The sequence below is a fragment of the Planococcus sp. 1R117A genome (assembly GCF_051417975.1).
GTDB lineage: Bacteria > Bacillota > Bacilli > Bacillales_A > Planococcaceae > Planococcus > Planococcus shenhongbingii.
Window position 1 is genome coordinate 288358 of record NZ_JBPRLO010000005.1, and the last position, 57223, is coordinate 345580.

Annotated in this window: 52 protein-coding genes and 2 riboswitches (1 of these 54 cut by a window edge); of the genes, 38 read left to right on the plus strand and 14 right to left on the minus strand. The window is 42.6% G+C overall.

Annotated elements, in window-relative coordinates; translation table 11 throughout:
• The 3 genes from pgmB to ACSFXN_RS16065 form a co-directional block, all read left to right on the plus strand.
• On the plus strand, positions 1-286 hold the final stretch of the coding sequence (pgmB, locus tag ACSFXN_RS16055; RefSeq protein ID WP_437151165.1) for a beta-phosphoglucomutase. 398 nt of this gene lie to the left of the window's left edge; only the last 286 of its 684 coding nucleotides appear in the window; its start codon lies beyond the left edge, outside the window; it ends in the stop codon at positions 284-286.
• A gap of 60 nt (positions 287-346) precedes the next feature.
• Complete coding sequence (locus tag ACSFXN_RS16060) at positions 347-2638, plus strand: glycoside hydrolase family 65 protein (RefSeq protein ID WP_437151100.1); 2292 nt, start codon at positions 347-349, stop codon at positions 2636-2638.
• A gap of 310 nt (positions 2639-2948) precedes the next feature.
• Positions 2949-3137, plus strand: coding sequence for a hypothetical protein (locus ACSFXN_RS16065; protein WP_437151101.1), 189 nt, complete (start codon positions 2949-2951; stop codon positions 3135-3137).
• Positions 3138-3275: 138 nt separating this feature from the next.
• Here ACSFXN_RS16065 and ACSFXN_RS16070 read toward each other — a convergent pair whose 3' ends face one another.
• Positions 3276-4415 (minus strand): CapA family protein, encoded by a 1140-nt coding sequence (locus tag ACSFXN_RS16070; RefSeq protein WP_437151102.1) that lies wholly within the window; start codon positions 4413-4415, stop codon positions 3276-3278.
• A 446-nt stretch (positions 4416-4861) separates the two neighbouring features.
• Between ACSFXN_RS16070 and ACSFXN_RS16075 the strand changes: the two genes are divergently transcribed.
• From ACSFXN_RS16075 to ACSFXN_RS16110, 8 genes are all read left to right on the plus strand, one after another.
• The gene (locus ACSFXN_RS16075) at positions 4862-5821 is read left to right on the plus strand and encodes a thiamine pyrophosphate-dependent dehydrogenase E1 component subunit alpha (protein ID WP_437151166.1); all 960 of its coding nucleotides are present in this window, start codon (positions 4862-4864) and stop codon (positions 5819-5821) included.
• A 21-nt stretch (positions 5822-5842) separates the two neighbouring features.
• On the plus strand, positions 5843-6865 hold the full coding sequence (locus ACSFXN_RS16080; protein WP_437151103.1) for an alpha-ketoacid dehydrogenase subunit beta: 1023 nt from the start codon (positions 5843-5845) through the stop codon (positions 6863-6865).
• 22 nt (positions 6866-6887) lie between these two features.
• Positions 6888-8441, plus strand: a complete 1554-nt coding sequence (locus tag ACSFXN_RS16085) for a 2-oxo acid dehydrogenase subunit E2 (protein WP_437151104.1) — start codon at positions 6888-6890, stop codon at positions 8439-8441.
• A 165-nt stretch (positions 8442-8606) separates the two neighbouring features.
• The gene (locus ACSFXN_RS16090; protein ID WP_437151105.1) at positions 8607-9083 is read left to right on the plus strand and encodes a DinB family protein; all 477 of its coding nucleotides are present in this window, start codon (positions 8607-8609) and stop codon (positions 9081-9083) included.
• A gap of 301 nt (positions 9084-9384) precedes the next feature.
• Entirely contained in the window at positions 9385-9819 is a 435-nt protein-coding gene (locus ACSFXN_RS16095; protein WP_437151107.1) for an Hsp20/alpha crystallin family protein, read from the plus strand.
• Positions 9820-10243: 424 nt separating this feature from the next.
• Positions 10244-10921 (plus strand): helix-turn-helix domain-containing protein, encoded by a 678-nt coding sequence (locus ACSFXN_RS16100; protein WP_437151108.1) that lies wholly within the window; start codon positions 10244-10246, stop codon positions 10919-10921.
• Between the two features lie 447 nt (positions 10922-11368).
• Positions 11369-11707: a hypothetical protein gene (locus ACSFXN_RS16105; protein WP_437151109.1), complete on the plus strand. Its 339-nt coding sequence runs from the start codon at positions 11369-11371 to the stop codon at positions 11705-11707.
• Positions 11708-11812: 105 nt separating this feature from the next.
• Positions 11813-12178, plus strand: coding sequence for a hypothetical protein (locus ACSFXN_RS16110; protein WP_437151110.1), 366 nt, complete (start codon positions 11813-11815; stop codon positions 12176-12178).
• A gap of 223 nt (positions 12179-12401) precedes the next feature.
• Here the strand turns inward: ACSFXN_RS16110 and ACSFXN_RS16115 are convergent, their stop codons facing one another.
• Entirely contained in the window at positions 12402-12659 is a 258-nt protein-coding gene (locus ACSFXN_RS16115; protein ID WP_437151112.1) for a hypothetical protein, read from the minus strand.
• Between the two features lie 239 nt (positions 12660-12898).
• On the opposite strand from ACSFXN_RS16115, the gene ACSFXN_RS16120 reads away from it, so the two are divergent.
• The 4 genes from ACSFXN_RS16120 (at position 12899) to ACSFXN_RS16135 (ending at position 16420) form a co-directional block, all read left to right on the plus strand.
• Complete coding sequence (locus ACSFXN_RS16120; protein ID WP_437151114.1) at positions 12899-13909, plus strand: SMI1/KNR4 family protein; 1011 nt, start codon at positions 12899-12901, stop codon at positions 13907-13909.
• A 184-nt stretch (positions 13910-14093) separates the two neighbouring features.
• Positions 14094-15038 carry a phosphoglycerate dehydrogenase gene (locus ACSFXN_RS16125; RefSeq protein ID WP_437151115.1) on the plus strand — a complete coding sequence of 315 codons (945 nt, stop codon included), beginning with the start codon at positions 14094-14096 and terminating at the stop codon, positions 15036-15038.
• 402 nt (positions 15039-15440) lie between these two features.
• The gene (locus ACSFXN_RS16130) at positions 15441-15821 is read left to right on the plus strand and encodes a hypothetical protein (RefSeq protein ID WP_437151116.1); all 381 of its coding nucleotides are present in this window, start codon (positions 15441-15443) and stop codon (positions 15819-15821) included.
• Positions 15822-15946: 125 nt separating this feature from the next.
• Positions 15947-16420 (plus strand): OsmC family protein, encoded by a 474-nt coding sequence (locus ACSFXN_RS16135; RefSeq protein ID WP_437151118.1) that lies wholly within the window; start codon positions 15947-15949, stop codon positions 16418-16420.
• A 202-nt stretch (positions 16421-16622) separates the two neighbouring features.
• On the opposite strand, the gene ACSFXN_RS16140 is transcribed toward ACSFXN_RS16135, so the two are convergent.
• Positions 16623-17162 carry a hypothetical protein gene (locus ACSFXN_RS16140; protein WP_437151119.1) on the minus strand — a complete coding sequence of 180 codons (540 nt, stop codon included), beginning with the start codon at positions 17160-17162 and terminating at the stop codon, positions 16623-16625.
• 130 nt (positions 17163-17292) lie between these two features.
• Entirely contained in the window at positions 17293-18780 is a 1488-nt protein-coding gene (locus tag ACSFXN_RS16145; protein ID WP_437151120.1) for a phytoene desaturase family protein, read from the minus strand.
• Between the two features lie 244 nt (positions 18781-19024).
• Between ACSFXN_RS16145 and ACSFXN_RS16150 the strand changes: the two genes are divergently transcribed.
• From ACSFXN_RS16150 to ACSFXN_RS16180, 7 genes are all read left to right on the plus strand, one after another.
• Entirely contained in the window at positions 19025-21061 is a 2037-nt protein-coding gene (locus tag ACSFXN_RS16150) for a penicillin-binding transpeptidase domain-containing protein (protein ID WP_437151121.1), read from the plus strand.
• A 241-nt stretch (positions 21062-21302) separates the two neighbouring features.
• Entirely contained in the window at positions 21303-22229 is a 927-nt protein-coding gene (locus tag ACSFXN_RS16155) for a DUF5996 family protein (protein ID WP_437151122.1), read from the plus strand.
• On the plus strand, positions 22226-22507 hold the full coding sequence (locus tag ACSFXN_RS16160; protein ID WP_300991784.1) for a GNAT family N-acetyltransferase: 282 nt from the start codon (positions 22226-22228) through the stop codon (positions 22505-22507). Before ACSFXN_RS16155 ends, ACSFXN_RS16160 begins: the two co-directional genes overlap by 4 nt.
• 298 nt (positions 22508-22805) lie before the next feature.
• Positions 22806-23471: a ribonuclease H family protein gene (locus tag ACSFXN_RS16165; RefSeq protein ID WP_437151123.1), complete on the plus strand. Its 666-nt coding sequence runs from the start codon at positions 22806-22808 to the stop codon at positions 23469-23471.
• Between the two features lie 104 nt (positions 23472-23575).
• On the plus strand, positions 23576-24511 hold the full coding sequence (locus ACSFXN_RS16170; RefSeq protein WP_437151124.1) for an aldo/keto reductase: 936 nt from the start codon (positions 23576-23578) through the stop codon (positions 24509-24511).
• A 229-nt stretch (positions 24512-24740) separates the two neighbouring features.
• Positions 24741-25538 carry a DUF4397 domain-containing protein gene (locus tag ACSFXN_RS16175; RefSeq protein ID WP_437151125.1) on the plus strand — a complete coding sequence of 266 codons (798 nt, stop codon included), beginning with the start codon at positions 24741-24743 and terminating at the stop codon, positions 25536-25538.
• Between the two features lie 10 nt (positions 25539-25548).
• Positions 25549-26145, plus strand: coding sequence for a class F sortase (locus ACSFXN_RS16180; protein ID WP_437151167.1), 597 nt, complete (start codon positions 25549-25551; stop codon positions 26143-26145).
• A 100-nt stretch (positions 26146-26245) separates the two neighbouring features.
• Here the strand turns inward: ACSFXN_RS16180 and ACSFXN_RS16185 are convergent, their stop codons facing one another.
• The 3 genes from ACSFXN_RS16185 to ACSFXN_RS16195 all read right to left on the minus strand — a co-directional run bounded on the left by ACSFXN_RS16185 (position 26246) and on the right by ACSFXN_RS16195 (position 30410).
• Positions 26246-26524 (minus strand): hypothetical protein, encoded by a 279-nt coding sequence (locus ACSFXN_RS16185; RefSeq protein ID WP_437151126.1) that lies wholly within the window; start codon positions 26522-26524, stop codon positions 26246-26248.
• 108 nt (positions 26525-26632) lie between these two features.
• A complete protein-coding gene (locus tag ACSFXN_RS16190; RefSeq protein WP_437151127.1) occupies positions 26633-29383 on the minus strand; it encodes a YfhO family protein in 2751 nt (916 codons plus the stop codon).
• A 145-nt stretch (positions 29384-29528) separates the two neighbouring features.
• Positions 29529-30410, minus strand: coding sequence for a LysR family transcriptional regulator (locus ACSFXN_RS16195; protein ID WP_301857021.1), 882 nt, complete (start codon positions 30408-30410; stop codon positions 29529-29531).
• Positions 30411-30721: 311 nt separating this feature from the next.
• On the opposite strand from ACSFXN_RS16195, the gene ACSFXN_RS16200 reads away from it, so the two are divergent.
• Positions 30722-32041: a GntP family permease gene (locus ACSFXN_RS16200; protein WP_437151129.1), complete on the plus strand. Its 1320-nt coding sequence runs from the start codon at positions 30722-30724 to the stop codon at positions 32039-32041.
• Between the two features lie 20 nt (positions 32042-32061).
• Positions 32062-32838, plus strand: coding sequence for a 3-hydroxybutyrate dehydrogenase (locus ACSFXN_RS16205; RefSeq protein ID WP_301857023.1), 777 nt, complete (start codon positions 32062-32064; stop codon positions 32836-32838).
• Between the two features lie 43 nt (positions 32839-32881).
• Here ACSFXN_RS16205 and ACSFXN_RS16210 read toward each other — a convergent pair whose 3' ends face one another.
• Together ACSFXN_RS16210 and ACSFXN_RS16215 are read right to left on the minus strand one after the other, a co-directional pair.
• On the minus strand, positions 32882-33148 hold the full coding sequence (locus tag ACSFXN_RS16210; RefSeq protein ID WP_437151168.1) for a spore coat protein: 267 nt from the start codon (positions 33146-33148) through the stop codon (positions 32882-32884).
• A 106-nt stretch (positions 33149-33254) separates the two neighbouring features.
• On the minus strand, positions 33255-33455 hold the full coding sequence (locus tag ACSFXN_RS16215) for a spore coat protein (RefSeq protein WP_437151131.1): 201 nt from the start codon (positions 33453-33455) through the stop codon (positions 33255-33257).
• Positions 33456-33656: 201 nt separating this feature from the next.
• On the opposite strand from ACSFXN_RS16215, the gene ACSFXN_RS16220 reads away from it, so the two are divergent.
• Entirely contained in the window at positions 33657-34889 is a 1233-nt protein-coding gene (locus tag ACSFXN_RS16220; RefSeq protein WP_437151132.1) for a cysteine desulfurase-like protein, read from the plus strand.
• Positions 34890-34965: 76 nt separating this feature from the next.
• Here ACSFXN_RS16220 and ACSFXN_RS16225 read toward each other — a convergent pair whose 3' ends face one another.
• Both ACSFXN_RS16225 and ACSFXN_RS16230 read right to left on the minus strand, forming a co-directional pair.
• The gene (locus ACSFXN_RS16225; protein WP_437151169.1) at positions 34966-35637 is read right to left on the minus strand and encodes a class D sortase; all 672 of its coding nucleotides are present in this window, start codon (positions 35635-35637) and stop codon (positions 34966-34968) included.
• A gap of 53 nt (positions 35638-35690) precedes the next feature.
• Positions 35691-36101, minus strand: a complete 411-nt coding sequence (locus ACSFXN_RS16230) for an excalibur calcium-binding domain-containing protein (protein ID WP_437151133.1) — start codon at positions 36099-36101, stop codon at positions 35691-35693.
• A 235-nt stretch (positions 36102-36336) separates the two neighbouring features.
• On the opposite strand from ACSFXN_RS16230, the gene ACSFXN_RS16235 reads away from it, so the two are divergent.
• Entirely contained in the window at positions 36337-36798 is a 462-nt protein-coding gene (locus ACSFXN_RS16235) for a HEAT repeat domain-containing protein (RefSeq protein ID WP_300991798.1), read from the plus strand.
• A 76-nt stretch (positions 36799-36874) separates the two neighbouring features.
• Here ACSFXN_RS16235 and ACSFXN_RS16240 read toward each other — a convergent pair whose 3' ends face one another.
• Both ACSFXN_RS16240 and ACSFXN_RS16245 read right to left on the minus strand, forming a co-directional pair.
• Positions 36875-37798 (minus strand): PhzF family phenazine biosynthesis protein, encoded by a 924-nt coding sequence (locus ACSFXN_RS16240; protein ID WP_437151135.1) that lies wholly within the window; start codon positions 37796-37798, stop codon positions 36875-36877.
• 36 nt (positions 37799-37834) lie between these two features.
• Positions 37835-38551, minus strand: coding sequence for an NAD-dependent deacylase (locus tag ACSFXN_RS16245; RefSeq protein ID WP_437151136.1), 717 nt, complete (start codon positions 38549-38551; stop codon positions 37835-37837).
• A 174-nt stretch (positions 38552-38725) separates the two neighbouring features.
• Between ACSFXN_RS16245 and ACSFXN_RS16250 the strand changes: the two genes are divergently transcribed.
• The 4 genes from ACSFXN_RS16250 (at position 38726) to ACSFXN_RS16265 (ending at position 43156) form a co-directional block, all read left to right on the plus strand.
• Positions 38726-39685, plus strand: a complete 960-nt coding sequence (locus tag ACSFXN_RS16250) for an aldo/keto reductase (protein WP_437151138.1) — start codon at positions 38726-38728, stop codon at positions 39683-39685.
• Positions 39686-39723: 38 nt separating this feature from the next.
• On the plus strand, positions 39724-40605 hold the full coding sequence (locus ACSFXN_RS16255; protein ID WP_437151139.1) for an ROK family protein: 882 nt from the start codon (positions 39724-39726) through the stop codon (positions 40603-40605).
• Between the two features lie 87 nt (positions 40606-40692).
• Entirely contained in the window at positions 40693-42312 is a 1620-nt protein-coding gene (locus tag ACSFXN_RS16260; RefSeq protein WP_437151141.1) for an alpha-glucosidase, read from the plus strand.
• Positions 42313-42490: 178 nt separating this feature from the next.
• Complete coding sequence (locus ACSFXN_RS16265) at positions 42491-43156, plus strand: GNAT family N-acetyltransferase (RefSeq protein WP_437151143.1); 666 nt, start codon at positions 42491-42493, stop codon at positions 43154-43156.
• Positions 43157-43213: 57 nt separating this feature from the next.
• Here the strand turns inward: ACSFXN_RS16265 and ACSFXN_RS16270 are convergent, their stop codons facing one another.
• Entirely contained in the window at positions 43214-43720 is a 507-nt protein-coding gene (locus tag ACSFXN_RS16270; RefSeq protein ID WP_437151144.1) for a GNAT family N-acetyltransferase, read from the minus strand.
• Positions 43721-43992: 272 nt separating this feature from the next.
• On the opposite strand from ACSFXN_RS16270, the gene ilvD reads away from it, so the two are divergent.
• The 8 genes from ilvD to ACSFXN_RS16310 all read left to right on the plus strand — a co-directional run bounded on the left by ilvD (position 43993) and on the right by ACSFXN_RS16310 (position 56438).
• A complete protein-coding gene (ilvD, locus tag ACSFXN_RS16275) occupies positions 43993-45708 on the plus strand; it encodes a dihydroxy-acid dehydratase (RefSeq protein WP_437151145.1) in 1716 nt (571 codons plus the stop codon).
• Between the two features lie 432 nt (positions 45709-46140).
• Positions 46141-47610 (plus strand): nicotinate phosphoribosyltransferase, encoded by a 1470-nt coding sequence (locus tag ACSFXN_RS16280; protein ID WP_437151147.1) that lies wholly within the window; start codon positions 46141-46143, stop codon positions 47608-47610.
• A gap of 12 nt (positions 47611-47622) precedes the next feature.
• Positions 47623-48450, plus strand: coding sequence for an ammonia-dependent NAD(+) synthetase (gene nadE, locus ACSFXN_RS16285; RefSeq protein WP_437151148.1), 828 nt, complete (start codon positions 47623-47625; stop codon positions 48448-48450).
• Positions 48451-48610: 160 nt separating this feature from the next.
• Complete coding sequence (locus ACSFXN_RS16290) at positions 48611-49561, plus strand: AAA family ATPase (RefSeq protein WP_300991810.1); 951 nt, start codon at positions 48611-48613, stop codon at positions 49559-49561.
• Between the two features lie 269 nt (positions 49562-49830).
• On the plus strand, positions 49831-50772 hold the full coding sequence (locus ACSFXN_RS16295) for a DUF58 domain-containing protein (protein WP_437151151.1): 942 nt from the start codon (positions 49831-49833) through the stop codon (positions 50770-50772).
• Positions 50769-52958, plus strand: coding sequence for a DUF4129 domain-containing transglutaminase family protein (locus ACSFXN_RS16300; protein ID WP_437151152.1), 2190 nt, complete (start codon positions 50769-50771; stop codon positions 52956-52958). Before ACSFXN_RS16295 ends, ACSFXN_RS16300 begins: the two co-directional genes overlap by 4 nt.
• A gap of 31 nt (positions 52959-52989) precedes the next feature.
• Positions 52990-53091: riboswitch (purine riboswitch) on the plus strand.
• A 124-nt stretch (positions 53092-53215) separates the two neighbouring features.
• Positions 53216-54754 carry a glutamine-hydrolyzing GMP synthase gene (guaA, locus tag ACSFXN_RS16305; protein ID WP_437151170.1) on the plus strand — a complete coding sequence of 513 codons (1539 nt, stop codon included), beginning with the start codon at positions 53216-53218 and terminating at the stop codon, positions 54752-54754.
• 126 nt (positions 54755-54880) lie between these two features.
• Positions 54881-54982: riboswitch (purine riboswitch) on the plus strand.
• Positions 54983-55100: 118 nt separating this feature from the next.
• A complete protein-coding gene (locus tag ACSFXN_RS16310) occupies positions 55101-56438 on the plus strand; it encodes an NCS2 family permease (protein ID WP_437151154.1) in 1338 nt (445 codons plus the stop codon).
• Positions 56439-57223: the final 785 nt, after the last annotated feature.

Genomic DNA, 57223 nt, shown 5'->3' on the forward strand with positions numbered 1-57223 from the left:
TGCTTATTTCGATTACATTGTCGATGCCGAAAAAGTGAAGAAAGGAAAACCGGATCCTGAAACATTCCTAGTTGCCGCTGATGCATTAAGACTCAGCTGCCCCGACTGCATAGGCATCGAAGATTCAACTGCTGGAGTTGAAGCAATAAATGCGGCAAATATGTTTTCCATTGGAGTAGGAGATGCCGCTCATCTTTCCAAGGCAGATTATCGGGTTAGCGATACTTCAAAATTGGTATTTGAAGAAATTATCGAGCGCTATCAGCAGGCTAACGCCAAAAGATAAGCGGACAAATGGCTTCCAGATTCTTTTGCAATCTTCGGGAGCAGCTGAGGAGTGAAACCGATGGCGTGGAAACTGACAAAATGCGAACTGGATAATCCTAACTTATTGCTCGATGAGAGCATTTTATCCCTGGGAAATGGATATTTGGGGGTAAGAGGAAATTTTGAAGAAGGCTACCCGGAATCATTTAGCTCCATTCGAGGGACTTATATTAACGCTTTTCATGATGAAGTGGAGATTGCATATGGCGAGAAATTGTACGGCTATCCCGTGATGCAGCAAAAAATTCTTAATGTCATTGATGCCCAGAGCGTTCAGATTTATCTGGATGATGAATTGTTTTCATTGTTTGAAGGAGAAATTATTCATTTTGAACGAAATTTACATATGGAAGCTGGATTTGTAGAACGGATAATCCACTGGAAATCGCCAAAAGGAAAAGAAGTGAAAATCCATTTCAGAAGGCTTACTTCTTTTATTACGAGAGAATTATTTGCAATTGCAATTAACATAGAGCCGATTGACGGCATACGGCAAGTGAAAATTATTTCTGCAGTTGAAGGAGATGTCTCGAACTTTGTGGACCTTCGTGATCCAAGAGTGGCTTCTGGGCATGCGAAAAGGCTGTATGTGATGGAAGCCCGAAAAGAAGAAGACTACAGTATAGTCAAAGACTTGACGTACGTCACTCAACTTGAAGTGGCTTGTATAACCGCTACGGATATCTGCGCTGAGAAGTATTCGTATGAAAGCCAAGCGGCAGAAAGCCGTGTTGAAGAAATCTATGTGTGCAAAGGCAATCGGCCGATTGAATTTACTAAATTCAACGTCTATACGGATACGCTTAGACACGGAATTGAAGTAGTGGAAGAAGCACGCAAAATTCAGGAGCGGCTAGAAGGAACCAGTTTTGAAGATTTGCTGGTGGAGCAAAGAGAGTATTTGGACCGGTTCTGGCTGCATTCTGATGTGGAGATTGATGGGGATGCCGCCCTCCAAGAAGGCATTCGCTTTAATCTTTATCAACTGCTGCAATCAGTCGGCAAAGATCCTCACAGCAATATTTCGGCGAAAGGCTTGTCAGGAGAAGGTTACGAAGGACATTATTTTTGGGACACAGAAATTTTTATGTTTCCTGTTTTCCTGATGACCAATCCGGAAATAGCCAAAAATCTTCTCTTATACCGATATTCCATATTAGACAGCGCACGAGCCCGGGCGACTGTCCTTGGACATAAGAAAGGCGCATTGTTTCCTTGGCGGACCATCAATGGACCAGAAAGTTCTGCATTTTTTCCAGCAGGCACTGCCCAATACCATATCAGTGCTGATATTGCTTATAGCTATATCCAATATTATTTGGCAACAAACGATGAAGCGTTTCTAAAAGACTTTGGTGCAGAAGTGCTGTTTGAAACTGCCCGCTTATGGATAGACACGGGGCATATGGACAATGGACTATTTAAAATTGACTGTGTTACGGGTCCAGATGAATATACCTGCATCGTCAACAATAATTATTATACGAATGTGATGGCCAAACATAATCTATTATGGGCTGCACGAGTATATGAAAAGATTAAAGAAAGTGATGAAATGCATTTCGAGAGGCTTACTGAACATTTAAAGCTGACAGAAGAAGAAGTGGAAGAATGGCGGGAAGCAGGAAAGAAGATGTTTCTTCCATATAATGAAGTTTATAAAATTAATGCACAGGATGATAGTTTTTTACAAAAGGCCCGCTGGAATCTGGATGAGATTCCGCCATACAAATTTCCGATGCTCTTGAATTATCATCCGCTCACTCTTTACAGGTACCAAGTATGCAAACAAGCAGATACTGTGCTGGCGCATTTCTTGTTGGAAGACGAACAGGATTTCGAAACGATAAAAAATTCCTATGATTATTACGAACAAATCACGACTCATGATTCCTCGCTGTCTTATTGTATATTCAGCATCATGGCTTCAAAGCTGGGCTATAGAGACAAAGCCTATCATTATTTTCAAGAAACGGCCCGCTTGGATTTGGATAATAGCCATGGCAATACAAAAGATGGCCTTCATATGGCGAATATGGGAGGTTCATGGCTCACCATTGTATATGGATTTGCCGGTTTGCGGATCAAAGAAGACGGTCTCCATTTAGCTCCAGCGCTTCCGGATGAATGGAATTCTCTTGCTTTTCATTTTCAGTTTCAGGGCCGCTTAATTTATATGCGTATCGATAAGGAGTCCGTCATCTATCAATTGATTGAAGGCGAAAATGTAATCCTATTTCATCATGAAGAACCGATTGAACTGAGTTCGGAAAAACAAGTGGAAATTCGGCAGTATGAAAAACGGCATTAAGAATAAAGAGGATTGTTCTTCACTCGATTTGTGAAGAGCAATCCTTTTGCTATTTCATATTCATTTTGTTTACTTTCCATGCCTAACAGGCATATAGTCTTTAATTTTTAGAAGAAGCCAGGGCTTTCCTTTCATTTACAGGGATATGAAGTAAGGTTCTTTGCTTAAGCTTTTGCAAGCCCATACAATATAGGTAAGAGATTATAGCAGAAACTCATGCATATGCAGTTGGCACTGAAGGACGCAGTGATCAACTTTATTCCAGGTTTTCTATCCGTTACTAATTAAGAATAGAAAGGAAGAGGCATAAATGGCTACTGGTCCTAATTATGAAAACAATCAAAAGACTCCTTTTATAGGCATTGGCATTGCGATAGGGGTTTTAATCGGTACAATTCTCGGCATGATTTTTGGCAATGTGGCAGTCGGGATCGGATTTGGCATTGCGGTTGGTTGTGCGAGCGGAGTGGCGCTGGAGCAAAATCGAATAAAAGCTTAAAAGTGAAAAAAATAAAAATGCCGCATTCAATCGATTGGATTGAATGCGGCATTTTTCTGTTTTATCCCATTGACCTAAAAGTCCGAATAGATCAACTGCCCCTCAGCGGAAAATAATCACCGCTGAGGGATTTTCTTTTTATTCATCAAATGCAAGGTCTTTTACCCATAAGGATAGATGGTCTTTAATCGCTTGATTTGCAGCTGGATCAGCATTTTTTAATAATGTGATTTTGTAATTTTTATGGTTTTGGCTTTCCACATAGGTAGGTGTAAAAGAAGGTTCTTTCAGGACGATAGTTGTCGAATTGGCATCCATTGTTTTTTCAGCATGGATATGAAGAATTCCACCAATCTGCCTTTGCAGTCCTTCTTGGCCTGACAGGAAATTACCTAAAGAATAGATGGCAAAGCTTCTCTTTCCATTCGTCGTCTCAATCCATTCCGCAGGCTGCAGAACATGGGGATGGTGTCCGAGAATAAGATTGGCGCCTTGTTCAGCAGCGAAATGCGCCAATTCTTTTTGTTCATCGGTTGGCATAGTTTCGTACTCATTTCCAAAATGCAAACTCAATACCACAACATCTGAGGCGGCTTTCGCTTTTATCAAGTCTGTTTTCATTTTCGCTTTATCGATACGGTTGAGCAAATAATCTTTTCCTTTAGGTGTGGGGATTCCGTTCGTTCCGTACGTATAAGAAAGAAAAGAGAAGACAATGCCATTTTTCGTGATGGTGGGAATCTGATTGCGTTCTTCTTCAGAAGCAGAGGCGCCGGTATGCGTCATCCCGATTTTATCCCAGTATTTCAGCGCACTGACAATTGCTTTTTCTCCTCTGTCGAGCGTATGGTTGTTCGCCATCGAAACAACATCAATCCCTACGCTTTTCATTGCATCTGCCACTTCGAACGGACTGTTGAACGAAGGGTAAGTGGATAAACCTACTTCGCTTCCTCCGACAATGCTTTCGGAATTAGCGATGGTGATATCGGATTTTTCGAGAAAAGGCTTTACTTCGGCAAACATGGGGTTAAAATCATAACCGCTTTCGGTTCGGGCATCCAGATAAACCCGTTCATGAATTAAAATATCGCCGACTGCCGATAAGGAAGCCTTGCTTGTTTTGACAAGTTTAGAGGGAATAACAGCAACCGGCGCTTTTCTTGTTTCAAATTCACCAACTTTTGCAATAGGAGCCCCTGTTTCTGAAAAACAGCCAGACAAAAACAGTACGAGTAGAATGAAAAGCAGGATCATGGATTTCTGGTTCTTTTTCAACGTCGACACCTCTGTCCAGTAAATATGTTTTGCCTTTAAAGCTCAAGAAGAAATAAAATGGCCGAATATGACATTACTGATATCGTACTATACTAACGCAGAAAGAAATAGTTTCTTTGTAATAACGAAAAACATTATTCTTTCGATAAATTGATAAAAAAACCAGCATAAGCAGAAAACTGAAAGAATAGTTGAATAAGGTTTTTCGGCGTACTGTTAATGAACGGATGTGGAGAGATTGGTTGAGCAATGGACAATCAAGGCAGCTGAAATTGCAATTTTGACAGAATATTGACAATTAACAGAAAGTAGATAGTATTAATATTAGTTAGACTTTGTAAGGCGTTTTCCAACAATTGCAAGGCTCATTATTTCAAAAAGGAGGAAAAAAATTGACTACTTTCGAGGAAAAACAGCCTGCCGTGTCCGTGGAAAAACTGAAGTGGATGTACGAACATATGGTGAAAAGCCGATATTATGAAGACCAGATGGTGGAAGTGTATACCGAAGGAAAGATGCCTGTCTTTAATATAGGTGCCGGTCCGGTGCCTGGTGAGATGCACTTGTCAACAGGGCAAGAGCCGGCTGCAGCAGGCATTTGTGTGCATTTGACAAAAGACGATACGGTAACGGCACCGCATCGTCCGCATCACCATGCCATTGCAAAAGGCGTCGATTTAAAAAAGATGACAGCCGAAATTTTTGGTAAGGAAACGGGTCTTGGTAAAGGCAAAGGCGGCCATATGCATTTGTTTGATCCTGACGCCAAATTTTCCTGTGGAGGAATTGTTGCTGCTGGAATTCCACATGCCGCCGGAGCGGCGCTTGCCAGCAAAATGCAAGGCAGGGACTGGGTAGCTGTGGCGTTTATTGGCGAAGGCGCTGCCAATGCAGGCGCATTCCATGAATCGTTGAACCTTGCAGCGTTATGGAATCTGCCGCTAATTGTGGTAGTCGAAGACAATTCTTATGGCATCTCTGTCCCAAAAGCCTCCTCGACTGCTGTGGCTTCAAACGATTTGCGGGCAGCTGCATATGGTATTGCAGGCGCTTATGTCAAAGACAATGATCCGATTGCAATGTATAGAGCTTCGGAAGAAGCGGTTGCAAGAGCGCGGTCTGGACAGGGGCCGACAATTATCGAGATTGAAACCCACCGCTATTTGGGCCATTTCCAGGGAGATCCGGAATTATACCGCGACAAAGCGGAAGTGCCGGGACTGCGCCAGTTAGACCCAATCCTGAAACTGCGGAAAATGCTTGTAGAAGCAGAAGGAGTTACAGAAAAGGAAATTGAGAAAATTGAAAAACAGGCTAAGCAAGAAGTAGATGTAGCATACCAATTTGCAAGAGACAGCAGCTATCCTGAACCTGAATCAGCGTTAAAAGATGTATTCACATCTTAAAATGGAAGGGGAAAATTCAGAATGGAGACAGCGAAAAAAAGAATCTTAACAGGCAATAAAGCAATGGCTGAAGCGATTGCACTTGAAATGGAGAGAGACCCGAACGTTTTTGTGCTGGGAGAAGATATTGGAAACTATGGCGGCATTTTTGGATCGACGCAAGGATTGATTGAAAAATTCGGTTCGCAGCGGGTATTGGATACGCCTATTTCTGAAACGGCATTTATTGGTGCCGCTATCGGTGCCGCTGCGGAAGGCATGCGGCCGATTGCTGAATTGATGTTTGTCGACTTTTTCGGAGTCTGCATGGACCAGATTTACAATCACATGGCGAAAATCCCTTATATGTCTGGAGGAAACGTCCGGTTGCCGATGGTGCTTATGACAGCGGTCGGCGGCGGATATAACGATGCAGCGCAGCATTCCCAAACGCTTTATGCCACATTCGGCCATATGCCAGGCATGAAAGTGGTAGCCCCTTCCACTCCCTATGATTTGAAGGGCATGATGATTTCTGCTATCCGGGACGACAATCCGGTCCTGTTCATGTTCCATAAATCACTGCAGGGGCTGGGATGGATGGAACAGCTTGATGCATCTGCTGAACATGTGCCGGAAGAAGCTTATACAGTGCCGCTTGATAAAGCGAAAATTGTGAGGGAAGGGACCGACGTCACGATTGTTGGCGTCCAAATGATGACCCATTACGCGGTAGAAGCGGCCGAAAGACTGGCAAAAGAAGGAATCGAGGCGGAAGTGATCGATTTGCGTTCCATCGCTCCGATTGATAAAGATACGATTATACAGTCAGTCAAGAAGACGCATCGGTTATTCGTTGTTGATGAAGACTACAAATCTTACGGCATGACTGCTGAAGTGACAGCAATTGTAGCGGAAGAAGTGTTTTACGATTTGGAGGCTCCGCCAAGGCGCCTGGCCAATCCGGATGTGCCAGTACCTTACAGCCGTCCGCTGGAAGACTTTGTGATACCGAGCGCGGAAAAAATCTTTGAACAAGTAAAAGAGTTAGTGAACGAAGGATAACGGGAAAACAGGAGGCGTTGGAATGATTGAAGTGAAATTACCGAAAATAAGGGAGGATGTCGACGAAAGCTTAGTGGTCATCTGGTTCGTTTCCGAAGGAGATGCAGTTAAAGAAGGGGACCCTTTGCTTGAAATACAAACTGAAAAAGAAGTGTCTGAAATAGAAGCTGAAATCAGTGGAATCATAAAAAAAATTGTCTTTAAAAGAGGGGAATCAGCAAAAATCGGGGAGGTGTTGGCTACGATTGATCCAACAGGGAAAACTCAGGAAACTAAGCCAGAAGAGCAAAGAATGGTAGAAAAAGTGGAACCGGAAAAAAGTGAAGAGACAGAAAATCAGAAGCCAGAAGAACAGAAAATAACAGAAACAGCCGAAAATCAGGAAACGGCTACTGAACAAAAGGAACCGGCAAAAGCGATGCGTTTGGCTCCAGGTCTGCGGAAGCTTGCGCGCGAACTTGACGTTCCACTGGAGTCAGTAGCGGGAACGGGAAGAAATGGCAAAATTACAGAAAAGGATATCCGCAGAGTGGCTGGACAAACTGAAGTAATGGAAGCAGCTGAGAAAACAAAAGAATCACAGCAGGAAACTCCAAAAGAAGAACCTCCAATGGAAGAAGCATCAACAGAAGAACCGGCAACGGAAGAAGCATTAACAGAAGAGCAAACGGAAGAAGCAGTTGAGGCAGTAGCAGTGCAAGAAGAAACATCAAAAGAAGAATCGTCAATGGAAGAGCAGGCGGCGGCAGTGCCTGAGGATGAGGCATTACAAGAAACGGCACCAAAAGAATCAGAGACTGAAAACTCATCCACCTCTGACCAAGAAGAGGCAAGCAGCGAAAACGATGATGAAACTCCGCAAAACGAAGTTATTCCGCTTTCGGGTATTCGGGGGGCAATCGCCAGAAGGATGACGGAAAGCCTTCAAAACAGTGCTCAGCTTACAGAAACAGCTTGGGCAGATATCACAAAACTGGAAGCTAGAAAAGACACGTTAGGAAAGGAAGCGGGCTGGACCGCTCTTATTGCAAAAGCTGTGGCACAGACGCTTGGTGAACATCCAGCTTTGAATGCCCATATCATTGAAAATCGAATTATTCCAAAAAGGGAAATCCATCTGGGTTTTGCAGTTGATTCAGAAAACGGTCTGCAAGTAGCCGTTCTTCAGAATGCAGACAAGCAGTCGCCAGCCAAGCTGCAGAAGCGGCTTTCTAAACTTGCTGAAAAGGCAAGAGAAGGCAAATTGTCGAGTGAGGAAAGCACCGGCAGCACTTTTACAATCACCAGCCTCGGCTCATATCGGGTCCAATTTTTCACACCGATTATCAATCCGCCGGAAGCGGCGATTCTTGGAATTGGGCAAATCGAAAATTACCTTGTAATGGAAGATGGCAAAGTCCAGGAAAGAAAGCGGTTGCCGTTGAGCCTGACGATAGATCATCGGGCAGTGGACGGCGCACCGGCCGCAAAGTTCCTGGGAGACTTGATTGAAGTGCTGGAAAGACCAAAGCGTTTTTTAAAAGACGAGAAAAAGAAAAAAGAGAAGGAAGAAAAAAAGAAAAAGAAAAATTCTTAATGGGTTTGTTGGAAGGGAAAAATACATCGCAGATAAAACAAATACTTATATTAACTTGGTTGAAAAAAGCCGTCCTCATAAATCAATCGATTTAGAGGACGGTTATTATGGATTGAAAGATTTTCTGTTTCAATTTGTGAGTTTCTTAAAGCAGGAGGAATGTACATGGCCAATGAATTTTTGCAAAAAGGAATGCGCGGAACAAGTGCGCATATTGATGCAGCTGCAGTATTTAAAGAGTTGGATTGGCAAAAAGCTGGAGACAAACCCGATAAATGCCCACATTCCGTTTGGCAGCTTTTATGGCATATGAATTATTGGCAGGAGTTCATGCTGGCGTATTTGAAAGGCGAAGCACCTAAAAACCCGGAACATGCAGAAGAAACTTGGCCCAAAGAAGCAATGCCAGCGAGTGAAGAGGAATGGAATGATGAGGTCTCAAAATTTACGCACGGCTTGCAGCAAGCTGAGCAGGAAGCAGCAAAAGAGTTGTCTGAAGAAGGGTTTGGCGGCAAAAGAAGAACAAGAGCAGATTTGTTGATGGTGATTATCAACCATAATAGTTATCATGCTGGACAAGTTGTTCTGGTGCGGCGGATGATAGATGCATGGCCCCCCTCTTCTGGCGGAGATACTTGGTGAAGCTTCAATATAGTTTTCGGAAATTCAACGCCTGACAGGTATGCGGATGGATTGACAAAAACATCAAATTTATTATAATCCATGGTGAAGAGGTCTATTTAGAAAACAGTCTGGGAGTGCCAAACTAGAAGAATTTTGAAGCTATAGAATTCGATTGTGGATGTAAAGCAAGAAGGGGCAGTTCAGGAAGCTGCAGGAGGTCTGCCGAAAAACGCCTTAATGTCAGTTTTATTTCCTGTCCATGTTTGATCTTGTTTTGCGGACAATAAGATTCAAAAAACACGAAAAGGAGTGAAATGTCGTGGCTAGGCTCAGACCGAAAAGAAGAAATGAGTTTTTCCCAAGCCTTTTTGAAAGCACAGTGGAAACAGATGTTTTTAACAAATTTTTTGGAGAAACCCATTATCCTCAGGTGGATATCAAAGAAAAAAATGAACTTTATGAGCTGCAGGTCGACTTGCCTGGATTCACAAAAGATGACATCGAAATAGAATACCGGGACGGATACTTGGAAATCCGTGGAAAGAAAGAACGTGAAATAGAGCCAGATGAGCAGAATGAGCGGTATATCCGAAAAGAACGCACCTATGGTTCTTTCCGACGCAGTTTTTATATTGGGGAAATCGACGAAGAGCATGTGACAGCTGCTTTTCAAAATGGGGTTTTAACACTAAACGTACCAAAATCTCATGACCTGCATAACGACCACGTTGGGCACCGTATTCCAATCGAGTAAAAGAAATCAATATACAAAAGGCAGTTTGGAAATCCTATCCAAACTGCCTTTTGCCGTAATAAAGTGATGGCGAAACAATACGATAGTCGGCTAAAGACTGGAAATTATTAGTTAATAACGAAAATGGGATTTATTGTCCGTAGTGTTTACGAGAGTTGCTTCTTATAATGATTGATAAGCTGTTCCCGAATTTACAAATGCAGGATAGGAATGAAGGTCGAGAATAATCTTGAAAGAGAGGGATTTTTGAATTACTTGTCTGAATGGTAAGTGATGGAAATGTACAGAAGGAATGTTCAAGAAAAAGAACAAAGAATTCCTCAGCCATCGGACAGGTAATTTCATTTTTTTAAATTTTTTTGTAGTTTTCGTAAAAATGGAGTCTATAATAAATAAAAAGAAAGTGAAGACAAGGAGAACTCCATTGAATACATTAAAAGATTTTGGGAGCCGAATAAAAGAATTACGTTTACAAGCGGGCATTACTCAGGAGGCATTGGCTACTCGTGCTGAATTGGATCGTTCTTACGTAGGTGCGATTGAAAGAGGAGAGAAAAACTTATCTCTGCTGAATATCGAGAAACTTTCAAATGCGCTCGATGTAAATTTATCTTATTTGTTTGAGCATGAACGGTTTACCCCACGCTCTGCTTTATTGAAAAAAGAATTTAAAAGGCCATTGGAAAGCCGCTTTACCTATAACATTGATTTAGTTCAGCAAGTTATTTTATGGAGAATAACGGGTCCGATTAAAGAAAATGAGGCGCGGAGAATTGCTCAAACTATTAAAAGCCTGGCATTGCTTTTAAGAAAGGGAGAAGTCAAACTATTGATTGATAATCAGGCAATGGTGATGGACGGAGAGCCTTTTGTCTTTACCCCTGAAGTATATGATGTGTGGGAAGAGTTGCTGAATTGGTTGCTGCCTTACATGAAAAAAGCTGCCATTTTGTGTAATTCGACTTTTATGGAAAATCAATTAGACCGTCTGGCGAAAAGAAGCGGTATTGCAGAGATATCCAAACACATTTTTAGCGAGGACTTGGAGTCTAATTTGAGAGAGGCGCGTGCCTTTTTAGGCATTACAGAAAAACAAATTTAAATCGATATAAGTCTGATAATGCCTTTATGGCCATGTTTGTTTAAACTAAGTCTTAATGACTATTCTGAAAAGTAAACCGGCATTCACGAAATAGTAAGTATATGGGAAAAATGATGTATTTTTAGAGAAGTAAATAAATAATTAGAAATTTTCTGACACAACAAGAAGATTTTGCGTTACTATTTAATTATGCAAAAAACAATAAGTCCTGCTGTTGCCTTATTTAATAATTGGCTCCGGAGTTCTCTTCTATACCTGACAACTTTTCATGTGAGAGATTATTATAGGCAGAGAAACTGAATCTGCTAGTATTCTATAGTTCGTCTCATGCATTCTTTTACATAATAAGCGGGCACGTAAATTTTATTTCAGATTTTTTCTTTTATATAAAAGTTTTCTTTTCTTGTTGCCTAGCCAAGCTGACACTCTAAGAAGGAGATGGGACCTATGCTTTGGAATCAGCCCTTATCTGCAGAAAACGTTAAGTACACTTTTACACGCGTGAAAGACACACATGAAGAGAACGGCCAAAAATTCATTACTTTATTTGGCAGATTAACCGTTCAAAGTTCTGTAGAATCAAAAAGCGCATGGGTTGAAATTGAAGAAGTAAAATGGGATCAAGCGCCTCCTAAGTTGAAAAGCATGCCGGATGCCATGTACTTGTATGCCGTATCAGAGAACATTTTCAAAGAATTGATGAATATCTCTGGTAGACATCATCAAAACCTTTACTTTTTAACACCGATCTATATGTCGAAAGAATTTAAACGATTAGGGTTTTGATCAGCAGAGTATAGAAAAGCAGCACTGTCATAATGATGGTGCTGTTTTTTTGAATATCAAGCAGAAAATAAGAAGATAAATATATTTTAGCCATTCGTATATCCTGTGAAAAAGACTAAAGGATTCCATTTATTTCAAAAATTTGAGGTGCTGACTATGGGAGGGGCTATTATCGGGTTTATTTTTGAAATATTGTTGGGCTTGGCAGAAGGTTTTGTGGAGGCAGCGCTATATTTTTATACTCCGTCTTCAAAGTTTGAAAAAAATATAGAGAGACTAAAGAAAGTAGAATGGTTTGCAGAATTCGAGGATGATTTCCGGTATAACTATATCATTTGGCATGATAGGAACGTAAAACGCTTTTTAGTAAGGTCTAAAAACGTCGACCTTTTGCTGAATGATGAAAAAGAGCGGCTGCATTTTATCGAACTTGTTAAAAGCAAACATCTTAAATTCATTTCAAGACCTTGAAAACAAACTGCTTTTTAAAGGATTCAAGTACTTTGCCCAGTGCATTAATCTTATTTTCAATCTATGGATCCCATTTAAAGCTGAAATCGCAAACCTCTGTTAAATTAGGTCATCTGAACGCCTTGATGTCTTTCGGAAAGCCTTCTATTCAATGAACATCGCATTCTTCAGTTTTACTGGAGGTTGCGATGTTTTATTTTATTGGTAATAAAGGGAGCTGAATTTATAAAATCAGCTGAAGAAGAGAAGCTACAAGAACAATACCTAAAGCAAAAGACACAAAGCTGCTCTTTTTTTGTTCCGGCAGTTCGTCATCTATAATATTCAAGATAACTCCGCCGATCAGAAAAGAGGAAAGAAGGCCAATGGTCAGTTCGGTCGAATTTGTCGTTACATTTAAAAACCAGCCAAAAAAGACGGAAAAGGCTAAAATCCAGCGGCCAGCTTTTAAATATAAATCTTCGTGCCGCAAATGAAGCATTTGGTCATTGGCGATAAAATGAAAGAAAAAAATGAAATAAATTGCGTATGCCGCGATATTGCTGCCGCTTAAATAAAGGAGCAAGTAATTAGTATAGAAAAAGTGGGGTTTTATGAAGAAAAAAAGGGAAGCAGCTTTATGCAGCGGCTAAATCTCATTAAAGATGGGTATAGAATAGGAATGTAAAAAATGAATAGTTACAGTGGGAAAGCAAACGCCAATCAGAAAGGGGAACCTCCATGTATGAAAAAGGGTGGGAGCTATTGTATTTTAAAGAGTCGGCTTTGTTATTTTCGGAGCATTCAGGCCTTCAGATACCCGATGATATGCCGAGTCCATTTCAAAACAGTGAAGACAATATAGCGCGAACGGACCAGATCGAATTAGTTCATCCAATAAGTAAGAAGCCGTATCCATTTGAGTTGATGGAATATGAACACGAAGGACAAATGGTCCGTTATGCAATTGCTGAAGTGTTGGAAGCGGGCTTACCCTATAAATGCATCTGGTGGAAGAAAGAGTCGATTGAAGAGGACCGCAATAAAGAAAATCCATCTGAAGTAATCGAATTGGAGCATCAATTTGGGATTTATCATTCTGTCCCGGGAATGAAAGAATTTTTAGCCAAGTATAGAGGTATGGCATTTATTGAAATTTGGCAAGAGTACCATGGATTTTTGAAAGAAAAATTCGGGGAGTTGCTGGTACCTTTAGTGCCTGGTAATGCGGAAAAGGAAATTGCAGCTATTTTTGATTTGTATGAAGCTGAACGGATTGAGGATTTTGTATCGCTTTACCGGTACTGCAATGGCAATGACCTGGAACCCTGGATGGAATTAATGGAAGCCGGTCAGCCGGCATATGCCCATATTACGGGATATCCGTTAATGAGTTTGAAGGAAATTCTTATGGAGGCTGAGGATGCAGTAAAGGATGCTGGACGCCAGGAAGAAGTTCAATCCATTCCTGAGGGGTTTGTAAAAGATAATTTTATGCTTTCTTGGAAGATTCCGATTTACCGTGACGGGGGAGGGCATTTTATCGCTATTGATTTGGATCCTGGGACCGAAGGGCGATACGGACAAGTGATTGAAGTCGATTACAAATACGATGACCGTGTCGTTTTAGCAGACAGCCTTAAAGAATACATCACGGTTTTGTATTATTTTGTAAAAGAACTTGGTGTCATTTACAATGGGGAAGGTTTTGAAGGGGACAAACCTATTTCCGCGTATATCGTTAGAAGCTGAAAATAAGCACTGGAGAATATAGCCAGTGCTTTTTAATTTGAAGAAAGCAGGGCTGTGCCAGTTGTTTGTTCAAATCTAAAAAAAATTAAGTTTTCAATGAATTTCGGAAGCCGCTATAGTATGTTTAAAGGGAAGCTGTTTTTTCAGAAATATAAATAGAAAACTCACTAGTTGGAGGGATTTTATGAATATCTTGCTTATGCTGAGGGAAGCCTTTTACGGAGCTGATCCGAACTTGATTGAAGAACTGAAGAAAATTGGTGATGTTACAGTCTTATACACCGATAAAGGAATAGATAAAGAAGAGCTGAAAAAAGAAGTGGAAAACACAGATATCATTCTCGTGAATATCGTGAAAATTGATAAGGAAATAATGGATGCTGCGCCGAATTTAAAATACATCGTCAAATTTGGCGCAGGAGTAGACAATATAGATGTAGGTTATGCCCGGCAAAAAGGCATCCGCGTCACAAGTGCTCCCGGATTAAATGCTCAGGCAGTGGCGGACCATGCTTTCGGTTTGATGCTATCGGCAGCACGGGATATTCCTGGGAAAGACAAAGAAGTGAAGTCAAGCCGTTGGGACACAACAATGGGATTTGAAATTTATAATAAAAAATTAGGTATTATTGGTTTTGGAGCGATTGGGAAAGCCTTGGCCAAGCGTGCAATGGGCTTTGACATGAAAACCATGGTTTTTGGCAACTACAAAGATTATGAACTGGCTGAAAAGCTCAACGCTGATTTTATAGAACGTGACCAGTTGTTTAAGGAAGCCGACTACATCATCATCGCCACGTCGCTGACGGACAAAAATAGGCAGTTCATTAATAAGGAAACTTTGGCGCTGATGAAGCCTACCGCTTTTTTAATCAATATTTCCCGTGGTCAATTGGTCAATGAGAAAGATTTGATTGATGCATTAAAAAATCACCAGATCAAAGGAGCGGCCTTGGATGTCTTTGAAAAAGAACCGCCTGTAAATGAATTGCCCCATTTAAAAAATGTCGTTGCCACACCTCATGTTGGTGGAGCCAGTTATGAAGCTGTAGCACGGATAAGCAATGTGTCGATTTCCAATATAAAAAAATTCCTGAATGGAGAAGAACTTGATTATGAAGTTCTGTGAGTAACAGGAATTTTTTATCTGGAAGCATTTTTATAAACAATGGAGAAAAGGTTTTGATAATGCATATTTTATGCATATATAATGTATATTAAAAAGAGCTTTTGATGAATGTTCGGTCATCAAAAGCTCTTTTTATTGTGAAAAATGTAACAATCTACTTCGGTGATATAACTAAATAGGCTAATTTGATTATTTTTTGATATGCCAATAACCTTTAACGTTATTAAGAAGTTTTGTTTAATATTTATTCTAAAAAGGGAATAATAGAAGAAGGAATAAAGAGAGTGTTTGTAGAATTATATTCATAAATTTAAATGCTTTGATTTATATCTAAAGAAGCTAGTGAATACGATTTACAATAGCAGAAGTGCCTAGGTACGAAAAAAAGAGGGGGGAAAGAAGATGTTGATCAATGCTAATGAAGATTATGTCGCCGCTTTGGTTTTGGGGGAAGTTCAGGTGCTTTTCGAAGAAATGAAAGAGTTTAGCCGGCTTTATGGACCCAATAAGGAAGACCTTGAAGAAGATGACGAAGCCGTATTGTTATTGGTCGGCATCGACTTGCTAGCCCCTGTTAGTCTGGATTCTTATATCGAAGCAATTAAGCTGCTTTACTATTATCTATCTGAGTATTGCTGGCAGGAAAATCCGGCTCTTGAAGAAAAATGTGCCGAATTGTTGGACCGGGCAAAAGAAATTTTACCTGCCGAAAAACGCCATCGCCGATCAATCCGGAAATGGATGCTGCAAATGGATGAAAAAATTTTACGGGCGTTCATTTGAAAATGAGCATAAATTTCCATAGAAGATTTTTTCATAATCTTGTTTTCGATAAGCTAAATAATAAAAAATAAACGTAAATGAAGTATACTGGCGGTAAAATTAAATCCAGAAAGGAGATTTTTGCAATGGAGGATTCGCAGCTCTTGCATCGATCAGTTGCTGCAATCACTGTTGACGGACCAGGTGGAGAAAGCTATTTGGAAGACGGGGCCTTCTCAGCACCAGTCGATATGCCAAAAGAACTTGGAGGAACAGGACCGGGAACGGCTTTTAATCCAGGACGCTTTCTGGCATTGGGATACAGTTCAAGCTTCAGTTTCATCCTCGCCAAAATTATGCAGGAAAAAGGAGTCACAGGCAGAACACAGGTGAGTTCCAAGATTTCATTGCTTACTGACCCAATGGACAAAGGATTTAATAAAATCGCAGTGGATTTAGAAGTTGCAATCGAAGGGCTAGACGATAAAGAAGTACAGGAATTGGCGAATGAAACTCATGTACATTGTCCAGTATCCAAAGCAGTGCGAGGCACTACAGACGTGACTGTTAAAGCGGTATCTTATCAAGAAAAAGAAAAGCCGGCGGCATCCGGAGATTGAAGGACAGATAAACATTAAAAGTAAAAGAAGCATCTGGACTACTCGGTTCAGGTGCTTCTTTTTGTGGTTCAATTAATTTAAATTCGGCATTGCCACTCTCTGCATAAAAAAACAACCGTCTCTGAAGACGGCTGTTTTACAGAATAGCTGTTAACTAAAGAGCAGTGAGATAGTTCTTAGGGGTTCTAAAAACAGCAAAACCTTAAGTTTTCCGCAAAGCTTTGATGGCGCGGAAAAGCCAGTATACATACCCGCCCATTACCCCGTATCCGATCAGGATAATAAGTAAAGGCACATACTCTGGCACAGTTTCTGAATCAGTCGACATTCCTGCCAAAAACAAAGGCATAATCGGGAACATCACCGCGCCAGGGCCAGCGCTGATTAAGAGCAAAGCCCCTGGAGCGATTACTAGCCATGGCCAAATCGGTTTTTTGTCCGGAACTTCTTCCGGCAATAAAAGAGATGGCCTTTCTTCAGGAGGCAGGGACATTTCTTTCTTCTGTCTGCCAGCTGTTTTCATTTCCTGTTTTGCCCATTTCATCATTCGCCAAGCAATCGCCATAAAACCTGCAGCAATCAATAGTATAATGACGGAAACAAAACTGAATTCTTCCGGTCTCCAAATAGGGAGGATAACAGTCATAAAAAAAATTGGAAGCATAGATACGAAAAAGAAAGCTCCGATAATTAGTACAAACCATGCTAATAACGGAAATTGTGCGGATGGCGGCTGCGTCATTTCGTTTTCCCCTTTAATAAAAATGAAATTTTTATTTCATTATATGACAGAAGAAAACGAAACGGAATTCCCTTAAGCGGTTTTTTAGGAAATAGGATTCACGAAAAATAGCCTAAGAGAATGAAAGGATTCAATGAATCAGACGCTTTCCGGTTATCGAACGGGCCGCATGTATGCCGCTTGTCGCCACCCCGATTGTACCACCACCTGGAAAAATATGATCGCCGCAGACATAAAGACCTGGGAGCCCGGATCGGTGCGAAATGGCGTTAAAGAGGGCATTATCTAAAGTTTGCGGGAACCCTCCTACATAGCCGTTTGGACGCCCTGCAAAGCGTTCCCACGCTTTTGGGGCGCCGGTTTCGAAATGGATAATGGCTTCTTTGAAATTAGGCACTACTTTCTCGATTGAATGAAGTATGCGATCCGCGACTGCTTCTCGGGTTGATTCATATTTTTCTTGAGTATCCCAATGATGTACCTGTGAATGAGTGGAGATTGTTACTGTTTGGATGCCCGGAGGAGCACGCAGCAAGTCTCCTGGACGTGACGCCGACATGAAAAAATGTTCACCTTCAGCTAGCCCGGCTCCTGCCTCTGTTGCAATTTGCCTGAAGAGCGGCAAAGGAGTGCCAAGTTTCGACGAATCAACAGCAATGTATAAAGCCAGTATTGTCCAGGTAGGGGTGGAAAGGCCATCCTGCAATGGCTTTTTTAATTGTTCAAGTGAATTTGCCGGCAAAATCTTTGGCAGCTGATGTATTGGTACATTTAACACGACATGTGCTGCTTTGTATTGCGTGCCGCGGTGGTCGGTTGCCATCCACTTGCCATCTGCGTGCTGCAAGTTGACAAGGGTACGGCGCTTTTTTAATGTACCTCCATTTTCAGTCAGGCTTTGGCCCATTAATTCGGCAAAACGATATAACCCGCCAGGCACGTAGTAGGCTCCTTCATGATAAATATCAAGCGCCAGCGCAGAGAGCAGGTACATGGCATTTTTACTGTCTGTCTGCATGCTGTCCATCAGCAGCCCATCAATCATTTGGCGGAAAAGAGTAAGACGGGCCAGGCCATGGCGCTCTAGCCGCTGTTCGAGTGTCTGGTTGAAAAAAGGCAGTAATTTGATGTGGCGCGGACGAAGAGAACCAATCAAAAACGTCCATTCTTTCGCCGTGGAAGGAGGAAGGACAGGAAGCGGTCCCATGAGTGTCCTTATGATTGAAGCGGTTGAAAAAACTTCGCTGTAGAACGACTGGATTTGCTTCTTATACTGTGGAAACGCAAGAATAAGCTGCTCCACATGGCGGTTGCGGTCTCTTAAAAAAAGAAACGTCGCTTCGGGATGAATCATCTCCATGACAGTTTCAAGAGGCTCAAGAGGAAACGGTTTTTCTAAATAACGAAACACCCGCTCAAGAATACCATTTTCTTCAAGGCCCATTCCAAGAGTCGCCCCTACAGGAAAAACGAACTTATGGCGTGTGAATTTGCCGGCACAGCCACCCAGTTCAGAAGAAGCTTCAAGAAGCGTTACATTCATTCCATGCTTCGACAACAATGATGCAGCGGTTAAACCGCCAAACCCGGCGCCGACAACTAATACATCTTGATTCATCAGCACTCCTCCTTTTTATCTATTATGGTAAATATACAGGCAATGATGCAAGTTTAGTTTCAGAATTTAAAGAAAACTTGTGTGGAATTTAGCGGATTCCACGGAAGATGTATTGATATAAGCTTTGGAAACATCGAGAGGATAAAAATTTTATTGGCTTTTATTTTTCAATTGTTCTGTTGCGGCATTTAACTTTTCCGTTAATCGGGTATTGGGGGGAAAAGACTGGAACGGAGGTCAGTAGATGGATAAAAGAGGGTCCGTCATTCTTTTGCTTTTACTTAGCATTCTCCTTGCAGGCTGTCAGGAAGAAAAGAAAACAACACCTAAAGAACAGCCGCTGGAAGAGCAAGCCACACCGGAGATTCGCTTTTTGGAATACATTAGCCACTGGGAACAAGCAGATTTCACTGGTATGTATGGCGGTTATTTAACGGAAGGCACTAAAATGGCGTTTGGACAAGAAACGTTTGTGGCATGGCAGCAACAATTATATCAAGACTTGGGCATTGAAAATGTCAGCATAAGCTATAAGGAACCTAAAACCGGTGTTAAGTGGAGCAAAGATGAGCCTGCTGACTTTCCTGTTCAAATCACGATGGATACCGTAGCAGGGCCAATAGAGTTCAGTCGGACATTGACGATGTTATTCGAAACTAAAGGAGAAACAGCAGACTGGTATGTGGAATGGAATCCCTCTTTCATTTTTCCGCAGCTTGAAGAAGGGGATCTTGTTGAAGTTGAACGAACTGATCCTGAACGCGGAGAAATACATGACCGCAACGGGAAGCCGATTGCAGTCAATGGAAAAGGCTTTGAAGTTGGAGTAGTGCCCGCAAACTTTGACGAGACAAAAAAAAAAAATGATCTTGCTGCTCTTCTAAATATCCCACCTGGAGAAATTGATGAAAAACTGAATCAAAGTTGGGTGCAGCCTGGGCATTATGTTCCGCTCGCGGTGCTGCCTGCTAAAGCGACAGACGCTTTGCAGCAAATCTTTGCGATACCAGGCACTGAACAAAAAGAAGTGCCGTTGCGTGAATACCCTTACGGGGCTGCGTTGTCTCATGTATCGGGGTATATCGGACCGATTACCGCAGAACAATTAGAGCAGCGGCAAGGCCAAGGGTATGGACAAGAGGATTTGATCGGACGCCAAGGATTGGAAAGTATTTTGGAGGACCGGCTCCGAGGAGAGCAGGGAGTGCGCATTCTGATCCAAAAACCTCATGCAGGAAGTGAACCAATCATTGCAGCTGAGAAACCGGCAAAGCAAGGAGACATCATCAAATTAACAATAGACGCCGAATTGCAGAAAACCGTTTACCAGGCAATGAGCGGAAAAGCGGGGACCAGTGCCGCAGTAGATCCGAAAACCGGAGAAACGCTCGTGCTGTTCAGCTCCCCAGGTTTCAATCCGAACGATTTTATTTTAGGCATAAGCGGGTCGGCATATAGGAAACTGCAAAAAGACCCTTTGAATCCTTTATACAATCGTTTCGCGGCGACATATGCTCCGGGTTCTACAATTCAGCCTGTGACCGCAGCCATTGGGATGAAATTAGGAACACTGGATCCAACTGAAGGATTGGAAATTGACGGGAAAACATGGCAAAGAGTGCCTACTTGGGGGAATTACCGGGTAGAGCGCATGCACGATAAAGTGCCGAATCCGATTGATTTGAACAAAGCGCTTGTTTACTCTGATAATATTTATTTTGCACGGCAAGCGATGGATATCGGACGAGATGCCTTGATTGATGGGTTGAAGGGATTTGGTTTTGGAGAAGAAATTCCATTTCCGATTCCCCTCACCCCTTCTCAAATTTCAAATGACGGCATTCTTGGATCGGAAGGGCAGCTTGCGGATACTTCACTTGGCGATGGCCAGATGCAAGTAAACATCCTCCATCTAGCAGCTATGTACGAACCTTTTTTCACAGCAGGAACCATTTACAAACCCACCTTTTTCTTAGAGGAAGAAGACGGGCAAGTATGGAAAAAAGGTTTGGCCGACGCTGAAGATGCCGAGGTTATTCGTTCAAACTTACGTAATGCTGTGGCTGAAGGTTTCCCCAAAGCAGCCAGACTCAGTGGGGTTCCACTCGCCGGGAAATCCGGTACTGCACAAAATCGCCTTGGAGAAAATGATTATTTTGTCGGCTATAACTCTGATCATCCTGTGTTCATCCTCGCGCTAATGATTGAAAACCAAGAAAAGGACGAAAACAGCGAAGAAGCAGCAGCTATAGCTGCGGAAGTTTTTAAAGCGTGGAAATAAAATAGTTATGAGGAAGCATCCTTTATAAGGGTGCTTTTTCGATGGATTAATTATTCTTTTAGGGAGCGAAAGAGAGTATAAACGCTTGCTTAGTAGACAAATAGAAGGAGAAAAAACATCCTTTTCATTAAAATATTCGAAATAATCAGTAAAATTGACAAGAAAATGATATTATGAAATTAATCTTTTTTTAAGACCGATCATTTAATGTTCAGACTCTTACTTAGAGGGGGGATTTTGCATGGAATTACTGAAACACTCTGAATGGAAAGATACCAAATTAACTTTGCACTTGTTGTCTCAGATTTTAGGCAAAATCCGCTTGGAGGCAGCTCCACAAGAACCGCAGTGGGCGCATGTAATGTTGGCGCTGACACCGGACGGTTTTTCTACAGGGCTTCTTTATTATGAAAATCATATTTTTCAAGTAGATGTTGATATTCGGAGCAGTACAGTGAGCATCAATGTAGATGGCCATGCCCATTCCACTCATCTGCGGAATGGGACGCCCATAAGAATGTACTATGATTTTATCTTCCGTTCTTTGCGGCAGCATCAAATCAGCATCACCATCAACCCACGTCCACAAGAGATGAACGTGAAAACCTTATTGAATGAAGACATGGTCCACAAGGTTTATGAACCTCTTCAGGCTTTGCGGGGCTTAGAATTGTTTCACTTTGCATTCCGTGAAGAAATGAAATTCATCGGCCCTTTGCGTTGCCGGAAAGTAAAGCCGGGCTTATTTTGGGGAACATTTGATGTTTCCGCTATTATTGTGCAAAACATCTCCGAGCCGTTTCCAGAAGATAAAATCATTGAGAAAGCGGCATTTGATGAACAGTTTATCGAATATGGATTTTGGTTGGGGGATGAGCGGACAGATGAGCCTTCTTTTTTTGTTTTGCCTTATCCATTCATGTATAAAGATTTGAATAAGCTGTCGTTAGAACCTGATGAAGCGTTTTATGATCAAGAAGCGAGTGAATATTTTCTGACTGCTCAAGCCGTTTTTGATTCGCCTGCGCCGAGCAAGGCTGTACAGCAATTTTTCCATACAACATTTGACATTTTAGCTGATGAATTAAACTGGGAAGGCCGCGATTATTTCGAAACGCCCTTGCTGATGAAATCCCAGCCGACTATGAGGAAAGGAGGAGAAGGATGAAAATTATTAAAAGTGACAGTCGACATTGTATAGAGAACGAAAAAGGAGAAACGATTGCTGAAATCCGTTTTGTTCCTACTGAAAGCAACTTGCTGATTATTGATCAAACATTTGTCACTGATTCTTTGCGCGGGCAAGGAATCGCAGGCAGGTTGGTTGCATCGGCAGTAGATACAGCGAGAGAACAAAATAAAAAAATAATTCCGCTTTGTTCATTTGCCAAAGCGGAATTTAACAAGAAAACAGAATATCAAGCTATGCAAGCGAATCGCTATTAGTTCAACATATGTCTCTTTTCGGGAGGAAGCTGTTGTAATGGCGGTTTGTTCTTTTAGATGCCTAGGCTTGGAGACGCGGATGAACGCATAGGTCAAAGACCCAGCTCTGTACTTCTGAATTCTGACCAAGAGCCACTTTAATAGGGGGCTCACTTCAGTAGAATTAAGATTGAAGAAGCGGATTCAAGAACGGCGCCTTGAGAGAAACAAGAACTTCTGGCGCATCTTTAGTTTATCATTTGGAGGAAAGGAAATAAGACTTGTATAAAGACTTGCTTGCAGAAGGAGGCATAGCGCGTTGAACATCCGGATCGAATACACATATAGAACAGCAAAAGGCACAGAAGCTTTTTTTCGCTCCGAAGAGATGCCGGCAGCCAAAGGGGTGATTATCGCAGAAGATTTGGAACGGACAGGCCGAAGCAAAAACCTGGTGTTCATTGATAACTACGATAGTTCCTGGACCATGAAAGAGATGAAGGGATATTTGAAAGGCGTTGAAATAGAACCTCATAATGTCACCGTTTATTTTGATGGCGGTTATGACCGGGAGACGCAGAAATCTGGTCTCGGCTGTGCCATTTATTATGAAATGAACGGCAAGTCATATCGGCTGCGCCAAAATGCAGCAGTAGCAGAGCTTTTATCTAATAACGAAGCTGAATACGCAGCGCTTTATATGGGCATTCAAGAACTCGAGCAATTGAATGTCCACCATTTGCCGGTCCGGTTTATTGGGGATTCCAAAGTGGTCATTAACCAAATGAGCGGGGAATGGCCGGCACTTGAAAAGGATTTAATGCGCTGGGCTGACCGCATTGACCAGAAGCTGAAAGATCTTGGCATTCAGCCGGAATATGAATTAATGCCGCGTAAAGCCAATGCAGAAGCAGACCGGTTAGCCACCCAGGCGCTGAACGGGACGGAAATTTCAGGAACAATCGAATTGATTCCGGAAAAGTAGGCTATATCAATGATCCTCTCTTCTAGGAATCTTCACCAGCGCCGAAGTGATAATTCTTTAGTTCAACTTATATAACGACCACTTAAAAGTGAAAGGATGTTTTCATGCGATTTTCTACATTGAAAAAAACAGATATAGAAATTTCAGCTCTTGGCCTTGGAACGAATGCAGTGGGAGGGCATAACCTCTTTGAAGGCTTGAGCGAAGAAGATGGAAAAGATTTTGTCCGAGCAGGGTTGGACCACGGCATCACCTTCATTGATACAGCAGATGTGTACGGCAAAGGGCGCTCAGAAGAACTGCTGGGGGAAGTGTTGAAAGAATATGACAGGAATCAGTATGTCATTGCTACAAAAGGCGGAAGCGATTGGCGCACTGGTACACGGAACAATAGCCCAGAATATCTTCGGAGCGCTCTTGAAGACAGCCTGAAACGGCTGCAATTGGATTACGTTGACTTGTACTATATTCATTGGCCGGATGAAAAAACACCGATCCGGGAAGCGATTGCGGAACTGTCCCGATTGAAGCAGGAAGGGAAAATCAAAGCGATCGGCGTCTCGAATGTCTCACTTGAACAACTCCGTGAAGCAAATTCAAGCCTGGAGATTTCGGCTGTACAGCTGGAATATCATATGCTTGATCGCCGCATCGAAAAAGACATTCTGCCTTATTGTGTACAAAATAATATTTCTGTTGTGGCCTATGGTCCATTGGCGTTTGGCATTCTTGGCGGCAATTATACAAAAGATCTACAGCTTGAAGAAGGAGACTGGCGCAATCGCGTGCCTTTGTTTCAAAAAGGCATTTTCGAGAAGAATTTGGATATTGTAGAGAAACTGAAAAAAGTGGCCGACAAAAAAGGGACGGATGTTTCCAATTTGGCACTCGCTTGGCTTCTTGAACAGCCAGGCGTAGACGCGGTCATTCCAGGAGGTAAAAAATCAGAGCAGGTGCTTTCAAACGTTGCAGCTGCAGAAATACGCTTAGAAGCAGAACTGATGGATGAAATCAATGAAATTTTATCAACTGCGCCTTAAAACGGTAACCATTTTAAAACTCCTTCTGGAGGAAAGAGCATAAGAAATCTGAAATTGTTCACTTTTAATGTGGGAAGTATTTTTACTTTGTGACAAAAAAGTGAGCAGTTTTTTTTACTTCAAATAAAAAATCTGAATAATTAGATTCTTTTCTTGCTTTTTCATTCCAGAAGTATTATAAATAAGTTGTATAAAAGTTTTACAAAAACGATACAAAGGAGAAGTGAACATGAAGAAAATTTTCGCTTTAGTTTCTGTCGCTCTAGTCCTTGTCTTTTCACTTGCAATTGGAGTCTCTGCGGATAGCCATATGGCTAAAGTCAGAGTTGTCCACGCGTCACCGGATGCCCCTGCAGTAGATGTCTATGTCAATGGTGATTTAACGCTGGAAAATGTGCCGTTCAAAGCCGATTCAGGATATTTAGAAGTGCCGGCCGGAACCCATAATGTCGAAGTTTTTGCTACTGGAACTGAATACGCAGAAGGGTCAGCGGTATTGCAAGCCGATCTAACTGTTGAAGCTGGGAAAGCGTACACAGTAGCAGCAGCAAATACAGTAGATGCTCTCGAATTTGTGGTTGCTGAGGATTCAATGGAAGTAACAGAAGGAAAAACGAAAGTCCGTGTTGGTCATTTATCTCCGGATGCACCAGCTGTAGACGTTGGATTAATTGGTGGGGACGCATTATTTAGCGGAGCAGAATTCCCTGGAATCACTGATTATGCAGAATTGGATGCAGGTACCTACGATTTAGAAATTCGCTTGCCGGACGGCACTCAAGTGTTGCCGCTGGAAGGAACAGAATTAGCAGCAGGAACAGTTTATAGTGTGTTTGCAGTAAACAATGCGGATGCTTTGGAAGTTATTGCGTTGGTTGACTATGAAGCAGCAGCTTCACCCGACGGAATGCCGACTACTGGTCTTGGCGTACCTGGAAATTCCGAGGCTCCTTGGCTCTTGATGCTTGGAACATTTGCTTTGTTTGCGGCTAGTGGGTTTGTTTGGAAGAAACGATTTCAAGAATAAATTATTGATTGTGATTGCAGCTGCCTTTCTTTGTGGCTGTCACGTACAAACAGATGAAGTCAGTGTTCGCAGCGAAAGAATAGGATTTGAGTCTGAACAGCCTGCAGCAGTAGAAGCCAGGCAGCCAGTCCAAGCAGCAAATCCCATCAATTCTGTTAAACGATCCGGAATTTTGCCAGCAACCTTGGAAATCCCGGCTATCAAAGCAAAAGCTGCTGTCCAGCACCTTGGCCTTACAGAAACAGGAGAAATGGCTGTGCCGGACAATGGAGAAGATGTCAGCTGGTTTTCTCACGGTTATCAGCCAGGTCAAAATGGACGTGCAGTCATTGCTGGACATGTGGATCAAGTTGATGGTCCGGCTGTTTTTTGGGATCTTTTCAAATTGCAATCAGGTGATGAAATCGTTTTAAAAGAGGGAGATCAGGAACTAAAGTTTAAGGTGTATAAAATGGAATCAATACCATTGGAAACTGCAGATTTGTCCGCTATTTTCGGTTATCATTCTTCCCCGGAACTTGTGCTGATTACTTGTTCTGGAGATTATGACCACTCAAGGGGAACGCGTGAAGAACGGCTCATTGTTTATGCAAGCTTAATTGAATGAAGAATTGCCAAGAGCTTGGACTTGGCTTTTCAGTTCCAGAGGAATAGAAAACAGGAAAGGCTATAGAAGCCTTTCCTGTTTTTTTGTACAATTCGTTGTTTCAACTCTCATTTTCTTCAAGGTCATGATAAGTTTTTGGATACCCCATGGAAACCCATTCTGAACGGTATGCGGAATCCAGTTCCGATAGTCCGATTTCTGCATGGTCATAAGGTGCATTCGGACTTTCTCTATGATCGACTTCTACACTATTGCGCATGTCATGATCCGGAAATACCCAAAATGTCTTTTTTCGGTTATTATACGTTTTTATTAATACAAAAGCTGTAGCCGCTGCTGCGCCAGCATAGAAAATCTTTTGCAGGCTTTGATCACTCATGGCTATTCCTCCATTCAAAAGATGGTGTTTTTAATGGATTTCCCTCTTCTCTGAAAGTTAATCATTTCTTTCCTGAGGAAGCTGGCAGGAAAAGGAAGGCAATAGCTTTTATAATCTTTTTTGTTTCAGCGTATAGAGAGTTCCTACAATCAGAAATAGCAGTGAAATCAACAGCCATTTATAAAAATGAGGCGGCCGGTAAGTGAGTGAAATTTTATTGAGGCCAATATCAGCCGGAATTGCGATAAATGCATAATTCGCTTCCAGCACATCGACTTTTTTATCATTAACTTCGGCTGTCCAGCCAATTTCATACGGCACTGGCATAGCCAGATATTTTGCTTCCGTTTCATTCGAATACTGGGCTTCCAAGCGGCTGCCATTCCATTTGACTTGCTGATTCGGGTGTTTTTCCATTGCAGCAGCACGCAGCACATCATAAGGCTCTTCAAAAACCTCGAGCTCTGTCAGATTGTAAGTGCCTTTTGGCATTCGGATTCGAATCGACTCATCCGCTGGCACACGGATTGTAATATCGTCTACGAACGTTTTATAAACAGAAATATTCGATTTTCTTGAAGTTTTGTATGAATTCACTGTAAGCGGAAAACGGGCATCCAATGCTTGGTTCTCGAGATGAAACGATACATATAAGTCACTTCCAGACGGCACAGGTTCATTGAGCAGGAGATTGACACCGCCTGTTTCACCAGTCACATTTAAAATGCAGTCTTCAAATAGCGCATTCTCATTTTCAATTGCATAGGATAACTTTTTGGGAGCAGAAGGGAGTGGAGAGGAAATCTCCGTTTCCTTCAAGATGACACCCGTTAACATAGCTTGTTCACGCATTAAAATCGGCTGCTTTTCTAATGCCTCCTCACTGTATACTGCAGAAGCTCCATGTACGAACGGCAAAGGATAGCCGTTTTCGTAAACGGCATAATTATCCGAAGCCAATACCTGTTCAAATCCGGCCGGAACATTAACATCTCCGTGTGGTAAAATGGTGTATTTTCCTTGCAGCAAGCTATGCAGATTCGCCCGTTTCCCGAGAGTCGCATACCGGCTGACGCTTTCCCTTGCCATGTCAATTTCCAAGTCATATAAATAAAAGCGCAGGAGCTGTTCATTTAAAATGCTGGAATAAGCACTTAAACCCCGATAGTTCATCGCAATAGGGGTGTTATTTCGAATTCCCTCCATCCACTCAATACGGTAGACAGGATCAGTTTCCCGTTTCCGGATTTCATCAAGCAAACCAAAGATTTCAGGATCGTTATAATCCGGGCCGGTGATCAACTCCTCAGTCACAAGCTGAGTTTCTCCTCTGATTACCAATAAGACATATTCAGAACCGTTTACAGAAAATAGCAACGTTAGTACAAGAAAGACGGCAGCAACTTTCCCATAAACAGCATCGCGGCTCGCTTGGGCGAACAGCATAAATGTAAAAAGGGCGATTCCCATGACTCCAAGAAATAAAGGAAACTGAACCGTCCTGCCTTGTTCCATTAGCGCTAGCAGAAATTGATAACCGCTTGCCACAATTCCCGTCCCCAATAACAGAAGGACAACGGCTTGGCCAATTCCGGACTTTTTATGCAGAGCCCATACATATGAAAAAAAGAGCAGCAGCGTCACGGCAATGACTACGGCCAGTATTGAGCGCTCAATGCCCAGATTCGGGTCGATCAAGGCGAATAATGCATAACAGAGCAATGCCAGGCCACCGGCTATGGCAATATGCTTTAGCTTTAACCAAGACAGATTACTGAATCCGGCAGCAACTGCACCGCCGGCAGCAAAAGCCATAAAATATTCCCAGCGGTACTGGGGAGCCGAGAAGCCATTGAACATGCTTGCCGCTTTCGGGCTATAGTGAAGCAAAATACAAAACAGGACAAGAAACGCGAAAAAACGGAATTTCTGTTCACGGTAAAGCGGAAACGCAAAGACCAGCAAAACAAAAACGGCCGGCAGTACTATAAAAGCACTGGTAAATAAAATATTGTCGATGAATCCCAACCAGTTGACGTCTTGAGAAAAAGGCGGGCGGTGATTGTTCAAATAAGCATATACGGCTGGTATAAACGACACCGCACTGATGCCGGCACCTATCAAGCCGCTTATCAAAAGTTTGGCTATAGCTGTCTTTTTAGGTGTTTCGCTTTTTTCAAGTGGCAGAAAGAGCCGGAAAAGAATATAAATGCCGATCAGCAGAACGTTGACATAAGCAAAGTAGAAATTATCAATCATCGATATAGCGACAGCGGCCATAAACCAGCCGCCCTTTTTTTCACGAAAAACTTTCTCAGCCCCGAAAATGAGGAGCAGAAGCCACAAATAAGCATCCGCAAAAAACTCCCAATAAGTGGCATGGCGAAAATAAATGTTGGAAAAAGCATAAACACAAGCACCAAGAAAAGCCGGTACGGGACGGAATTTCATATATCGAAAAACAAAGGTGGCAATAAATAAGACAGCAGCGAGCCGAATGATGTTGATGATAACGGCAGCATGTGCCCAAAACAAGATATCCGGTGAACCGATGATTCCTGCTGATTCAAGAAGGAAAACGGCAGCGACGGTTAAGAGAAAGATTATTGAGGTAGAAAAATAATAAGCCAGTTCGCTGTATGTACCGGTACCAAAGCCGAAGAGAGTTGAATAGAAAAATTCTCCGGCTGTATATTGATGATAAAGAAGGTTTTTAAACGGCAGCATTTGCGACAAGCCGTCGTTTGGCCCCGCCATAAAACGGTTGGCGGCTAGTTCACGGAGAAAGATACCATGAGCCGCCGCACTCAACAATAAGCAACAAATACCGAAAAGTATATAAGGAAGAAGTCTGCGCATAAGTCACCCGCTTCGAATTATTATAGGCATCGATTAACGACTTAAGGAAACGAAATATTTAGTTAATTTAATTCATCACAGAAATCGTACCATTTTTGCGATTTGTTTTATACAGGATTATTGATAACAGAAAATTTTTCATCTTTTAAACTTTCGGAAGATCTTTCACAAGTGAAATAAATGAACGGGAAGTATAAGGGATGTAACGGTTTTTAGCTGAAATAATGCCAAGCACCCAAGGAAAAGTATTAGTTAGAGACAGCGTTTTAAAGGGACCGTCTTTGACCCGCTCGCAAATAAGTTTTGGCATCAAAGTGACACCTAAATTCTTTTCAACCATGCCGACTATAAAATCCCATTGCGAACTTTCATAAGCGATTTTTGGAGTAAAGCCTTCACTGATGCAGAATTCGACAGTTCGGCTATTCAGCGTGAATTCCTTACTTAACAGCAAAAAGGAATCATTTTTGCATTCAACTAAATTGATGATGCCCCGATTCGCCAGTGGGTGGGATTCATGGACAAGCAGCTTGATTTCCTCATGTACAAAAGGCACCACATCGAATTTCTCCTCGTCGACAGGCAGCATGACGAAACCCAAATCGACTTCACCGTCGAGCACTTTCTGCTCCACTTTCTTGGCGCCGTCTTCTGCCAGCATAATTGCCACATCGGGATAGGCTTTTTGGAATTCAGCGATTATGGTAGGGAAAAACAGTGTGCTGATCACAGGAGGCAAGCCGATATTAATTTTACCTTTCTTCAAATTCATGACATCGTACAAGGAAGACGTTAAGTCATCAAGGCTATTGACGATTTTTTGTGCTTGTATAAAAACCACTTCTCCTGCATCGGTCAATACGATTTTGCGGGAAGTACGATCAAATAAAGTAACATCCATTTCTTCTTCTAAATTTTTAACCATTTTACTTAAAGTGGGCTGCGTAACATGCAGCGCTAATGCAGCTTTAGTAAAACTTCTATGCCTGGCTACTTCAATAAAGTAGCTTAGTTGGCGAATATCCAATTTCTTCACGGCCTTTCTATAACTTTTAGTTATGGAAACTATAGGTATTATTCATTTTACCTATCAGACAATGAAGTGTACACTAAAAAAATCGTCAGGTCTAAATATTTCGAAAACGCGGTCTTTTTTATTTAAGCTCATCGGAAGCGCTTTCACACTCAAGTTTAGCTCTTTTATTTATCGGGAAGCTGACGGGAATAACTATATACGAAAAAACTTTGCAGCGGAATCGGAGAAAGATGCCTGTTAAAAGCAGAAGCGGAACTGCTGAAAAACGAAGAAGCTGCAATAAAATCAAAGGGGGAAAAAACATGTTAAGTATGATCGGATTAATTGGAGGACTTGCCTTACTTATCTATTTGACGATGAGAGGCATGAACTTGCTGATTGCTGGGCCATTAAGCGCGCTTGTCGTCGCTTTGTTCAGCAGTCTTCCACTGTTCCCGCAGATGGTAGCGGAAGGGGAAGTGAATTTTTTAGGCAATTATATGACCGGGTTTTCCGGATTTATCACTTCTTGGTTCCCGATGTTCCTGCTGGGAGCAATTTTCGGAAAATTGATGGAAGACAGTGGAGCGGCTGACAGTGTATCACGTTGGCTGGTCGGGAAGTTTGGCATTAAGCGGGCGGTACTCGCTATTGTTATCGCGTGTGCGGTGTTGACATACGGCGGCGTAAGTTTATTTGTTGTAGCCTTCTCAGTTTATCCAATGGCCCTTAGCCTTTTCAAGCAAGCGGATCTTCCACGCCGATTCATCCCGGCTGCACTTGCTTTAGGTTCAGTTACATTTACTATGACTTCAGCTGGATCACCGGAAATCCAGAACTGGATTCCAATCGAATTCTTGGGAACTAGCCCATATGCCGGATGGGAAGTCAGCATTGTAGTTGCTGTATTTATGGCGGTATTCGGTTATTGGTGGCTGAAGCGCATGATCAATAAAGCGGTCAATAAAGGAGAACGCTTTGAAACACGCAAAACCGATCCAGTGGTGGAAGAGCGCAATTTGCCAAATCCGATCATGGGGTTGATTCCTTTATTGGTTGTTTTGGTAATTTCTTATATTTTCCATGATTCTTTGAAAACATCAGCATTGATCATTGCACTTCTTGGCGGAGTAATTGCCACTTATTTATTGAACAGAACGCATTTCCATGATCTGGGTAAAGCATTGACTGACGGCACAATCGGTGCATTGATTGCCATCGGAAACACGGCAGCGGTTGTTGGTTTTGGTGGGGTTGCGAAAGCAGCGCCTGCATTTCAGGTAGCAGTTGACGCAATGACGAACATTCCAGGAAGCCCATTGATTGGCGGAGCGATTGCGGTTAGTGTCATCGCTGGCATCACCGGTTCTTCTTCTGGTGGACAGGCCATCGCCTTGCCATTATTGGCACCGCATTATTTGGACATGGGAGTCAATGCAGAAGCACTTCATCGGACGATTGCAATTTCTTCCGGAGCGCTGGATTCACTGCCGCATAATGGTTACGTCGTAACGACAATCCAGGGCATTTGCGGGGAAACCCATAAAGCAGCATACGGCTCGGTAGGGGCTGTAACGGTTATTGTGCCACTACTTGGAACGATTATTGCAATTGTGTTATTTTCAATGGGAATGGGAATTTAATAATTCTGGAGGTCATTTGAATGGTAGAAAATAAAGTGGTGTTTATTACAGGAGCAGCAAGTGGCATTGGGTATGAAATCAGTGCGGATTTTGCTGAAGCCGGTGCCAAAATCGTTTTAACAGATATTAATGAAGAAGCAGTTAAGAAAGCGGCACAAACTTTGAAAGATCAAGGACATGAAGTGATTGGGATCAAAGTGGACGTGACAAATGAAACGGAACTTGCACAGGCAATCAATAAAACCGTTGAGACATTTGGTTCGCTTGATGTTCTGATCAATAACGCAGGGATGCAATTCGTGTCTCCAATTGAAGAATTTCCAACTGAAAAATTTGAGCTCTTGGTGAAAATTATGCTGGTCGCTCCGTTTGTTGCAACAAAGCATGCTTTTCCAATCATGAAAAAGCAAGGCAAAGGCCGCATCATCAATATGGCGTCTATTAACGGCTTAGTAGGTTTTGCTGGAAAAGCAGCCTATAATAGTGCGAAACACGGCGTTATCGGTTTGACGAAAGTAGCAGCTCTTGAAGGGGCGGAGCATGGCATCACAGTAAATGCGATGTGTCCAGGCTATGTTGATACGCCGCTCGTTCGCAACCAGATGGGCGATCTGGCAAAAACACGCAATGTCTCTTTGGACAAAGTGCTGGAAGAAGTCATCTATCCTTTAGTGCCGCAAAAACGGCTCCTGTCTGTACAGGAAATTTCAGACTATACGATGTTTTTAGCAAGCGACAAAGCGTCAGGCATCACGGGACAGGCTGTTGTTTTAGACGGCGGATATACTGCACAATAAAATCAAAACCGTCCGTTGCCACTAAGCAACGGACGGTTTTTTATTACTTTTTCTTAGCCAGCTCTAGTGCAATATCGGCTTTTTTCAAATCATGCTGAATTTGTTCATCGACATCATAGGCATGATACATTTCATTTTTGATCATATACTGAGCGATTTTGTCGTGAGTTTCAATGGCATTGTCCAGCTCACGGCGCAATAATTTTTTAACTTGAGGAGTTGCTGTTTCTGTAATCGCCACAGCAATGTTACGGACAGCGGCTTTTGCCGTTACGAGAAAATCCGTTGCAATTGCTAAATCATCCAACATGGAGCCAGGAATTGCTAAGTTTTCTTTATTGATCGCTTCTTTTTCGGTTGCGTCATTTTTTTTCTGTTCGTCTTGTTTAGCCATAATATCCTTCCTTTCCAATCAATTATTTTGTAGAATCTTCCAGGATTTTACGTAAATCTTTAATTGCTTTTGTAGAAAGGTCCACGTCTTCATCAAGAATTTCTTTTAATTTCTTGTCTTCAACCAAGCCGCTGAATACTTTACTTTTCGCGACACAAGCTGTTTTAAAGATTAATAGTTCATGGACTTCGAGTAATTCGTGTGCAGCAAGTTCTTTTGCCATCAGTAATCCCTCCAATTTCAAGTTTGTAAAGGCAACACTAGTCAGGTTTTACCCGCTCTTCTTTTCTTTATGCATGATTTTTTATTTTTTTACTTAAAAAATATTTATTGATTTTTCTGAGTATTTATTCCTTAACAATAGACACGGGAGACTTTTTCGTGGTTTATTAGAAGGGAATCACTATGAAAAGGAGCTGCATGCATGAAAACGAGTGAAACAACTTTTCCGATTACTGAAGTGCGTGAACAATTTCCAGCATTAAAAAGAACGTATCATGGAAAACCGGTTGCTTATTTTGACGGCCCAGGAGGCTCCCAAGTAGTGAAGACAGCAATTGCAGCGATTGCCGGATATATGGAAAACGGCGGAGCGAATCTGCATGGCGCATTCCCGTCAAGCTGGGAAACGGAAGAAATTATCGCAGAAGCTAAAAAAGCAGTGGGGGATTTCTTAGGGGTTCAAGCAAATGAAGTGGCTTTTGGAGCGAATATGACCACGCTTACGATTGCCATCGCAAATGCACTCGGCAAGCAATTTGAAGCAGGGGACGAGATTGTCGTAACGGAAATGGACCACCGGGCAAATGTGGATCCATGGCTATTGATGGCTAAAGACCGAGGGCTGACAGTCAGATGGATTAAAGTGGATACGGAATCGTTGACGCTTGATTTATCGGATTTAGCAGAAACAATCAACAAAAAAACCAAGTTGGTGGCGATCGGTCTCGCGTCCAATGCCATAGGAACCATTGTAGATCTTCGTCCGGTTGTTGAACGGGCAAAAAGAGTCGGCGCATTGGTGGCAGCGGATGCCGTCCATGCAGCGCCGCATATCCCGATTGACCGCGACCGTCAAGGAATTGATATCCTGTTATGTTCGGCTTATAAGTTTTTCGGGCCACATGTTGGAATAGCGGCAATCAAAGAAGATGTTTTCAAAAATTTGGAGCCATACAAACTGGTCCCGGCACCAAGTTACTATCCGGATAAATTGGAAACCGGGACGCAAAACCATGAAGGCATTGCCGGAATACGTCCAGCAATTGAATTCTTCGCAAGTTTCGGGGAAGGCAATACGCGGAGGGAACGGATTCTTTCTGGGATTGAGAAGATTGAAGGATATGAAAACAGCTTAGCTGCCCGTTTAAGAGAAGGGCTGGCGGCTCTTGAAAATATTACTTTGTTTGAAGCGGATCACAGCGTGCCCAAAACTCCGACAATCGCTTTTCAAGTAGCAGGAATTGCACCGGAAGAAGTGTGCAGAATTATGGCGGAACAGCACAGTATTTTCGTCGCCTCTGGACACTTTTATGCATCGACACTGGCCAATCGTCTGGATATCAATAAAACCGGCGGCTGGATACGGGCCGGCTTAGCGCCGTACAATACATTTGAGGAAGTCGAACGATTTATAAAGGCGGTTTCAGAACTTTAAAATCAAAAAAGCAAAGTTCAGCATTTGGCTGAACTTTGCTTTTCTTATTGTTTAGAAATGGAATTTTTCATTTGCCTTAGAAAGCATCTTGTGTTGAAACCAGTTCCGCTTGTACAATATAGCGGTCTGGAGCATAACCGATAAAATCAAACGGATAGCAGGTAGTCAATGTCAGAACAGACTCGTCTTTTTCCACAATTACGCTGCGGTCTTCAGCATCAGTGATCCACATATCGGTGATTTCGTAAACATAGATTTTGTCTTCGTATTCCAGCAGCACTTGATCTTGTTTTTCCAGTTCGCCAAGTTTTACAAAGACGGTGTCGCGGTGTCCGCTCAACACCGTATGGCCATGGCCGCCTGGGACAGTGGTGAGGTCACTGATATACATGCCTACACCTTTTTTCAATGTTGCAGGATCAGCGCCCCAATAAACCGAATATTTTTGTTCGATTTTTGGAATCACCAACTTCGCTGTTTGTTCACCAAGCTGCCGGTCGATTCCTGAAGTCAATATAGGAGTAGGTTCAGGCCTCGGCTGCGGTTGCGGTTTTTTTTTGACTGGTTCTTCTTTTACTTTTTCAGTTTCACTGCCAGCTGCTGCTTCGACTTTCTTAAAACTTTCAATCTCCGCATCGGTCAGGTTTTGTGCCGAACTTTTCGCTGTGTACCATTCCGACAGACTAAAGAGGCCGATTGCTAAGCCGGCAATTATTAAAATCAGTCCCAACCATTTTTTCATAATAATTCACCTCAAAGGAAAAAGGCAGGATTGGATCTGCCTTTTTGAAATATTAAGTATTAAGCTTGTTGGCTTTTCCAACGGAATAGCAACAACGAACCCAGTCCGGCAATACCTGCGCCAAACAGCATCATAAGTGGGTTGTTGGAAGCCGTATCAGGCAACTCTTCACCTGTTGCAGCTTCTTCTTCAGTTGCAGCATCGTCAGAAGAATCATCTGCTTCTTTGCTTGCAACAAAACTATTGTATTCACTTTGGCTTACTTCACAAGCCAAGCCGTCATTGTCGCGGTCCAGATCATGCGGGTCATTGTCAGCACTAAAGCCATTCGCATACCAGAATTCCATTACTTCCTGATGGGATGAAAAATCCCCACAATCCTTGTCATTTACCGCGGCTTGTGTGTCAAGAGAAGTGCCAGCAACCAGAAGCAAAACCATCGAACTGCCTAATACCGTTTTTTTCAACATATTTTTCTTTCGCCTCCTAGAAATTGTATGTAACAATCTTTAAAATACCCTTTATTTAAAAATTCAAACAATTATTTTCAAATTATTTAAATATTTTCCAATTAAAACTTTCGGAAATAAATGTATTGTCAGCCTTTTTGTTCTTTCCGGTATATATGGTACAATACAAGGACAAGCTTTTCTTACAACGGAAGAGATCATTTCATTTTCCGGAAAGGAAAATGATCAAAGGAGAATGAATTTTTTGAGTCAACAACACAACAATACTTTACCACCGAATTACGACGAATTGAGAAAGGCTGTAAACCGGACAGCAAACTGGAAAGAACGTTTGGCTGCGGTTGAAGAGCTGAGCAAATGGAAGCATAAACAGACAATTGATATCTTGACACACCGCTTGAACAACGATCCCGTTTATAAAGTGCAAGAAGCCGCTTTTGAGGCATTGCAGGATTTTGGGCTTGAGGTGGAAATGCCGGAGCGTAAAAAATTCGATTTGATCAAAGATACTTCAAAAACATTTGTGCGCCTTAAGAAAAGTTTGCCTAAAGACCATACTTTTGAGGATTTCAAAGTGAAATTGCAAAAAACGCGTGTGGATATTTATGATACGTATAAAGGCGATAAAGGCGCTGACTTCGACCAATGGCTCGAAGACCAGTGGAAAGCAATTCCAAGTAAATACTCAAGAAAATAAATGAAAAGCCGTTCCTTCAACTGAAATATTGAAGGAACGGCTTTTTTATTTGTATTGGCTACTATGAAGAGCTGGATCAAATATCAAGAATAATTTGGCCTTTTCCCATCGTTACGGCTTGTCCTCCAATTTTTACTTCTTTTATGGTGCTCCCTTTTTTAACAATAGTGATATCGATATAACTGGGTCTCTCAATTTCAAATCCTTGTTCGCTGCGAATCAAGTAAGTGCCGTCTGTTGTCGCAGGAATCATTCCGTGCTCCACCAGATAAGCTCCTAATGGACCGCTTGCTGCCCCGGTGGCCGGATCCTCCTGTATGCCCATTGCCGGGGCGAACATTCGGCTGTGGACGGTAGACTGTTTTTCTTCGGTTTGCATCGTGAAAACGAAGATATGCTGTGTGTACTGATTTTGGCTAAACTGCCTTTCCCAGATATCAGCGCGAAAATTGATTTCTTTCATGGCATTCAAAGAACGGACAGGAATGAATAAAAAGGGGATACCTGATGAAACGGATTGAATCGGAAAGCGGTTATCCAGATCTTTAGGTGAAAGTGACAGCAAATCAGCAACAAGTCCGGGTTTTTGAAAATGGCTGCCAAAAACAGGGAGCGGCTGTGTCATCTCAACTTTTGTGATTTTCATGCCTTCTTTGTAAACCTTTACAGGGACCTCGCCTATTTGTTCTTCTAAGATCCATTCATTTGTGCCCGCTTCAGTTGGAATGATTCCTTTGCTTGCTAAGACAAAAGCAGCACCTACTGTCGGATGTCCAGCGATCGGCAATTCTACTTTCGGAGTAAAAATCCGCAGGTTTTTATGGTGTTCCGGATTGCGGGGAGAGCGGATGAACACCGTCTCGGAAAGGTTCAGTTCACGGGCGATTTTCTGCATGGTTTCTGCCGAAAGCTCAATTTCATCGTGGAACACTGCCAGCTGATTTCCACCAAAAGGGCGGCTGGTAAAAACATCAATCAATTCATAATTCAAAGTTGTCATAGGTTGCCTCCATTCTGTTTCGTTGTTAACCCGTTTTTATTTCAACAGCCTATCCCACTCCGCCAATACATCACCGATTTTCCGGTCATGGATCACTTGGTCCGCGAATCGGTCGAGCGGCGTTTCTTCCTGGTTGACAATCACGAGCCGTGCGCCATTTTCTTTTGAGATGAGCGGAAATTGATTGGCCGGTGTGACACTGAGCGATGAGCCAAGAACGATGAATAATTCGGCGCGTGCTGCTTCTTCGAACGCTATATTAAACGGTTCCTCCGGCAGCATTTCACCGAACAGCACAACAGAAGGGCGCAAGTATCCGCCGCAAGTTGTGCATTGGTAAATTCCATTTGCATATTCTTCGCTATTGAAAACTTTGCCGCACGAATTGCAGAAAACCGTCTGCAGCGTGCCGTGCAGTTCAGCAACGTGCTCACTGCCTGCTTTTTGATGAAAGCCGTCCACATTTTGCGTGATGATCGATTTGACGAGTCCACGTTTTTCCCATTCGGACAGCAAGTGGTGGCCTTTATGCGGCCCGTATTCTTTTACTCCAATCACTCGTTTTCGGTAAAAATCCATAAACTCTTCTACATTGTTATTCAAAGCTTCAATGCTTGCAACTCTGCTCGGATCTTTTTGCTGCCACATGCCTTGGTTGGCAGAACGGAAGTCAGGCAGACCGCTTTCCGTTGACATGCCTGCACCGGTAAAAATCACAGTATACCTTGAAGAGTTCAACCAATCACTGATCATTGCTCTTGCCTCCTAAAGAAAATTCTGTCAATTCAAGTATATCGAATTTCTGTTGTAATTGTTATTATATTGAATGATTGAAAACAAGCGGTATTGAAGGGATTCCTGAACAAAGCAGCGAATAAAAAGGGAAAGGTATTTTGCATAAGAAATATGAATACTGGAGGGATCAAGATGAAGTATTCAAATTTAGGGCGCTCAGGTTTGCGCATTTCGAACCTTAGTCTTGGAACAATGGCTTTTGGCCGATGGATCGATGAAAAAGCTTCTGCGGAAATTTTAGACCGGGCAATTGATGCCGGCATTAATTTAATCGATACCGCTAACTTTTATGGAAAAGGACAAGATGAAAATTTTAAATACGGGACAGGCGAATCTGAAGATATCATTGGACGCAATTTGAAAGGCAGACGGGATAAAATCGTTTTGGCGACAAAAGTAGGTCTTCCAGTCGGGCAGTATGTCAATGATGCCGGCCTGTCAAGATTTCATATTATGAGAGAAGTGGAAAATTCTTTGAAGCGGCTCAGAACCGATTACATTGATTTATATCAGGTTCATCGATTTGATAGACGGACTCCGTTGGAAGAGACGTTATCGGCGCTGACTGAGTTAGTCAAGCAGGGAAAAGTCCGCTATATTGGCTGCTCGAACTATGCGGCTTGGCAAATGGCAAAAGCGATTGGCTTCAGTGATTTCTATGGGCTCGAACATTTTATCTCGTCTCAATCCCAATACAATCTGCTATCCAGAGAATTGGAACACGAAGTAATTCCTTTTTGCCTTTCTGAAAGAATGGGATTACTGGTATACAGTCCGATGGCACGCGGCATGCTATCTGGCAAGTATGACTCAAAAGAGGGACTGCCGGAAGAAAGCCGGGCCGCAAAAGGAGAGCAATTGATTCAGCATTATTTCACGGATGCAAATTTCGAACGCATTGCTAAATACAAACAGTTGGCAGATGAGCAAGGAGTCAATCTTTCACAGTTTTCGCTGGCATGGATTTTGAATCAACCGGCGGTCACTTCAGCAATTGTAGGAGCCAGCAAGCCGCAGCACGTGACAGAAGCGGTGCATATCAGTGATTGGAAATGGCCGCATGAGTTAAATGAAGCAGTAAAACTGTTATAACAGTTTTAGAAATTTGCGTACAAGAAAAGAGGAAGAACATGAATAATGTATTAGGCGTCGACATTGGCGGGACGAAAATCAGGCTGGCAATTGTCGGACAGGAGGGAACACTGTCATTTGATGAAACTGTGCCGACAAAAATTCCGCTGTATCCTTATCTCGAAAAACAAATTCTGCGGATCATCAAGCATCACCCCGAAGTGAATGCGATTGGCATCGGGACACATGGCTTCGTGGATTCCATTAATGGAAAAGTGATTTATGCCACTGACATTCTGCCGGGATGGACAGGGACCGATTTGAAAAAACAGCTGGAAGCTGCAACAGGAAAAAGAGTTGAAGTAGACAATGACGCAAATTGTGCAGCTCTTGCAGAAGCTAAGATCGGGGCCGCAAGAGGGAACAGCCGCGTTGTTTGTTTGACCCTTGGCACTGGTCTTGGAGGCGGCATTATCTGGGATGGCAAACTGTTAAGCGGGGGACCGCACGGAGGTGCCGCTGAAATTGGGCATATGGTGTTATATCCGAACGGAGTCTTATGCCCTTGCGGCCGGCGCGGCTGTTACGAGCAATACGTTTCAGGAACAGCGCTTAATCGGCGCATTAAAGAAGCAGGCCTCACGATCAGTTCACATGAACTATTTGAAGTTGCGGCGACAGATCCACACGCCATGCAGCTTGTCGAAGAATTTACAGCCGATTTGGCACAAGGCATCAGTTCTCTTCAAGCCATTTTCGATATGGAAGTTGTCGTGATTGGCGGCGGCGTGTCCGAAGCAGCACCTCTGTGGTGGGATCAATTCATGCAGCAGCTCGAACCGCTGCTATTGAATCCACTTTCCGTGAAAGTGGCTGAATTCGGCAATGAAGCAGGGGTCCTAGGTGCGGCATTGCTATTAGAAGGAACAGAACTAAAATAAAGGATGCTGAAGTTTAAATTTTGCTTGGCCCAGCCTAGTATGAAAATCTTTAAGAATTTGCATTAAAGATATAAGGGGGCGCTGTTAGTGAAAAAAACATGGTGGAAAGAAGCAGTTGTTTATCAGATATACCCCCGAAGTTTCAAAGACACAAACGGGGATGGCATCGGTGATTTAAACGGTGTAACAGAAAAGCTGGACTATTTAGTGGAATTGGGCATTGACATTATTTGGATTTGCCCGATGTACAAATCGCCAAATATAGATAATGGATATGATATTAGTGATTATCAAGACATTATGGAAGTTATGGGAACAATGGCGGATTTTGACCGCTTGCTGGCTGAAGTCCATGCTCGCGGCATGAAATTGGTCATTGATCTGGTGCTTAACCATACAAGTGATGAACATCCCTGGTTCATCGAATCCCGTTCATCGAAAGAAAATGGCAAACGCGACTGGTATGTTTGGCGTGATGAACCGACCAATTGGGAAAGTATTTTCAGTGGGCCCGCATGGGCATTTGATGAAAGAACCCGGCAATATTATCTGCACTTGTACGCGCAAAAGCAACCGGATGTAAACTGGGAAAATCCTGAACTCCGGCGAGCGTTATATGATATGACCAATTGGTGGCTGGACAAAGGCATTGACGGTTTCCGCATAGACGCCATCAGCCATATTAAAAAGGATTATACAGATATGCCGAATCCGGAAGACCGCGATTATGTTCCGGCTTGGGAAAAGATGACCGATGTTGAAGGGGTGCTTGATTTTTTAGTGGAATTGCGGGATGAAACATTCGCCAAATACGACGTAATGACAGTCGGAGAAGCAAATGGAGTAACCACCGATGAACTGGAAGAGTGGATTGGTGAAGAGCGCGGCGTAATGAATATGCTGTTTCAATTCGAAACCTGGTATTTAAGGAAGCTGGATGAACCATGCGGTGTCAATATAGATGCGCTCAGAGACGTGTTGACCCGCTGGCAGGAAGCGGCTGAAGGGATAGCATGGAATGCGCTTTATGTCGAAAATCATGATCGGTCCCGCATTGTGTCAACTTGGGGAGATGACCATGTCTATTGGCGTGAAAGTGCGACTTCGATCGCTTTTATGTATTTTTTCATGCAAGGAACGCCTTTTATCTATCAAGGCCAGGAAATCGGGATGACCAATGCCCCTTTCAATGACATCATATTATACGATGATGTGAAGACCTTGAACTTATACCGTTATAAAAAAGCGGAAGGCATGGACCATGATGCCATTATGGAAATGATTAAAATGAGCAGTAGAGACCACTCGCGTACACCGATGCAATGGCATGGCAGCAGCTATGCCGGCTTTTCGAGCGCACAGCCTTGGCTCAACTTGAACCCCAATTATACATGGCTGAACGTGGAAGCACAGCTCCCCGATCCTTTATCTGTCTTAAACATTTATAAGCGCATGATCGCTTTACGGAAAGAAAATGAAGTTCTGATTTATGGGACTTATAAACTGTTTGAAACTCCATATTCCTGCGTTTACGCGTACACTAGAGAAGATGAAACAGCAAAAATGCTTGTAGTATCCAATCACAAAGATGATCCTCTTAAGTGGACGGCGCCAGATGGAGCGACATTGCTGCTCGACAATTATGGTTCGGAAGATGCCAATAAACTGCGGCCATTTGAAGCCCGGTTGTATCAACTAAGAAAATAAGTTGAAAATCTGCTGTGCCGATTTGAAGCCATTCTGTTTAAATTAGGCTGGCTGCGGCTTTATTTGTGCCGGTGCAGTGGTAACTGAATGAAGTGTTTTTTAAAACCTTTCAGCCCATAAGCCGAAAGGTTTTTTAATATAATAGAAAGAGAAAGTTCATTGAAAGGATGGGGAATTGATGTATCGAAAGCAACAATATGTTTTCCAAGACGGCATACCAGTGTTGGCCACTGTCAGAAACTATCAAGAAAAGGATTTTGAAGGCTTGATTGCAGTGCAGCGGGAAAGTTTTCCACCTCCTTTCCCAGAAGACTTATGGTGGACAGAGAAGCAACTGGAAAGCCATTTGAAAAATTTTCCGGAAGGTGCACTATGCATAGAAGTAAACGGGGAAATCGTTGGTTCAGTGACTAGCTTAATAGTGGATTTCGATCCGCTTCATCCTCGCCATACTTGGGAGGATATTACCGACAATGGCTCAATCGGCAATCACCAACCGGACGGGAATACATTATACATTGCTGATATATGTGTTAAACCATCCTATCGCAAGCTGGATTTGGGCAAACTGCTCATGCAATCGATGTACGAACATGTTGTCCAGTTTAAATTGGATCGCTTGCTTGGAGGGGGGCGGCTTCCGGGATATCATCGCTATGCGAACGAATGGGCACCAGAGCAATATGTGCAGCAGATAATCAGCGGTCAAATAAAAGATCCAGTCATCACTTTTTTGCTTCGTTGCGGCCGTACGCCGGTATGCTTAGTGCCTGGATATCTGGAAGATGCGGAATCGCATAATTTTGGCTTATTAATGGAATGGAAAAACCCTTTTTGTAGTTGAAAATCTTTTCCAGCTCATAAAAGGAGCGGTCTCTGCGTATTGCAGAAACCGCTCCTTTTATGAATTCAAATCAAGCCGGAATGCTTTGACCACAATGCCATCGTCCAGTGGTTCAAAGTCGAGGGCAGGGATGCGTCTGAACCCTAAGTTTTCATACAGCCGCATAGCATTTTCCATGAAATTTGCCGTATGCAAACCGACAAAGGTGGAACCGTCTTTTTTGGCTTGCTTAATGCAATGCTGCACCAAAGCTTTTCCGATTCCGTTGCCTCTATAGCTAGCGTCTACGGCAAGCATGCGGATCTCGGGGTATTCCAAAGTTTGTGAATCCCATTCATAAGCTTTTGTCTTTGAAGGGAATAAAACGACACTCCCTGCAATATCTCCATTTATTTCAGAAACATATATTTCAGCGCCTGAGTCTTTTACATTCTCTGACGACAACGTGCCTTTTAAGACGTTCCAATGGCCTTCCGGAATTGCATGTTTATAAGGAGCGTACGAGGCAAGCCGCTGCTTTTTAATCATATCGTATTCATTGTCATGCGCTTTTCTGATTAACAAATGATCATCTCCTATTTAATTCAGTATTCATAAAAGCCTTGAATTAAAAGTATTTTCGGTAAGTATAACATTTTTAACGAATATTTTCTGGCTATCGGATTTCTTTTCCCTTGCTAGCAACAAAAATAATAATGAAAGTTATATCAAAAATGTAAATGCTTACATGTGAAAGTTTTTTGACAAATATCAATTTTTAGTCCAAAAAATTTTTTAATTCATTGAATTGCGTAAATATTGCTCTATAATGAGTTAAAAGAAAGGATAGATGCCTTATGAAAAAAGATTTGCGTATTAACAGTAAAGTGTTTGAAGGGTCCATGAAAGCACCGAACCGAGCGATGCTTCGGGCAGTGGGGTTTTCTGATGATGATTTTACAAAACCACAGATTGGTGTAGCAAGTACATGGAGCGAAGTCACTCCTTGCAATATACATATTCATGATTTGGCAGTAAGTGCGAAAAAAGGCGCAGCAGAAGCTGGCGGAAAGCCGATGATTTTTAACACAATTACTGTTTCAGACGGAATTTCGATGGGGACAGAAGGAATGAAATACTCACTTTCCAGCCGAGACGTAATTGCAGATTCAATTGAAACAGTTGTAGGGGCGGAAAGCCTTGATGGACTCGTAGCAATCGGCGGCTGCGACAAAAACATTCCAGGCTGCTTGATTGCCATCGCCAATTCAGAAGTGCCGGCTGTATTTGTTTATGGAGGTACGATTGCTCCGGGAAGAAACAACGGACAGGATATCGATATTGTGTCAGTATTTGAAGGGGTAGGCCAGCATAACGCCGGAACAATCGACGATGGCGCTCTTCGCAAAATCGAATGTGCAGCTTGTCCAGGAGCTGGTTCTTGCGGCGGAATGTACACGGCAAATACGATGGCATCTGCGGCTGAAGCGATGGGCATGAGCTTGCCGGGCAGTTCATCCAACCCGGCTGAAACAGAAGCAAAACTGGCGGATTGTGAAGAAGCGGGAGCAGCTGTATACAATCTTCTTGAACAAGGCATTTATCCGAAAGATATTATGACCAAAGAAGCATTTGAAAATGCGATCACAGTCGTGATGGCGCTTGGCGGCTCCACTAATGCCATTCTGCATTTGCTGGCGATTGCCCATGCAGCTGAAGTCGATTTGACGATCGACGACTTTGACCGGATTCAAAAAACAGTGCCGCATATCGCTGATTTAAAGCCGAGCGGTAAATACGTCATGCAGGACTTGCACCGTGTAGGTGGCGTGCAAGCGGTGATGAAAATGCTTTTTGAAGCGGGATACATCCACGGTGATTGCATGACGGTCACGGGTAAAACAGTGGCAGAAAACTTGAAAGATGCACCTGGTTTGCTGGAAGGGCAGCAAGTAATCATGCCGCTCGATAATCCGAAGCGAAAAGACGGTCCGCTGATCGTTTTGAAAGGGAATCTGTCGCCACGTGGAGCAGTCGCGAAAATGTCCGGCGTAAAAGTGAAGCGCCATTCTGGCCCTGCACGCGTTTTTGACAATGAACCGGAAGCGACTGCAGCAGTTATGGCGGATCAAATCAACGACGGCGATGTTTTGATCATTCGTTACGTAGGACCGAAAGGCGGGCCGGGAATGCCGGAAATGCTGTCGATTTCGGGAATTCTTGTTGGTAAAGGAATGGACGAAAAAGTGGCGTTGCTGACAGATGGCCGTTTCTCTGGCGGAACTCACGGACTGGTCGTCGGGCATATTGCACCGGAAGCGCAAGTCGGCGGACCGATTGCTTTGCTGAAAGAAGGCGACATCGTAACCATCGATTCAGAAACACAGGAAATTACGGTGGACGTGTCAGACGCTGAACTGGAAGAACGCCGCAAGGCATGGATTGCTCCTCCTTTGCATAAAAAAGGCGTCCTTGGCAAATATGCGCACAATGTAACTTGCTCTTCTAAAGGAGCCGTTACCGATTATTTAAACCGAGAAGAAACCACCGCATCAGCAGCAGTAAAAAATTAAATAAGAACAATTGGAAAAGGGATGCCCCCGAGTTGGGGGCATCCCTTTGATTTTGCAAGGTAACATTCACTTATTTTTGACTCAATTTTTCATCCCGTTTAATCGGGGGAATCATTTCCATTGAAAAGTATTTCTTTCAGTGCCGCGGTCATAGTTCCACTGGGTGCTTTCTAACTTAAGCAACGTAAACCCTACCTTCTTTTACGTCCTTGCGATCCTTAAATCGCGCCAGTGTGAATAAGTATTCTCAAAAACATTAATTGTAGAATGCCAGATTATCAAAATATATCAGTTACCTCGTTGTTAACTGGAACAGTATCTCATGTTTTCAGGGATTGGTCAATCTATTTGTTTGGACGTTTTTTAATTTAATGAAATTTGCCTATTAGGGTATAATAAAAAAAACAATGTTAGTGGAAGAAGGAGATTCATATGCAGAAAAGTTATTCAGATGACAGTTTAGCCTTACATACCGATTTGTACCAAATCAATATGTCCGAATCTTACTGGGCAGACGGAATGCATGAACGAAAAGCCGTATTTGAACTTTTTTTCCGGAAGCTGCCGTTTGGCAACGGCTATGCCATATTCGCCGGATTGGAACGGGTATTGGATTACTTAAGAGATTTCCGTTTTACTGAAAGTGATCTTGCCTATCTTCAAGAAGAAGTCGGATTTAAAGAGGACTTTATCGAATATTTGCGGACAGTCCGTTTTACAGGCAATGTGTATTCCGTTCTTGAAGGAGAACTGGTTTTTCAGAATGAGCCGCTGCTGCGGATTGAAGCACCGTTAGTTGAAGCGCAATTGATCGAAACGGCGCTTTTGAACATTGTTAATTACCAAACTTTAATCGCGACTAAAGCAAGCCGGATTAAACAAATTGTTAAAGAACAACGGGTCATGGAATTCGGCACCAGGCGGGCACAGGAAATGGATGCAGCTATTTGGGGCACGCGCGCCGCATTTATCGGAGGGTTGGAAGCAACTAGCAATGTACGGGCAGGGAAACGGTTCGGCCTTCCTGTTGCTGGGACTCATGCCCACTCGATGGTCCAGGCTTATAAAGATGAATATGAAGCATTTCATTCGTATGCGAAACGCCATAAGGATTGTGTGTTTTTAGTGGATACTTACGATACGCTGAAATCGGGTGTGCCGACTGCTATCCGGGTAGCGCAAGAATTAGGCGATAAAATCAATTTCCAAGGCATTCGGCTGGATAGCGGTGATATTGCGTTCTTGTCGAAAGAAGCAAGAAAAATGCTGGATGAAGCAGGCTTCCCGGAAGCGGAAATTGTTGTTTCGAACGATCTGGATGAATACACCATTCTAAACTTAAAAGCACAAGGAGCTAGAGTGGATTCATGGGGAATCGGGACTAAACTGATTACAGCATATGATCAGCCGGCACTTGGTGCAGTTTATAAAATTGTAGCCATCGAAAATGAACACGGCGAAATGGAAGATACCATTAAAATTTCCGGAAATGCGGAAAAAGTTACAACTCCTGGCATGAAAAACGTTTACCGGATTATAGATAGGGAAAATGGGAAGTCAGAGGGTGATTATATTACATTGCAAGATGAGAACCCGGCTGAAGAAGATCACTTGAAGATGTTCCATCCTGTCCATACCTACGTTTCAAAATTTGTTTCCAATTTTGATGCAGTGGATATCCATCATCAAGTCATCAAAGATGGAGAAATCATATATGAAAACCCATCTGTACAAGAAATGCAGCAATTTGCGGCAAGGAATTTGGAGTTGCTTTGGGATGAATACAAGCGTTCATTGAATCCGGAAGAATATCCTGTAGATTTAAGCCAAAAATGCTGGGACAATAAAATGCGCAATATCCAAGAAGTGAAAGATATGATCCAACAGCTTACTGGGAAATAAGGAGGAGTATTGATGACAGAGTTGCAAAAGAAAATCATTGAAGAACTTAAGGTTCAACCTTCCATAAATCCAAAAGAAGAAATTAGCCGTACTGTTTCATTTTTAAAAGAGTATTTGGCTCATCACTCCTTTTTAAAAGGGTACGTACTAGGAATTTCCGGAGGACAAGATTCTACTTTAGTCGGGAAGTTGGCACAAATGGCAGTCGATGAACTTAATGGCGAAGCCGGTGAAGAAAAATACAGCTTCTATGCTGTCCGGCTGCCTTACGGGGAACAGTTCGATGAGCATGATGCACAAGATGCCGTCGATTTTATCAATCCGACTAAAGTTTATACAGTCAATATCAAAGAAGCAGTAGATGCCAGCAAACGAGCGCTTGATGCAGTGGGCATTGAATTGACGGACTTCGCTAAAGGAAATGAAAAAGCTCGTGAACGGATGAAAGTGCAGTTTTCAATAGCGGCTATGCACAATGCAGTCGTCTTAGGGACGGACCACGCCGCTGAAGCGATTACCGGTTTCTTTACCAAGTTCGGAGATGGCGCGGCAGATGTTACGCCGCTGTTCCGCTTAAACAAGCGGCAAGGTCGCGCAATATTGAAAGAGCTAGGGGCGCCGGAGCATTTGTATATGAAAATACCGACAGCGGATTTAGAAGAAGATAAACCGGCAATTCCAGACGAAGTAGCATTGGGATTGACGTATGACATGATAGATGACTATTTGGAAGGCAAGAAAATTCCAGCAGATGCGCAGGAAAAGCTGGAAGACTATTATTTGCGCTCTCAGCATAAACGGCATTTGCCCGTCACTATATTTGATGATTTTTGGAAATAACCGAGACTAACAGAGCTTAGCATGCTAAGCTCTGTTTTTTCTTACGGAAAAAGTCCTTCGAAAAGTAATGGACAGTTGAGAAATTTACTTAAATTCGTTATGCTTATGATAAGATTTCGACAATTTGAAAAATTTCATCATATATACTGGGGGAATCAGGATGAGCGCGAAAGACCGATTAAATATCGTTATAGATAATATAGAAAAAGTAATTATAGGCAAACGGCACATTGCAGAATTGAGTATAGTAGCCATGTTATCGCAAGGGCATGTTTTGCTTGAAGATGTGCCGGGAGTTGGGAAAACGATGCTGGTAAGGGCGCTTGCAAAATCGATAGGCGCCGATTTTAAGAGAATTCAATTCACCCCTGATTTGCTTCCGTCTGATGTCATAGGCGTTTCTATTTACAATCCGAAAGATATGGAATTTCATTTTAGACCCGGACCGATTATGGGCAATATTGTATTGGCCGATGAAATAAACCGGACTTCCCCTAAAACGCAATCCTCCCTATTAGAAGCAATGGAAGAAGCTTCCGTTACAATTGATGGCGTCACGATGCACATCCCTAAACCTTTTTTTGTTATGGCAACCCAAAACCCGATTGAATACGAAGGAACGTATCCATTGCCGGAAGCGCAGCTGGATCGATTCCTTTTGAAAATAAAAATTGGCTATCCAACTTCCCGGGAAGAGATGGAAGTTTTGAACCGTTCCCAAATTTCTGCCCCGATTGATGAACTTCAGCCAGTGATGTCACTTGAAGAATTACTGAAACTTCAGGAAGAAGTAAAATTGATTAGAGTAGATGAGACAATCCGAAGCTATATTGTAGATCTGGCCAGGCAGACTCGGATTGACCCTTACGTCTATCTGGGGGTAAGTCCGCGGGGATCCATCGCTCTTATGAAAGCATCCCAGGCTTACGCCATGTTGAAAGGAAGGGATTTTGTCACGCCGGACGATGTGCAGCATTTAGCGAAATTTGTCTTCGGCCACCGGATTATGCTCCGTTCTGAAGCCCGGTATGACGGAGTTACTGCTGAAGAAATTACAGACAGAATTATGGCCAAGACCAGGGTGCCGGTTCAGAGGCTTGTAGGCCAATGAATAAAGCGTTAGAATTCTTTAATCTGTGGGGGAGGCTGCTTTTTGTATTTGGCATCCTCTTGTTAACATTTTCGTTTGCTATGTTTCAAGGCGGGTTTGTAAGCTGGTTTATTTTTTATATGGCGTTGCCCTTTGCACTTTATTCAATATTACTTACTTTTTATCCCTTGCAGGATATTGAACTTTCCCGTGAAATTCATACAGCACAGGTGCGGAAAGGGGGCAGTTTTTCCGCAACGATTCACATTCGCCGTAAAATGAGGTTTCCTTTGCTTTATACTGTCCTGACAGAAAAAACCAATTCTCCCGCATTGAAAAAAAGAGCCGTTGGGGGCAATCAAAAGATGATCGTTCCGGGGTTTCGAAAATCCTATTCCTGGACCTATGAAATTGAACAGATGCCTCGCGGAGAACATATCCTTGAAGGAGTTCAGATAGAAATTGCTGATTTTTTTGGCTGGGTCCGTAAAAGCAGGCTAGTGCCTTTGCAGCAAAAAGTGCTCGTTTACCCTAATACGGTTGAAATGCCTTATCGGCCGATGGAGTCCAAATATGACCATGGTTCAATGGCGGCTCCTTTTACTTTGGTGAAAGACACGACCATGGCTACCGGAATCCGCGATTATCATCCCGGCGACCGGGTATCATGGATTCACTGGAAATCTTTTGCCCGAACTCAAACAATGAGAACGAAAGAGTTTGAAGATCGGCAATCACAGGACTTATTCTTAATGGATGACCGGGTTCCTTCAGAAAAATTTGAAAATCAAGTTGAATTAGTGGCTTCAATTCTGCAAGCAATTGTCCGGACGAATTCCAGTGTAGCTTATTTATCTGTTGGAGATACGCGCAATTATTTTCCAGTGATCCAGACTGAAGAACATCTACACCGAATTATGTACCATTTGACAAAAGTGCAAGCTGATTTGGAAAAGCCCGTAGAAGAAGCAGCGAATCGTGATTTGCAAAAAATACAAGCTTCGAGTTTGTTGTATGTTACCAGCCATCTAACGATTGAGATGGTGAAAGTTATTCAGCGGAACGTAAAACACTTGAACACATGCATGTGTTTAATCGTGATGAACAAAGGAGAGCATCCTTCTCCTAAAGATGAGATGGCCCATCAATTTGCCCGTTCCAAAGGATTTATTGTCAAGCGAGTCAGCCCTGAGAATTTTGCATCGGTATTCACGGAGGTGAACGGCAAATGACTTCCATTCGAAAAAATAGATGGTTTATGGCTGGATTATATGTTTTAGTTTTTTTCCTGCTGGCCGAATGGCTGACTCCGGTTATGACTTTGACAGCTACAGCCTATAAGCCTTTGTTTTTAATGTTCATTGGTATGGGATTGCTGATGGCTTTGTTAAAAGTAGATTGGTGGATTTCAGGGCCATTGAAATTGATTTATATTTTATGGTTTATCATTTATGTGTACACCGGTGAAGTGTTTTTCACTTCAGAGGCATTAGCATTTGTCTGGCAAGATACAGAAACAAATATAAGTGCTTTGTTTTCACAGAACTGGGCACAGACGACTGATATTTTTAGGACGGTTTTATTTTTTGCTTTGCTGTGGATGGCCGTTTATTTGATTCACTATTGGGTGAGTTTCCGTCTGAGTATATTTTTGTTTTACTTGTTAACGGTCGTATTTATCGCCGTTTTGGATACGTTCAGCCCTTATACTGGAAATACAGCAATCATCCGCATTATGGTCATTGGCTTGTTGCTTGCCGGACTTCTGCACCTGGCTAGATGGACTGAACGGCATCACATTGAGTTGAGCAGTGATAAAATCGCTGCTTCTGTCATTCCTCTTTTCATTATGATTGCGGTATCCACTGCATTCGCATTGTATTTGCCGAAAACCGGACCAGTTTGGCCGGATCCCGTGCCATATATTACCTCCCTCTCAAGTCAAGCGGGAAGCGGACCAGGCAGTACAGTTGGAAGGATTGGATATGGAGTAAATGATTCACAATTGGGTGGATCTTTTATAGGCGACAGTTCTCCAGTGTTTCGAGCGGAAGTGACAAGCGGCCAATATTGGAAAGTGGAGTCAAAAGATATTTATACAACAAAAGGCTGGGAACTGACGGGAAATGTCGGGGATTCATACCTTTACGAAAATGGGGATTTTATTGCCACTGATTTTACTCCTGGTGATTTGGAAGAACAAGACACGGCTTTGCTGTCGATGGATCAAGATTTTCCTTTTGTTTTATACCCATATGGCACAGAATCGATTGTGATGGATACAGACTTGGATTATCAATATAATTCGGCGGACCAGCGGATAGAAACCTACCAGCAAGGCGATGTTTACGAACCGGAAGTTTATGAGATTACTTACAGCGAACCTACTTTCAGCTTAACCGCATTGCGCGAAACGTCAGATGCTGATTTGGCCGAATTGCCTGCTGAATTTGACCGCTATTTGCAGCTGCCCGCGGAACTGCCCCAAAGAGTCCGGGATTTGGCAGCTGAAATAACGGCGAGCTCGACTACTATCTATGACAAGACACGAGATATCGAACGGTATTTCAGCAATGCGGGGTTTGAATACAGCCAGCAGGATATCCCGGTTCCTACTGAAAACCAAGACTATGTGGACCAATTTTTGTTTGAAACGAAAAGGGGCTATTGCGATAACTTTTCTACATCGATGGTTGTTATGCTCCGTTCTCTTGATATTCCGGCACGCTGGGTTAAAGGATTTAATGAAGGTGAATTGCTGGAGACTGACGGTGAAAGAGATATTTACCAAATCACTAATAACAATGCCCATTCCTGGGTGGAAGCTTATATGCCGGATGTAGGGTGGATGTTATTTGAGCCAACTATCGGTTTTACCGGCTCCTCGGCTGTAGAATTCGATGTGGAAGTGGATGCGGCAGAAAGGGATGAACACGAAATGCCGGATCGCCCTGAACCGCCTAAACCAAATGAAACAGAAGATGCTGCTGCTGCTTCAGGGAATGCAGGACCTTCCATATGGAGCCGATTCACTGCATTTTTAGACGAAAACCGAAGCGAAATCGGTTGGATTTTTATCGGGTTAGCCCTGCTGACAGCCATATTTTATAAGGTTCGCCAGAAATGGCTGCCAGTCGTGCTGATTCCTTATTACCGGCTTCGACGCGGCGGAACTCATACTTTTGAAAAAGCATATTTGCGGCTGTTGAAACAGCTGGATCTGTATGGCATTAAAAGAAGGGAAGGCCAAACGTTAAGGTCTTATGCATCCTACATCGATACGTTTTTCGGCACCAAAGACATGACCCGTTTAACAAATGCATATGAGCAGTCAATTTACGGCGGGCATACAGATGCCGTTGAATGGCGGGAATTGCAGGAAAGTTGGGAAAATTTAATCAAACAAACAACCGGTTGATTTTGAGCGTGCTACCTTGTACAATTGAGAAAATTAAAGTTACAGGTGCCCTCATATATGTCTGGTAATATGGACCAGATGTCTCTACCAAGTCCCCGGAAATGACTTGACTATGAAGGTGGATGACGCATGCCTCGACATGTGCATTCGCCTTTTTGATGTAGAGCCAAAAGAACGCGAGGAGTATTTTTCGCGTTCTTTTGTTTTTTTGAGGCATGAAATGAATAGAAGAGGTGAAGAGTGTGCCAGCAAGCCCGATGTTAAAAGAGCAAAAGAAGATTGTAGTTTTGGATTTTGGAAGCCAGTACAACCAATTGATTACACGGCGTATTCGAGAAATTGGAGTTTACAGTGAACTGCATCCTCATACCATTACTGCTGAAGAAATCAAAGAAATGAATGCGACAGGAATTATCTTCTCAGGCGGACCGAATTCGGTTTACGATAAAAATGCTTTTTCAGTAGATGACGCTATTTTTGAAATGGGATTGCCTATTTTAGGAATTTGCTACGGCATGCAATTAATGGCGCTGCATTTGAACGGTAAAGTTGAAAAAGCGCAAAACCGTGAATACGGCAAAGCGGAACTGAAGCTGGTCAAAGAAAGTAAGTTATTTAAAGAATTGCCGGAAGAGCAAATTGTTTGGATGAGCCATGGTGACTTGGTTACCGCTGCGCCTCCTGGATTTGATGTAATTGGTACAAGCGCAGGCTGTCCGATTGCCTCTATGGCGGATGAATCCCGCGGTTTTTACGGTGTTCAATTCCACCCGGAAGTGCGCCATTCTATTTATGGCAATGAGTTATTGCGCCAATTCGTCTTTGATGTATGCGGTATGACAGACGATTGGTCAATGGAAAATTACATTGAACTCGAGATCGAGAAGATTCGCGAAGAAGTAGGCGATAAAAAAGTTCTTTGTGCGCTTAGCGGCGGCGTAGATTCTTCTGTTGTGGCAGTACTGATCCATAAAGCAATCGGCGATCAACTGACTTGCATGTTTGTTGATCACGGTCTTCTTCGCAAAGGGGAAGCGGAAAGCGTCATGAAAACTTTTGCTGACGGCTTCCACATGAACGTCATCAAAATTGATGCGCGTGAGCGTTTCATGAATAAATTAGCTGGTGTAATTGATCCGGAACAAAAACGGAAAATTATCGGCAACGAATTTATTTATGTATTTGATGATGAAGCTTCAAAACTTGAAGGCATGGACTTTTTAGCGCAAGGAACGCTTTATACAGATATTATTGAAAGTGGTACAACCACAGCTCAAACGATCAAATCTCACCACAATGTGGGTGGCCTTCCTGAGGATATGCAATTCAAATTAATCGAGCCGTTAAATACTTTGTTTAAAGATGAAGTGCGGGTGCTTGGAACTGAGCTTGGTATGCCAGATGAGATCGTTTGGCGTCAGCCATTCCCGGGTCCGGGCCTTGGAATTCGCATTATGGGTGCAGTAACGGAAGAAAAACTGGAAATCGTCCGTGAATCAGATTGGATTTTGCGTGACGAAATCAGTAAAGCCGGTCTTGACCGGGATATTTGGCAATATTTCACTGTCCTTCCTGACATCCGCAGCGTTGGGGTAATGGGAGATGCCCGTACTTATGATTATGCGATCGGCATCCGAGCGGTTACCTCGATCGATGGCATGACTTCAGATTGGGCCCGCATTCCTTGGGATGTACTGGAGAAAATCAGTGTTCGTTTAGTCAATGAAGTCTCACATATCAACCGTGTATTGTATGACATTACGAGCAAGCCACCTGCCACTATAGAGTGGGAATAAAATAATTGAAGCAACTGTACTCTGTTTATGGAGTGCAGTTTTTTGTTTTCACGAACTTTATTCACTTTATTGAAAGAAATGTTCGTGTTTAATCTTGTTAGAAAAACGGAATCATGTTATATTACAATAGAAATTAAATAACGTTGTCGTATAATGTCGGGGATAAGGCCCGAAAGTTTCTACCGAGTTACCGTAAATGACTCGACTACGATTTTTGTCCGCTTTCAAGAAGCAGGACTATTTTCAGAGTTTTTGCTTTGAAAGGATAAATCGAGCGCATACGGCATAAAGCTGTATGCGTTTTTTATTTAAAGCATTATCGCGACGACACGCGGAGGAAAACAACATGAAAAAGTATTTTCAGTTCGAAGAGCTGGGAACCAATTATCGCCGTGAAATAATCGGCGGCTTAACAACATTTCTAGCGATGGCTTACATTTTAGTGGTCAATCCGTTGACGCTGACTTTAAGTTCAATCCCAGATTTGCCTGCTGAAATGTACATGGATTACGGCTCCGTATTTATGGCGACGGCTTTGGCAGCTGCAGTAGGGTGTTTAATGATGGGCATTGTCGCAAGATATCCAATAGCACTTGCGCCTGGCATGGGTTTAAATGCATTTTTTGCTTATACAGTTATTTTAACTTACGGTGTGCCGTGGCAAACTGCTTTAACTGGTGTTTTATTTTCTGGACTAATTTTTATCGTTCTTTCATTGTCCGGGATCCGTGAAATGATTATCAATGCAATCCCTAATGACTTGAAATTGGCGGTTGGAGCTGGGATTGGACTTTACATCACGTTTATCGGTCTGCAAAATTCCGGAATTATTGTGGCCAATGAAGCAACGATGGTCGGTCTTGGAGATTTATCAACGCCTTCAACGCTGCTGGCCATTTTTGGAATGTTTGTTACTGTAATTCTTATGGTTCGCCGAGTTAAAGGCGGAATTTTCTTCGGGATGCTGATTGCAGCTGTTGTGGGCATGATCTTCCAAGTGGTTGATTTACCTAAAGCAATCGTTGATTTTAATGTTCCGAGTATGGCTCCGACATTTGGAGTGGCTTTCGAGCCAATCATTAATGACTTTGGTTCTTTGGTAAATATTGAATTTCTGGTTATTGTCTTAACATTCCTGTTTGTAGACTTCTTTGATACTGCCGGAACTTTGGTGGCAGTTGCAACTCAGGCTCGATTGATTAAAGATGATAAACTTCCACGTGCTGGAAGAGCGTTATTGGCAGATGCGGTTGCAACAGTAAGTGGAGCGATCTTTGGGACTTCGACAACAACATCTTATATCGAATCTAGCGCAGGAGTGGCTGCAGGAGCTCGCTCTGGATTTGCTGCAGTCGTAACCGGATTACTATTTTTGATTTCCATATTCTTTTATCCGCTATTAGAAGTAATTACGAGTGCTGTAACTGCTCCTGCTTTAATTATTGTAGGTGTGCTGATGGTTTCGGCTTTAGGAAGAATCGATTGGTCGAAATTCGAAATCGCTGTACCTGCTTTCCTAACAATGATAGCGATGCCGCTTGGTTATAGTATTGCAACAGGTATTGCTATTGGTTTTATTTTCTATCCTATTACGATGATCACCGCTGGCAAGTGGAAGCAAGTACATCCGATTATGTATGGGTTGTTTGTGATCTTCATTCTTTATTTTGTGTTCATCGCTTAAGAGAAAGCCCGCCAAAGAATTTTGGCGGGCTTTTTTATATAGAAGGAAGTTGTGGGATGAAGAAGCTATTTATATATAGAAGAGAAATTTGATCTGGCTGATTTCGATACCAATGTTTTAGAACTTAAAAATTTCCACGGTGTTTTATGAAGTCGCCTGATTATTTTATATAGAAGAAAAAGAAAATAGAGATATGAAAAGAAGGGAGAAATGAGATAGAGCTTTTGAATCAGAACGAGATCATGGATAGATGGCAAATAGTTGCAATGTAAAGGAGATATTCCCTTTCAAATTTGTAACACTTTTGTAATTTCATTTTTAGAATATTCTGTTATAATAAGAAATGTAAACGAAATAATATTTTTTTATTATTTCTATTAAAAGCGTTGACTTCAAATACAACCTCTGATATATTAGTAATTGTCCTCAAAACAACTCGATGTAAGTTCATTAAAAAATTAATGAGAAAAATAACGAAAGTTATTGACATGGATTGTAGGTTGAGGTATTCTAATAAAGTTGCTGTTTGAAAGCGGCGCACATTGAACCTTGAAAACTGAACAGCAAAACGTCAACAAAAATTGTTGAAGCGCCTTGGCGCGACAACGAATTTTCTGCGAGGATCGTCGCAAAGCGATCCGAGCAAAACACTACTGATCAGCGCAAGCAGATCAAAGCGACTCGCGCATCCTTCGGGATGGCGAGACGCCAGCAGAACATTGAGCAATCAATTTCTTCTATAATGGAGAGTTTGATCCTGGCTCAGGACGAACGCTGGCGGCGTG

Bases quoted from the DNA above. Each gene is read 5' to 3' on its own strand.
- ACSFXN_RS16060 (WP_437151100.1), top strand. From the start codon at position 347: ATGGCGTGGAAACTGACAAAATGCGAACTGGATAATCCTAACTTATTG.
- ACSFXN_RS16065 (WP_437151101.1), top strand. From the start codon at position 2,949: ATGGCTACTGGTCCTAATTATGAAAACAATCAAAAGACTCCTTTTATA.
- ACSFXN_RS16075 (WP_437151166.1), top strand. From the start codon at position 4,862: ATGTACGAACATATGGTGAAAAGCCGATATTATGAAGACCAGATGGTG.
- ACSFXN_RS16080 (WP_437151103.1), top strand. From the start codon at position 5,843: ATGGAGACAGCGAAAAAAAGAATCTTAACAGGCAATAAAGCAATGGCT.
- ACSFXN_RS16085 (WP_437151104.1), top strand. From the start codon at position 6,888: ATGATTGAAGTGAAATTACCGAAAATAAGGGAGGATGTCGACGAAAGC.
- ACSFXN_RS16090 (WP_437151105.1), top strand. From the start codon at position 8,607: ATGGCCAATGAATTTTTGCAAAAAGGAATGCGCGGAACAAGTGCGCAT.
- ACSFXN_RS16105 (WP_437151109.1), top strand. From the start codon at position 11,369: ATGCTTTGGAATCAGCCCTTATCTGCAGAAAACGTTAAGTACACTTTT.
- ACSFXN_RS16115 (WP_437151112.1), bottom strand. From the start codon at position 12,659: ATGCTTCATTTGCGGCACGAAGATTTATATTTAAAAGCTGGCCGCTGG.
- ACSFXN_RS16120 (WP_437151114.1), top strand. From the start codon at position 12,899: ATGTATGAAAAAGGGTGGGAGCTATTGTATTTTAAAGAGTCGGCTTTG.
- ACSFXN_RS16125 (WP_437151115.1), top strand. From the start codon at position 14,094: ATGAATATCTTGCTTATGCTGAGGGAAGCCTTTTACGGAGCTGATCCG.
- ACSFXN_RS16130 (WP_437151116.1), top strand. From the start codon at position 15,441: ATGTTGATCAATGCTAATGAAGATTATGTCGCCGCTTTGGTTTTGGGG.
- ACSFXN_RS16135 (WP_437151118.1), top strand. From the start codon at position 15,947: ATGGAGGATTCGCAGCTCTTGCATCGATCAGTTGCTGCAATCACTGTT.
- ACSFXN_RS16140 (WP_437151119.1), bottom strand. From the start codon at position 17,162: ATGACGCAGCCGCCATCCGCACAATTTCCGTTATTAGCATGGTTTGTA.
- ACSFXN_RS16145 (WP_437151120.1), bottom strand. From the start codon at position 18,780: ATGAATCAAGATGTATTAGTTGTCGGCGCCGGGTTTGGCGGTTTAACC.
- ACSFXN_RS16150 (WP_437151121.1), top strand. From the start codon at position 19,025: ATGGATAAAAGAGGGTCCGTCATTCTTTTGCTTTTACTTAGCATTCTC.
- ACSFXN_RS16155 (WP_437151122.1), top strand. From the start codon at position 21,303: ATGGAATTACTGAAACACTCTGAATGGAAAGATACCAAATTAACTTTG.
- ACSFXN_RS16160 (WP_300991784.1), top strand. From the start codon at position 22,226: ATGAAAATTATTAAAAGTGACAGTCGACATTGTATAGAGAACGAAAAA.
- ACSFXN_RS16170 (WP_437151124.1), top strand. From the start codon at position 23,576: ATGCGATTTTCTACATTGAAAAAAACAGATATAGAAATTTCAGCTCTT.
- ACSFXN_RS16175 (WP_437151125.1), top strand. From the start codon at position 24,741: ATGAAGAAAATTTTCGCTTTAGTTTCTGTCGCTCTAGTCCTTGTCTTT.
- ACSFXN_RS16185 (WP_437151126.1), bottom strand. From the start codon at position 26,524: ATGAGTGATCAAAGCCTGCAAAAGATTTTCTATGCTGGCGCAGCAGCG.
- ACSFXN_RS16190 (WP_437151127.1), bottom strand. From the start codon at position 29,383: ATGCGCAGACTTCTTCCTTATATACTTTTCGGTATTTGTTGCTTATTG.
- ACSFXN_RS16200 (WP_437151129.1), top strand. From the start codon at position 30,722: ATGTTAAGTATGATCGGATTAATTGGAGGACTTGCCTTACTTATCTAT.
- ACSFXN_RS16205 (WP_301857023.1), top strand. From the start codon at position 32,062: ATGGTAGAAAATAAAGTGGTGTTTATTACAGGAGCAGCAAGTGGCATT.
- ACSFXN_RS16210 (WP_437151168.1), bottom strand. From the start codon at position 33,148: ATGTTGGATGATTTAGCAATTGCAACGGATTTTCTCGTAACGGCAAAA.
- ACSFXN_RS16215 (WP_437151131.1), bottom strand. From the start codon at position 33,455: ATGGCAAAAGAACTTGCTGCACACGAATTACTCGAAGTCCATGAACTA.
- ACSFXN_RS16220 (WP_437151132.1), top strand. From the start codon at position 33,657: ATGAAAACGAGTGAAACAACTTTTCCGATTACTGAAGTGCGTGAACAA.
- ACSFXN_RS16230 (WP_437151133.1), bottom strand. From the start codon at position 36,101: ATGTTGAAAAAAACGGTATTAGGCAGTTCGATGGTTTTGCTTCTGGTT.
- ACSFXN_RS16235 (WP_300991798.1), top strand. From the start codon at position 36,337: ATGAATTTTTTGAGTCAACAACACAACAATACTTTACCACCGAATTAC.
- ACSFXN_RS16240 (WP_437151135.1), bottom strand. From the start codon at position 37,798: ATGACAACTTTGAATTATGAATTGATTGATGTTTTTACCAGCCGCCCT.
- ACSFXN_RS16245 (WP_437151136.1), bottom strand. From the start codon at position 38,551: ATGATCAGTGATTGGTTGAACTCTTCAAGGTATACTGTGATTTTTACC.
- ACSFXN_RS16250 (WP_437151138.1), top strand. From the start codon at position 38,726: ATGAAGTATTCAAATTTAGGGCGCTCAGGTTTGCGCATTTCGAACCTT.
- ACSFXN_RS16255 (WP_437151139.1), top strand. From the start codon at position 39,724: ATGAATAATGTATTAGGCGTCGACATTGGCGGGACGAAAATCAGGCTG.
- ACSFXN_RS16265 (WP_437151143.1), top strand. From the start codon at position 42,491: ATGTATCGAAAGCAACAATATGTTTTCCAAGACGGCATACCAGTGTTG.
- ilvD (WP_437151145.1), top strand. From the start codon at position 43,993: ATGAAAAAAGATTTGCGTATTAACAGTAAAGTGTTTGAAGGGTCCATG.
- ACSFXN_RS16280 (WP_437151147.1), top strand. From the start codon at position 46,141: ATGCAGAAAAGTTATTCAGATGACAGTTTAGCCTTACATACCGATTTG.
- nadE (WP_437151148.1), top strand. From the start codon at position 47,623: ATGACAGAGTTGCAAAAGAAAATCATTGAAGAACTTAAGGTTCAACCT.
- ACSFXN_RS16290 (WP_300991810.1), top strand. From the start codon at position 48,611: ATGAGCGCGAAAGACCGATTAAATATCGTTATAGATAATATAGAAAAA.
- ACSFXN_RS16300 (WP_437151152.1), top strand. From the start codon at position 50,769: ATGACTTCCATTCGAAAAAATAGATGGTTTATGGCTGGATTATATGTT.
- guaA (WP_437151170.1), top strand. From the start codon at position 53,216: ATGTTAAAAGAGCAAAAGAAGATTGTAGTTTTGGATTTTGGAAGCCAG.
- ACSFXN_RS16310 (WP_437151154.1), top strand. From the start codon at position 55,101: ATGAAAAAGTATTTTCAGTTCGAAGAGCTGGGAACCAATTATCGCCGT.